Below are 51,813 nucleotides of genomic sequence, written 5' to 3'. Positions count from 1 at the left end.
ACGTGCCACCGAGGCCGTCGAGACCGTCCGCCAGGAAGGCGAGGCCGCCGCATCCGAAGTGAGCAGCGAAGCCAAGCACACCGCCGAGACGCACACGCCGACCGACACGGCGTCCACGCCGACCTCGGACGACGGCTCGACGCACCGCTCGTCGCCGTCGCGGGCGACGCCCTCGTCGTCGGAGCCGTTCGGCGTCTAGCCGGACACCGACACGGACGGGCGCGGGATCATCGGATCTCGCGCCCGTCCTCGTGCCCGAACGGTCGCCGATCCGACGACCTCGTCCTGCCCTCACCGCGCCGCGATCAGGGCCTGCGGCGCTGCTTGCTTCATGCGGGTCTTGAGCCAGCGCAGCTGCACCTCGATCTCGTGCTCGCAGGCCCCGACGACCCGAAGAAGTCCTTCGTCCTGCAGGGCCTGCGCCGCCTGCTCGACCATCATCCAGGTGATGTCGGCGAGGCTCGCGAGAAGGTACAGGTCCTGGAGGTCGCGCAGGAGTCCGAGCGGGCCGGTGCGCGGCTCCCCGACGCCCTCGGCGTGCAGCCGCTCGGGTTCGTCGTCGGCGGGTGCCGCGCCGAGCCGCGCGATGACGTCGTCGAGCTGCTCGCGATGCGCCTCGCACTGGCGTGCGAGCGTGACGCACAGGAAGTGGACGTCGGGCTCGTCGCCATGGGCGTCGGCGATGCGGTCGTAGGACTCGGCGAGCGTCGTCTCCGATTCGGCGAGCAGCGTCAGGTAGACCGGGAGCTTCATGGCCCGACCTCCGCCCTTGCCACCCGCACGGCGGCGCACTTGAACACGGGTTGCTTCGACACCGGGTCCCACTCCGTGACGGTCAGCTCGTTCGCCGCGGTGGGCCGGCGCTCCTCCGCGCCATCGGGGGCGTCCCAGTAGCCGTAGTGGAACGGCGCGAAGACCGTGCCGGGCGTGATGGCCGTGACCCGCAGCGGCGCCACGATGCGGCCGCGCCGGGAGCGGACCTCGATCAGGTCGCCCTCGGCCAACCCGAGCTCCGCGGCATCCGCTTCGGCCATCTCGAGCCACACCGACGGGGCGGCGGCCTGCAGCTCGGGCGCCCGGGCAGTCTTCGTACGGGTATGGAAGTGGAACACCGAGCGCCCGGTCGTGAAGCGGAGCGGGTACTCGGCGTCGGGCGGCTCGTGCGGTCCGGCGTAGGGCGCCGACTTCAGGATGGCCCGCCCGTTCGGCGCGAGCACAGCGAAGCCATCCGGGCCGACGTCCGCGCCCGTGAGCAGGTCGTGACCGAAGTCCTCGCAGGACTCCCGATGCGTCGGGAACTCCGCGTCGCCGTAGAGCCGAGGCGGGCTCGTGGTCTCGCCCTCGCGCCGCGGCCACTGGATGCCGCTCTCGCGGCGGAGGTCGTCGTACGAGATGCCCGTGTAGTCGCACGGACGCCCGCGGGAGCACTCCTGCCAGGCGCGGTAGGCGTCATCGGGTCCGCTCCAGTCGAGCAGCGGCCGCCCGTCGTCCCGTCGGAAGTCCATGCGCCGGGCGTAGTCGAGGAAGATGTCGAGGTCGGACCGGGCCTGGCCAGGCGGTTCCACCGCCTGCTCGGAGAGGTGCACCGTGCGCGTGGTGTTCGTGTACGTCCCGGTCTTCTCGCCCCACCCGGCCGCGGGCAGCACGATGTCGGCGAGCTCGGCGGTCTCGGTCAGGTACAGGTCCTGCACCACGACGAACGCCTCGGGCTTGGCGAGGACGTCGCGGATCCTGGCCAGTTGCGGCAGGGAGACCGCCGGGTTCGTCGCCGAGATCCAGAGGAACCGGATCGAGCCCTGCTCGACGTAGCGGAACAGCTGCATCGCGTGCGTCGGCGGCGCCCAGTGCGGGATCTTCAACGGATGGACGCCCCACAGCCGGGCGAGCTGCGCGACGTGCTCGGGGTTGTGCCAGTTCCGGAACCCCGAGAGGTCGCCGTCGGCGCCGCACTCGCGGTTGTTCTGGGCGGTCGGCTGCCCGTTCATCTGCAGCAGGCCCGCACCGGGTCGGCCGATCATGCCGCGCAGCAGGTGCAGGTTGTTGACCTGGCAGGCCGAGGCGGTCGCCTGGGTCGATTGGTAGAAGCCCTGCAGCACGGTCGAGAGCACGCGCTCCGACGTGCCGAAGATGCGGGCGGCCGCACGGATGTGTGCGGCGTCGACGCCGCACACGTCCGCGGCGCGCTCGGGCGTCCACTGCTCGACCAGTCCCCTCAGCTCCTCCAGTCCGACGGTGTGGTCGGCGACGAAGGCCGCGTCCGTCCAGCCGTTGACGAGCAGCTCGCGGACGAGGGCGTGCATGAGCGCGAGGTTGGTGCCGGGGTTCACCGCCAGGTGCACCGCCGCGCGCTTCGCGACCGGCGTCGAGCGGGGGTCCACGACGACGAGCGTCGGCGGCTCGGGGCCGTCGAGGCGGTCGAGCACGCGCGACCACGCCACGGTCTGCGTGGCCGCCATGTTGTGGCCGTAGAGGAAGAGCGCGTCGCACTCGTCGAGGTCCTCGTAGCATCCGGGCTGGCCGTCGGCGCCGAACGTCTCCTTCAGCGCGGATGCCGCGGTCGCCGTGCACAGCCGAGTGTTGCCGTCCATGTGCGGTGTGCCGACGCCGGCCTTCCCGATGACGGCGAGCGCGTAGTACTCCTCGAGGAGGAGTTGGCCGCTCGTGTAGAAGCCGTGGCTGAGCGGCCCGACCTCGTCGAGCAGCGCCCGGCTGCGCTCGACGACCCGCGTCATCGCTTCGTCCCAGCTCGCCTCGACGAGCTCGCCGTCACGTCGCACGAGCGGGGTGGTGAGCCGGTCGCGGTGCTCGACGCCCTGCCAGCTCGCGTACAGGCCCTTCGGGCCGAGCCGGCCTCGATTGATCGGGTCGTCGGCCCGTCCGCGGATGCCGACCATGCGGCCGTCCTTCACCGCGATGTCGCAGCCGCATCCGTTGCTGCAGAGCACGCACGCGGAGCGCACCCATCGGTCGACGTCGGCCTCGCCGATCCCCTCCGCGAGTTGCTGGTCGACCCGGTCGGGCCAGCGACCACCCCGCGCGAACGGGGTCCTGCTCCCCCAGACGTCCTCCACTCGATCACGTCCGCCGACGGCCCCGGCGGTGCGCACCTGCTCGTTCACGAGGTCACGATGACGCCGCTTCCCACCTTCTTCAAGGGGCTTGCGTGCAGCCCAGCGATCGAGGGCGGAGGATATGTCGGGCTCGAATGGCGTCAACCCCCTCTACGGCGCGGTGCCCGGCGCGCAGGCGCAGTACCTGCGGGTGCGTCTGGCCGACGCCAACGCCCTGGTCGTCGGGAACGGCCGAGGCCCCGACGGCGTCGTCGACGCAGTCGGCATCGAAGCCCACGGCAACCCCGGCACGGCGTTCGTGCAGTCCGCGGTCGCCATCCTCCCCGACGCGCTCGCCAAGCCGCTCATGACGAAGGCCGGCGTCGACCGGCTCGCGGCGCTCCACCTCGCGATCGACCTCGTGCGCCGCGGCGGGACCGTCTCGGTGAGCGGGGTCTACGACGGCGCGCTTGACCCGATGCCGCTGCTCACGATCTTCGACAAGCAGCTCACGATGCGGTTCGGGCAGTGCAACGTCCACCGCTGGATCCCCGAGCTGCTGCCGCTCGGCGAGGAACGCGCCGACCCGTTGGGCTCGAGGACCTCGCGACCCATCGGGTTTCCTCGACCAGGCGCCCGAGATGTACGAGAAGTTCCGTGACACAGAAGACGGCTGCATCAAGGTCGTGCTGAAGCCCTGATCAAGCTGCCTTCTCGGAGAAGCGCTTCTGTCAAGCCCCTTCATCCGACGGGGCGCTGCTCCCTACGGTGACGACATCTCCCCGGCCCTGCACCGGGACCCGAATGGAGGACCCTCATGCGCCGACCACGAACCGCATCCACCCGTCGAGCCGCAATCCTGATCACCGCTGCCGCCTCCTGCGGACTGCTCCTCGCCGGGTGCGCGGTCGGCACCGGCGCCGCGAACCAGGACGCCGACTACGACGCGAAGGCCGACCTCGGCGGCGACCTGTCGGTGATGGGCTTCTCGGGCGTGGACGAGGTCGCGACCTCACGCGTGGAGGTGGCGAAGGCCGAGCTCGGCGACGTCGACGTGAAGCTCATCGAGGGCGAGCTCGACCTGCAGCAGTTCCTCGCATCCGTGGCATCCGGCAAGCCGCCCTCGCTGCTCTACGCGGATCGCGACCAGATCGGGTCGCTCGCCGCGCGGAAGGCGATCATCCCGCTCGACGAGTGCATCGACGGCGAGGGCATCGACATGGACGAGTTCCGCGACTACGCGGTGGACCAGGTGACGCTCGACGGCAAGGTCTACGGCATTCCCGAGTTCAACCAGGTGCAGGTGACCATGGCGAACGCCGACCTGCTCGCCGCGGCCGGCGTCACGATCGACCAGGTGAACGGCTCTGATCGTGAGGCCATGACCGACGCCAATCGCAAGCTCGCCAAGGTCGACGGCGGCAACGTCTCGGTGATCGGCGTCGACTCGAAGCTTCCCGAGTTCCTGCCGCTGTGGGTCGCCGGCGCCGGTGGATCGCTCCTCTCCGATGACGGGAAGACCGCGCAGCTCGACTCGCAGGAGGCCGTCGACGCCCTGACGTGGGCCGCAGGCATCTACGAGGACCAGGGCGGGTTCAGCGCCGTGAAGGCGTTCCGCGATTCGGCCGACTTCTTCGGCGAAGGCAACCAGTTCGCGACGAACACGCTCGGCGCCATGCCGATGGAGCAGTGGTACATCAACGTGCTGAACGACGTCTCGCCCGACGCCCCGATGGCGTTCGACACCGTGCGCGGCACCGACGGCCAGCCGATCGCCTTCGCGACCGGGTCGGCCTGGGCGATCCCGTCCGGGAGCGACAACCCCGAGGCCGCGTGCCGCTGGGCCCGCGCGATGACCTCCATGGATGCGTGGAGCGCCGCCGCCGAGGCGCGGCTGGCGGCCCGCGAGGAGGAGGGGAAGCCCTTCACCGGGATCCTCACCGGCAACGAGGTCGCGGACGAGGAGATCCGCGGCATGGTGACCTCGGGCGGCGAGCCGTGGGACAGCGCCGTCGCGGCGATGTACGACGCGAACGACAACGCCGTGTCGCAGCCCGCTAACCCCGCCGATGCGGAGTTCAAGGATGCGATGCAGGAGGCCGTGAACTCGGTGCTCAACGGACAGGCCACGCCTGAGGACGCACTCGCCAAGGCCCAGAAGACGGCGCAGCAGGCGCTCGACGACGGCTGGGCCGAGATCGAGGACGCGAAGTGATGACCGCAGCGACGGGCGCGCCCGTCCGTGCCAGGCGACGTGGTGCCGCCTGGCGCGAGGCGCGCCCGGCGCTGCTGTTCCTCAGCCCGTGGATCATCGGCTTCCTCGTCTTCACGGCGTGGCCCATGATCTACAGCGCCTACCTCTCGCTCACCGACTACGACGTCATCAACAACCCGGAGTTCATCGGCATCGAGAACTACGTGCAGATGGCGAGCGACGAGAAGCTCATGCTCGCGCTCGCCAACACCGCGATCTTCACGCTGCTGCAGGTGCCGTTGTACGTGATCGTGTCGTTGGTGCTGGCCTTACTGCTCGACCGGGCCGGACGCGCGTCGGGGTTCTTCCGCACGGTCTTCTTCCTGCCGAAGATGACGCCGCCGGTCGCCGTCGGCGTGCTCTTCCTGCTCCTGTTCAACGGACAGAACGGGCTCGTCAACTCGGTGCTCGGCTGGTTCGGCATCGACGGGCCCGCATGGACCACCGATCCCGCCTGGGTGAAGCCCGGGCTCGTGATGATGTCGCTCTGGACGGTCGGGGCATCCGTCATCATCCTGCTCGCCGCGCTGCGGAACGTGCCGGAGATGCTCTACGAGTCGGCGCGCCTCGACGGCGCGGGCTTCTGGCGCCAGGCCTGGAGCGTCACGATCCCGATGATCAGCCCGGCGCTGTTCTTCATCATCATCGTGAACACCATCGCGGGCTTCCAGACCTTCGATGAGGCCTACACGGCGTTCTTCGGATCGGGCAACACGACGTACAGCAACGATGCCGCGCTCTTCTACGTGATCTACCTGTTCCAGCAGGCGTTCGGGTTCCTGAACATGGGCTACGCCTCGGCGATGGCGTGGCTGCTGTTCGTGATCATCATGGTCGTGACGGCGGTCCAGCTCATCGTCAGTCGACGGCTCGTCTACTACGAGGGGGAGGAGCGATGACCGAGGTCGGTGTCCACCTGCCTCCGGCCGAGGCACTGGCCGCGCGTCCAGTGACGGCTGGCGCAGCCGCCGAAGGCGCGGAGATCGAGCGCCGCCCGCCGAGCACCCGCCGGCGCCGCAGGGTCGGTCAGATGGTTGCGTGGATCGGGCTGACGATCCTCGGCGTCGTCTTCATCTACCCCTTCGTGTGGCTGGTCAGCGCATCGTTCAAGCCGCGCGGCGAGGTGTTCGACAACCGACTCATCCCACAGACGTTCACCTTCGACAACTACGTCGCGGTCTGGCAGGAGGCCCCGCTCGGGCTCTGGCTCATCAACACCGCGATCGTGACCGTGCTGGCGGCGACGACCGTGACCATCTCGAGCGCCATGGTGGCGTGGGGCTTCTCGTACTTCCGCTTCCGCGGGCGCGGGCCGCTGTTCGTGCTCGTGCTGGCGACCATGATGCTGCCGGGCGCCGTGACGCTCATTCCGACCTTCCTCATCTGGAGCGCCCTCGGCCAGGTCGGCACGCTGACGCCCCTCTGGGCCGGCAACCTCTTCGGCAGCGCGTTCTACATCTTCCTGCTGCGGCAGTTCTTCCTCGGCCTGCCCCGCGACCTGTTCGACGCCGCTCGCATCGACGGCGCCTCCCAGTGGGGCGTGTTCTGGCGCATCGCGCTGCCGCTCTCCAAGCCGATCCTCGTGGTCGTGCTCATCTTCGAGGTGCAGGCGGTCTGGACCGACCTCATGCGCGCACTGATCTACCTGCGGGACTCCGCGACCTACACGGTCCCCCGTGGGCTCAAGGCGCTCGTCGACGCCTACGGCTTCGGGGGCGAGTGGCACTGGGAGATCATCATCACGGCGAGCGTCATCACGACGATCCCCATGATCATCCTGTTCTTCCTCGCGCAGCGGAAGATCATCGACGGGGTGGCCTCCACAGGTCTCAAGGGCTGATCAGACGCACACCTCGCTCGCAGCCGAGGCGATGGCAGCGCTCACTGTCACGTCCCGTGCGGATCCTCGGCTGCATCCAACTCATCGACGGAGAGTACGAGATGATGTGGATGCGACCGCGGCCCGGTGTCCGCCGACGGTATCCGTCCCTCGAGACTGCAACCGATGCGATCAATCGGCGGCTGGATGCCCGCGCACTGTACGACGTCGCGCCCACCGGCGCCAGTCCCTAACGGAATCCGCACGGCGCGGCGCACGATGGTCCCTTCCACGGATTGGGGAGCCATCATGGCTGAGACCACTCGCACCGACGCCGACCGGCCGGCGGAGGAGGCGACGCGAAGACCGGATCCGGAGGATCCGCGCAAGCCCGACACGCCGCCGGAGGTGACCAAGCGGTCCTGGGCGTACGTGATCCGGAAGACCTTCCGCGAGTTCACCTCCGACCGCTGTCCCGACATCGCCGCGGCGCTCACGTACTACGGAGTGCTGGCGCTGTTCCCGGGGCTCCTGGCGTTCGCGTCCCTGCTCGCGTTGGTCGGACAGGGCGACGACGCGATCGACACCCTGCTGCGCATCGTCGCACCCGTGGCACCGGCGGAGGTCGTCGACGCGATCCGGGAGCCCCTCGAGCAGTTCGCGGGATCCCCTGCCGCCGGAATCGGATTCGTGACCGGCCTCGTCGTCGCGATCTGGTCGGCGACCGGATACGTCTCCGCGTTCAGCAACGCGATGAACCGCGTCTACGAGATCGAGGAGGGGCGCCCGTTCTGGAAGCTGCGACCGATCCAACTCCTCGTGACGGTCGTGAGCCTCGTGCTCATCGTCGCCATGGCGGTGATCCTCGTCGTCTCGGGGCCCATCACCGACGCCATCGGAGACGCCCTCGGCCTCGGACAGGCGGTGCGAATCGTCTGGGAGATCGCGAAGTGGCCGGTTCTGGCCCTCGTGATCGTGGTGCTCATCGCGATCCTGTACTACGCCACCCCGAATGCGAAGCAGCCGAAGTTCCGGTGGGTCAGCCTGGGCGCCGTGCTCGCGATCGTCGTGCTCGCCATCGTCTCGGCCGGATTCGCGCTGTACGTCGCCAACTTCTCCAACTACGACCGCACGTACGGCTCGTTCGCCGGCGTGATCGTGTTCCTCCTGTGGCTCTGGCTGGCGAACTGCGCCCTCCTGTTCGGCGCAGAGTTCGACGCCGAACTCGAGCGCGGACGCGAGCTGCAGGCCGGGATCGAGGCGGAGGAGCAGATCCAGCTGCCGCCACGGGACACCCGCCGGATCGACAAGGCCGAGAAGCAGGAGCGCAAGGACATCGAACTGGGCCGACGCATCCGGCTCGAGCACCAGGACGACGAGGATGGCGAGCAGGCCACCGCCAAGCGACCGTCTTGATACATCACATATCGGACGCGCCACCTGCCGCGGAGCGTGGCAACAGAATGGCAACAGCGCGTCGTCGTTCCCCGAGTGACCTGCCCTCCTCAGGGCGAACCACCCGTCGATCCGAGCCGGCGACGGGGATCCCGAAGGTTCGCTTCAGCCTCGCTTCAGCGGCGACGATCGACACTTCAGGTGTTGTCGACGAAGGGAGCAACATCATGAGGAAGCGACTGATCGGAATCACCGCCGCAGCGGCGGGTGCCCTGCTCGTTGCGGGGGGAACCGTCGCGGCCTTCGCCGTGGCCGGAGGCGACGACGGGGCAGACGGCGCGGGAGACAGTTCCGCCGCGATCACCGGCACCGAGCTCGAGCAGGCGACCGCCGCAGCCGTGGCCGCCGCCGGTCCGGGGATGGTCACCGAGTCCGAGGCCGGTGGCGACGAGGCGGCGTACGAGATCGAGCTCCAGCTGGACGCGGGCGGTTCGGTCGACGTCCGACTCGACGAGCACTTCAACGTCGTCGGGGTGTCCCCGAACAACGAGAACGGGAACGACGCCTCCCAGCAGTCCGAGCCCCCGCAGGGCGACGGCGACGGGGAGACCGCCGACGACTGAGCTCGGCTCGGTCAGTGTCACCGGCTTCTGGGCGTCGCCGAAACGGCGGCTCCCAGAAGCATGTCCGGGGGGGCATCGTGCCCGCCCTGAGGGGGCCGGTGGCTCGCCTTCAGCCCGGATTCAGCCCGGTGGGGGCACGCTGGGCGTAGGAGCGCGAATGCGGTTGCTGGTGGTGGAGGACGAACGGCGGCTCGCCGACGGCCTTCGGCGCGGCCTCGAGGCCGAGGGGTTCGCCGTCGATGTCGCCTCGAACGGCGTCGACGGCCTCTGGCTCGCGACCGAGCAGTCCTACGCGGCGATCCTGCTGGACCTCATGCTTCCCGGGAAGAGCGGGTACGTCGTCTGTCGTGAGCTCCGCGCCGTGGACGACTGGACACCGGTGCTGATGCTCACGGCCAAGGACGGGGTGTGGGACCAGGTCGAGGCACTGGAGACGGGGGCGGACGACTACCTCACCAAGCCGTTCTCGTTCGCAGTGCTGGTCGCGCGGGTCCGCGCACTGATCCGACGCGGCGCCGGCCCACGGCCGTCCGTGCTGCGAGTCGGTGACCTCGCGCTGGATCCCGCCACCCGGGAGGTGCGCCGATCGGACACGACGATCGAGCTCACCGCCCGGGAGTTCGCCGTCCTCGAGTACCTGATGCGACGGCCGGGCGAGGTGATGTCGAAGGCCGAGATCCTCGGCGGCGTGTGGAGCTTCGACTTCGACGGCGACCCGAACATCGTCGAGGTGTACATCGGGCACCTCCGGCGGAAGGTCGACCGTCCGTTCGGTCATCGGAGCCTCGAGACCGTCCGCGGGGCGGGGTATCGCGTGGTCGACGATGGCGCGTGAGTCGCCGCGGCGGCGTCGCCTGGGCGTCCGGCCATGGGTCACGCTGGTCGCGACCTCCGTCGTGGCGGGCGCGCTCGTGCTCACCGCGGTCGGCCTGTGGATGCTGGTGCGGAGCTCGTTGTACGGCGGCCTGCACGAGGCGGCGGCGCAGGATGCGGGTGCCGCCTCGGCCATGGTCGACCGCGGAGGACGGGTGGGCGAGCTCGACGACGACCGCCTCACGCAGGTGATCGGCCCCGACGGCTCGCTCACGGCGTCGAGTCCGGGCGCGCCGAGCGACCCGGTCGGTCGACCCGGCTCGGTCCCGGACACCGTCGAGGTCGGCGGCGTCGACTACGTGATCGCGGTCGACGATGTCGACGGCGGCGGGTATGTGATCGCCGGTCGGCCCACCACCTCCGCCGACGCCACGCTCCAGCTCGTCGCGGTGGGCCTGGCCGTCGGGGTCCCGCTGCTGGTCGTGCTGGTCGGGGTCGTGACGTGGGTCGGCGTGGGGCGTGCGCTGAGCCCGGTCGAGCGGATGCGACGACAGGTCGACGGCGTCGACGCGTCGTCGCTCGGCGATCGCGTCGACGATCCCGGCTCGGATGATGAGATCGGACGCCTCGCGCGCACCATGAACCGGATGCTCGATCGCCTCGAGATCGCGCAGGCGTCGCAACGGCGATTCGTGTCGGATGCCTCGCATGAGCTGAAGTCGCCACTCGCGTCGCTCAGGCAGACGGCCGAGCTGGCGAAGGACCACCCCGACCTGCTCGGGCCCGACGAGCTCGCGGACGCGGTCCTCGACGAGGGGGCACGGCTCGACCGGCTGGTGCAGGGCCTGCTGCTGCTGGCCAAGGCGGACGAGGCCGCGCTGCTGCTGAACCCGCGCGACGTGGACGTCGACGACCTGCTCCTCGAGGAGGCCGCCCGCCAACGCCGCGCCGGGCTCCACGTCGACACGACCGGCGTGTTCGCGTCGCGGGTGCGCGGGGATGCGGAGCTGCTCCAGCAGGTCGTCCGGAACCTCGTCGACAACGCCGCCCGCCACTCGCGCGGACGACTGCGCCTCGCGGTCCGTCCCGGCACTCCACGGGAGGGATTCGTGCAGCTCACGGTCGGTGACGACGGTGCGGGAATCCCGCCGGATGATCGGACCCGCGTCTTCGAGCGGTTCGTCCGCCTCGACGATGCCCGAGCGCGAGCCAGTGGCGGCAGCGGACTCGGGCTCGCGATCGTGGCGGAGATCGTCCACTCGCACGGCGGCACCATCCGCGTGGAACTGGATCCGGTGCTCGGCGGGGCACTGCTGGTCGTGGAGCTCCCGGCGATCGTGTGAGCTGCCACCGGCGTGCCCCGATTGGGTCGCCACCCGGCTCCCACGAGGCGGGGTCCGCGGCGCTGGGCGATCGCGTGTGTCCCATGGCGTCCATGGGAGTCGGGTGGCTGCCGGGAAGGGGGGATCCCAGCGCCGTCGATGTTGCGCCGATCGCCCTCACGCCGCAGGACCCTTGACACGACGACCGATCCATGCAGGGCGGCCAACCTGCGGGGCGGATCGATGCCCGGAATCGACATCGTGTGAAATCCGGCCCGCGACGACCGTTAGGCTAGCCTTACCTACTCGTCGTGAGGATCCCATCTATGCGCCACCTGCTTCGTGCTGCCCTCGTTCCGCTCGCCGTCGCGCCGCTCCTGCTCGCGGGCTGCGCCGCCGGGGGGAGCGGCGCCGCATCGGGTGACGCGCTGGTGATCTACAACGCGCAGCACGAGCAGCTCACCGAGGAGTGGGCGGAGGCGTTCACGAAGGACACGGGCATCGACGTCGTGCTGCGCAACGGCGGCGACAGCGAGCTGGCGAACCAGCTCGTGGCGGAGGGCTCCGCGTCGCCCGCCGACGTGTTCCTCACCGAGAACTCGCCCGCGATGTCGCTCGTCGAGGAGGCCGGCCTCTTCGCGCCGGTCGACGAGGCCACGCTCGAGCTCGTCCCCGAGCAGTACCGGCCGTCGACGGGCGCGTGGACCGGCATCGCCGCCCGCTCGACCGTGCTCGTCTACAACCCGTCGCTCATCACCGAGGCCGAGCTGCCGGCGTCGCTCATGGACCTCCAGCGGCCCGAGTGGAAGGGCCGCTGGGGCGCGGCGCCGAGCGGCGCCGACTTCCAGGCCATCGTCTCCGCCGTGCTCGCGACGCAGGGCGAGGAGGCGACGAGCGCCTGGCTCGACGGGATGCACGAGAACGCCACGATCTACCGCAACAACATCGCGACGATGAAGGCCGTGAACGCGGGCGAGGTGCCGGTCGGCGTGATCTACCACTACTACTGGTACCGCGACCAGGACGAGACCGCCGAGAACAGCGGCAACACGAAGCTGCACTACTTCGGCAACGAGGACCCGGGCGCGTTCGTGAGCATCTCGGGCGGTGGCGTGCTGAAGTCGAGCAAGCGTGCCGAGGAGGCGCAGGAGTTCCTCGCGTGGCTCGCCGGCACCGAGGGCCAGACCATCCTCGGCGAGGGCTACAGCTTCGAGTACCCGGTCAGCTCGGGCGTGCCGGCACGCGAGCCGCTGCCTCCGCTCGACTCGCTCGGCTCGCCCGCGATCGACCCCTCGACCCTCAACGGTCCCCAGGTCATCGACCTGATGACGGAAGCCGGACTCCTCTGACCCAGACGGCGACGACACGAGGACCGGCGACGGTCGCCGACCGGAGGCGACCGCCCGCCGGACTCGTCGTCGTCGTCGCCGTGCTCGGCGCCGCCGCGCTCATCCCCGTCGGCTACGTCGTCCAGGTCGCCTTCGAGATGGGGTGGCAGCAGCTCGCCGAGCTCGTGTTCCGCCCCCGCGTCGGCGAGCTGCTCGTGAACACGGTCCTGCTGGTGGTGCTGGGCGTGCCGCTGACCGTGGTCCTCGGCGTCGGCGGCGCCTGGCTGGTCGAGCGCACCGCGCTCCCGGCCCGACGCCTGTTCGCCGTGCTGCTCGTCGTGCCGTTGACGATTCCCGCGTTCGTCGCGAGCTACGGCTGGGCGAGCGCGATCCCGTCGATCAACGGACTCGGCGGCGGCCTGCTCGTCGCCGTGCTGGCCTACTACCCGCTCGTGTACCTGCCGGCGCTCGCCGCGCTCCGCGGTCTCGACCCGGCGCTGGAGGAGTCGGCACGGTCACTCGGGATGGGCTCGTGGGCCGTCTTCCTCCGTGTCGTGCTCCCGCAGCTCCGGCTGGCGATGCTCGGCGGCGGACTCGTGGTGGCCCTCCACCTGCTCGCCGAGTACGGCGCGTTCGCGTTCCTGCGCTTCGAGACGTTCACCACGGCCATCGTCGTCGCCTACCAGGCGAGCTTCGCCGGTCCGAACGCCGCCGCGCTCGGCGTCGTGCTCGCGCTGCTCTGCTTCGTCGTGCTCCTCGTCGAGGCCACGGCCCGCGGGCGCCTGCGCTACGCGCGGGTCGGCGGCGGCTCGCCGCATCCCGCGCCCCGGCTCGGACTCGGTCGCGCCACCCCGCTCGTCGTGGTCGCGCTCGTCGCCTTGGCGGTGGCCTCCTCGATCGTTCCGCTCGTCAGCGTCATCCGCTGGGCCCTGGTGACGGATGCCGCGAGCTGGGCGCCCGTCGTCGAGGCGACCGTGCAGACGCTGCTGCTCGCCGTCGGCGGCGCGATCGCGGCCCTGGCGGTCGCCCTGCCGGCCGCCTGGCTCTCCGCACGGTATCCCGGACGCATCGCGCGGACGCTCGAGGGCGCCTACTACTTCGCGAGCAGCCTGCCGGCGATCATCGTCGCGCTCGCCCTGGTGACCGTGACCCTCCACGTGCTGCCGGGCCTGTACCAGACCGTCGCGACCGTGATCGCGGCGTACGTGGTGATCTTCCTCCCGCGCGCCCTGGTCTCGGTGCGGGCCGGCATCGCCCAGGTGCCCGAGACCCTCGAGGAGGCGGCGCGCTCGCTGGGCACGTCGCCGTTCGTCGCGAAGCTCCGCGTGACGGGGCCGCTGCTGCTTCCGTCGATCGCGGCCGGTGGTGCGCTCGTGGCGCTCGGCGCCGCGAACGAGCTCACCGCGACGCTGCTGCTCGCCCCCACGGGCACGCAGACGGTCGCAACCGGGTTCTGGGCTGCGGCATCCGCGGTCGACTACCCCGCTGCCGCGCCCTACGCGATCACCCTCGTGCTGCTGTCGATCCCGGCGGTGGCGCTCATGCTCGCCCAAGTGAAAGCCAGGAGGACTCCATGAGCCTGCAGCTGACCGACGTGTCGAAGTCGTTCGGCCGCCTCGGCGTGCTGGACGCGGTGTCGATCGACGTGCCGCGCGGCGCCCGCCTCGCGGTCGTCGGCGCATCGGGGAGCGGCAAGAGCACGCTGCTGCGCATCATCGCCGGCTTCGAGCGCCCCGACGCCGGCACGGTCGTCCTCGACGGCCGGACGCTCTCCGGCGCGGGCGCCGACGTGCCGGCGCACCGGCGCGGGATCGGCTACGTCGCGCAGGACGGCGCACTGTTCCCGCACCTCACGGTCGCCCGGAACATCGCGTTCGGCATCCGGCGCCGGCCCGACCGCACGCGGCGCGTCCGCGAGGTCATGGAACTCGCATCGCTCGACCCGCAGTTGGCCGACCGGTATCCGCACCAGCTCTCGGGCGGGCAGCAGCAGCGGGTCGCGCTCGCCCGGGCGCTCGCCCTCGAGCCGTCCGTCATCCTGCTCGACGAGCCGTTCAGCGCCCTCGACACCGGCCTGCGGGCGCACACGCGCGCCGCGATGGTCGACGCGCTCGAGCGCAGCGGCGTGACCACGGTCCTGGTCACGCACGACCAGGAGGAGGCCCTCTCGTTCGGGCACCAGATCGGCGTCATCGCCGACGGACGGCTCGTACAGTCGGGTCAGCCCTCGGAGGTCTTCGACGCCCCGGTCGACGCCGAGATCGCGGAGTTCCTCGGCGACGTCGTGATGGTCCCGGCCGAGGCTGCGGGCGACGCGCAGGCGATGTGCGCGTTCGGATGCCTCGAGGTGCGGCACGATCGCAGCGGCGGCGCCGCCCGGGTGTGCGCCATGCTGCGGCCGTCGCAGCTCCGGGTCGACGACGCGGCCGGGGGCGGCAACGCGACCGTCGTCGGGATGCGGTCCGCGGGCAGCACCGCCGAGCTGCGACTCCGGCTCGGCGCATCCGAGATCCCGGTCGAGGTGACGCACCGGCTGCCGCTCCACGAGGCGTCGCGGTTCCGCCCCGGATCGACCGTGACGGTCGACGTCGACGGCGGGGTCGTGCTCTACCCGGCGACCGCGCTCCGGACGCGCGGCGACGTCGCGGAGCCCGCACCCGCGGCCTGACGACGGCGGCGCAGCGCGCCGAGTCCCGCCGTGGCCAGGCGGTACGCGTACCAGGCCGCGATGCCGACCGCGAACGAGAGCAGCGTGCCGAGCCACGGCGCGGACTGCTCCCAGGCCGGGTACACGACCCAGTGCGTCAGGTAGACGAAGAGGGATGCCCCGGCCACGAGGCGCACGGCGGGCACGATCGGCCGTGGCATCCGCAGGCTCGGCGCCCAGACCAGCAGCAGCACGCCCACGATCACCACGCCCTCGCGGACGGGATCGCCGAAGAACCCGACGGTGGCGGCCACGGCGACCGCGGAGACGAGCAGGCGCTTCGGCACCGTATCGGCGCGGGCGACCGCCCAGCCGAGCACCAGGCACCAGAGCACCGTCGCCACGGCGTAGCGCTCGACGCCGTGCGCGTCGATGCCGACGAGGGCGTACCGGACGCCGAGCGTCGCGGCGAGCAGGGTGAGTGCGAACGCCCACGGATGCCGCCGCTCGAGCCGATCGACGGGCCGGATCGCGAGGAGCAGGGCGAGTCCGAGCATCGTCCAGACTGCCGCTTCGAGGAACCAGAACTGCCACTGCTCGTTCCAGCGCCCGTCCCCCGGGACCAGGTTGTTCACCAGCAGCGCCGTGGTCGGCACGTACTTGCCGCTCACCAGTGCGACCGCTCCGATCCACAGCACGGCCGGGACGGCGATGTGCGCCGCGCTGCGGAGCAGGCGCCGCGAACGCGCGCCGCCGGCTCCGGCCGCGAGCTGGAACCGGGCGAGGTTGTACCCGGCGACGGCGAGCAGGAGGTGGGCGCCGCCCTTCACGCCGAGCAGGTCGGCGTGGGTGGCGACGATGAGCACGATCGCGATCGCCCGCAGGATCGCCGGCGTCTCCACGTTCGGGAACCACGAGCGGGCGAGTCCTGCGGCCCTCGGGCGGGGCGCGCTGCGCGTCGCGTCCTCCACGGTCGAGGAGTCGGTCGGTGGGGTCTCCTCGCGGCCCGATGCGTCGACGTCGGCGGCAGTCGGCGCGACGGTCTCGGCGAGCGCGCGCGGCGACCGGGAGGGCCAGTCGCGCGGAAGCCGCCCGAGCAGTCCCTCGAGCCGGAGCGAGACCTCGACGTAGCTGAGCGAGTCGCCGCCGAGGCCCGCGAAGGTGTCCTCGGGGGTCGCGTCGGGCCGGCCGAGCAGCTCGGCGTACAGGTCGCGGATGGTCTCGGCGGTGACCGTGCCGGTGGCGGCATCCGTGCCGTCCGCGGCAACCGTCGCCGCCTCGTCGTCACGTCGGTCGAGCAGGTCGGCGTGGCGCACCAGGGCGGCGAAGTCGGGCTTGCCGGTCGACGTGCACGGGAACTCCGCGATGGGGTAGGCCCGGACGGCATGCACCGGGATTCCGAGCAGCGCCGCCGCACGCGTCCGGGCCGCCTCGAGGAGCCGCTCGGCGCGGACGAACACCAGCAGCCGCTCGCCCGCACTCGCGGTGCGGACCTCGATGCCCTCCTCGGCCAGCAGCCGCTGCACGGCGTCGAGGTCCACCCGCAGGCCGTACACCTTGACGAAGCGGTTCATCCGGCCGACGACCTCGAACAGCCCGTCCTCACGCTGCTTGGCCAGGTCGCCCGTGCGGAGCTCGTGCACGGTGCGCCCGAGCGCGAAGTCGTCGGGCGACTCGGCGTAGCCGAGCATGACGTTCGGTCCCTCGTACACGAGCTCGCCGATGTGCGCGCCGGGCTCGGCGTCGATGCGGAGCCGGCCGCCAGGGATGGGGCGGCCGATCGATCCGGCGGCCCGCTCTGCGAGCTCGGCGGGCACGTACGCCATGCGTGCCGTGGCCTCGGTCTGCCCGTACATGACGACGAACTCGAACCCGCGGCGATCGCCGAGTCGCGCGAAGCGGCGCACGGCCTCGGGCGCCAGTCGCCCGCCGGCCTGCGTGAGGTAGCGGATGCTCCGCGGCATCCGCTCGGCGAACCCGCCGGCATCGAGGAGCTCGAACGTGTACGGCACGCCGGCGAACGACGTGATCCGGTGCTCGGATGCCTCGTGCCAGAACTCCGCGTCGGTCACCGAGCGATCGGTGAGCATGACGCTTGCGCCGGCCACGAGGTGGCTGTTGATCACCGAGAGCCCGTAGCAGTAGTGCATGGGCAGGGTGGTCGCCGCCCGATCGTCGGGGGTGAGGCGCAGGTACTCCGCGATCGCCCGTGCGTTGCTCTCGAGGTTCTCCCGCGAGAGGCGCACCAGCTTCGGTGAGCCGGTCGACCCCGAGGTGCTGGCGAGCAGTGCGAGCTCGGGGGAGAAGCGGTGGACGGTGCCCTCGCGGACCTCATGCAGGGCCACCGCGTCACCCGATCCGGCGGCCACGAGGTCGGGATCGAACCGGTCGGCGAGCGATGCGCGATGCCGGATCGAGCCCTCGTCCTCGCCGGGCGCGACCAGGAGCACGGGGTGCCCGCCCGCCAACGCGGCCAGGTAGGTGACGATCGGCTCGACCGCGTTCGCGGCCTGCAGCATCACGAGCCGGCGGCCGTCGCCGAGTTCGGCACGACGCGCGTCGACCCGATCGGCGAGCTCCCCGTAGGTGATCCGCTCCGCACCCGCCACCAGGGCGATGCGGTCGGGACTGCCCCCGAGCAGGGTCAGGCCGGGCGAGAGCGCGGTGGTGGGCACAGGTGGACTCCGAGTCGGATGCGGGGGTGTCAGGTAAGCCTAACCTCACTTGCCGCGGCATCCGAATGGCCGCCCGGTCTATGACATCGGCAGCGGGGTGAACGGGTGGCCGAGGGCGTCGGACACCTCGGCGAAGACGCGGACGGCCGGGAACATGCACGGCACGCCCGTCGTGTTGTCGGCGAGCGTCTTCGAGTCCGAGCAGTCGCCCGACGGGATGTCGCTGTTCACGAGCACCACGATCGTCGAGTCGCTCGCGGTGTGGTGGTACACCGTGGTGTTGTAGCCCTCGATGTCGCCGGTATGGCCCACCCAGCCCGCGATGCAGCCGTTGCCGTAGCCGTAGCCGCCCTCGGCGGGGATCGCCTCGAGGCGCTCGACGGCCATGTCCTCGTCGAGGATGCCCTGGCCGGTCGAGAGCACGCGGCCCCACTCGAGCATGTCGTCGATGTTCGAGATGACCTGCCCGGCGGTCCAGGCGGAAGTGGGGCTCCAGTTCGTCGTCTCCACGGGTTCCTGCGAGTCGGCGGGCGTGCCCTGGAGGCTGAATCCGGAGAGGTGCGGATCGGGCATCCCGTTGGTGTCGGGGAAATACGTGTCTTCGAGCCCCAGGGGCTCGAGGATCTCGGACTGCAGCACCTCGGGGTACGGGCGACCGGTGACCTGCTCGATCACCGTGCCGAGGAGCACGTAGTTGGTGTTGGAGTAGTTGAACTGGGTTCCCGGGTCCGACAGCGGGGGCATGCCGAGTCCGTAGGAGAGCAGCTCCTCGGGGGTCCAGGGCTGCGTGGGGTCCGCGAAGAGCCGGGTCGTCATGGCGTCGTCGGCGGTGTAGCTCGGGATGCCGCTCGTCATGTTCAGCAGCATCCGGATCGTGACCTCGTCGCCGTTCTGCACGCCGTCGACGTACTGGTCGATCGTGTCGTCGAGGCTCAGCTCGCCGTCCTCCACGAGCTGCAGGATGAGCGAGCTGGTGAACGTCTTGGTGATCGACCCGACTCGGGTGAAGTCCTCGGCCGTCGCCGACGTGCCGGTCGTGGGGTCGGCGTCCCCGAACGCCTCGATCCACGTGCCCTCGGGCGTGCGGACGCCCACGATCGCGCCCGGCGCGGACGCGAGTGCGAGGCCCTGCTCGGCGGCGTCGTGGAGCTCGTCGGCCAGGTCGAGGTCGCCGGTCGCGGCGGTCGCGGGCAGCTCGGCGGACACGACGGCCTCGGGCGCGACGCCGAGGCACGTCGCCGCCGCATCGTCGGAGGCCGTCGGCGACGGGGATGCCGTGGAGACCGGGGCGGCGGTGCAGGCCGAGAGGCCGAATGTCGCAGCCGAGAGGCCGATCGTCATGACGGCGAGGATCGCGGATCGGTGGAGCGCAGTGGCTGGGTTCTGGCGCATCGGGTTCCGCCTCCGAGTCTGTCGACCACGTGGGCCCATCGTGCTCCTCCGCCGCGCAGCGCGACAAGGCGACGTGCACCCCCAGTTCGAGTGCGCGATGACGCTCGTCGAAGGTCGGATCGCGACATTCCCTCGGGGGTGTTGCGCTGTGTTTCGGCCGAGGTCTAGCGTCAGGGCAGGATCGGCGCATTGGACGACGCCGAAGGACGAAAGGTGCGACGATGAACAGTCTCTGGGATTTCCTCGTCTGGCTCTTCTGGATCTACATCGCGATCGCGTGCATCTGGATCTTCATCACGATCTTCATCGACATCTTCCGTGACAAGTCCCTCAACGGGTGGGCCAAGGCGCTGTGGGTGATCTTCCTCGTGATCCTGCCGTTCCTGGCGGCGCTGGTCTACCTCATCGCCCGCGGGAACTCGATGGCCGAGCGGCGTGCGGGGGACATGCGGCAGATGCAGGCCGCGAACGACGAGTACATCCGAAGCGTCGCCGGCAGCGGCGGCACCTCCGCGGCATCCGAGATCGCGAACGCGAAGCAGCTGCTCGATTCGGGCGCGATCTCGCAGGCGGAGTACGACCAGCTGAAGGCCAAGGCGCTGAGCAGCTGATCCGACTGGGGAGGACGGCGGCGGTCGACGCGGAATGCGCGACCTCCGCCGTTCTCGTCACCGGGCGGACTCGCTCAGGCGTGGTGGGGGCCGTACGAGCGCCCCGACGGGTTGCGGACGACGACGCGGACGCTGATCGGCGTCAGCGAGTCCGCCCCGTCGGCGGGGCGACGGCTCGGCTGCGACAGGATCACGCGCCCGTCGTGGGGCGAGATCGTCAGCGTCGCCGCCGCGGTGCGGACGGTGGTCCTGGTGATGGACGTCGTTCGGCTCACGGGGTGCTCCTCCTCGAGATCGGTGGGTTCAGCGCGCCTCGGCCTCGGCCTCGACGGGTCGGGGTCGGGCACTCGCGGTGCGGGTGATGGGCAGCAGGCCGAGGAGCAGCATCACGAGGCCGAATTCGACGGCGCCGGCGATGAAGTAGACCGCCTGCAGGAAGCTGAACGGGATGAGCATCATCTGCACGAAGATCCAGATGAGAGCCGCGAATCCTGCGGCCGCGCTCGCGAGGAGCGCCGACGGACGCCGCCGCCACAGCAGGATGAACGCCAGCGCGTGGATGCCGCCGAGGATCAGGGCGAGCGCGAGGCCGGGCACCAGGTACGACGAGAACGCCGAGCCCTCGAGGTACTCGACCGGCGGGGAGAGCACCGTCGCGAGGTCGGGCACGAGCGCACCGACCATGAGGGAGAGCCCCCCGGCGACCGCCGTCACGGCCACGAACGCCTCGACGACGAGGAGGGTGATGCGAGTGGCTCGCTTCGTGTCCATGGCGCCAGTGTGACGCGATGACGGATGCCCCGTGGGGACGAAGGTCCCGTCGCAGTTCGGTTCAGTCGGCCGCCACGTGCGGGACGATGACCACCGGCCCGCCCGCGTTCAGCAGCAGCTCGCTGTTGGTGCGCCCGAGCGGACGGAATCCGCGGGCTCCGGCCTCGGTGGGGCGACCGCTGACCGTGAGGACGGCGCGGCGCGAGGCCTCCGCGAGCGCCTGTCCCGCCGGAGCGGTCGAGCGGCGGAGCTCGATGTCGACGGACTGCTCCTCCGCGTCGGCGGCGTCGAGGAGCCGGGCGAGTTCCCGTTCGTCGAACGGGAGGTCCCGGTCCGACCGGATCACGATGAGCGGCTCGCCCAGCCGTGACGCCTCCCGCAGTGCGTAGCGCACCGACCCGATCCAGCCCGGGGCGTTCCCGGCGCCGGCCACGATGCCGCTCCGCGGGTCGCGCGCCGAGCCCGCGACGACCGCCACCGGCACCGGCGCGGTCGCCGCCAGCTGCAGCCCTCGCGCGCCCAGCGCGCGGCCGTGGAAGGTGCCCGTCTTGTGGGAGCCGATGACGACGGACTCGTACGCCGACGCCGATGCGGCCAGTTCGATCATCGGAGCGCCCATGTCGATGCCGGCGGACACCGGCACCCCGTCGGCCGTCTCGCGTGCGAACGCGAGCTCCCGGACGGCGAGGCGTTCGGCATCGGTCCGCAGCTCCCGCAGGTCGCGGTCGCTGATCGTGCCCCATTCGTCGTCGACGACGTTCAGCAGGAACACGCCGACGCCGAGCTCCTCGGCCCGAGCGAGCGCCCAGACCACGGCCGAGCGACTCGCGACCGAACCGTCGATGCCCACGAGGATCGCCGCGTCCATCGCCACCGCCTCTCCGACGTGCGCACCTCCCGCCGATCCCGACGGGACGGCGTTCGCACGTGGCCATGTTCGGCGCGTCCGCGCTCGTCGGCCGGGTCTTTGGTCCCCTGCTCCCTGACGACCCGTCGAGGGCGGTGGTAGCCTGCGGTCAAGCCGTCCCCGGAGGTGCAATGCCCGGTCAGCGGTCGCCTGGGTCGCTCCCGGGAAATCCCGGGTCCGAGCTCGATCGCGCCCTCCACGAACTCGTCGAGCGCGCCGGCGAGGTGGTGCACTCGCAGGACCGGCTGCGGTCCCTGTTGCGAGCCACGCAGGCCGTCGTCGAGCCGCTCGACCTTCCCGTCGTCCTCGAGCGGATCGTGCAGGCCGCCGTCGAGCTCGTCGACGCCGAGTACGGCGCGCTGGGCGTGATCGCCGCGGAGGGCGGCCTCGAGGCGTTCGTGCACGTCGGGGTGCCTGCTGAGCAGGTCGAGGCGATCGGACACCCGCCCGAGGGACGCGGGCTGCTCGGGGCGCTGATCGACGATCCACGACCGATCCGGCTCCGGCACATCGCCGAGGACGCGCGATCGGTCGGATTCCCCGTGGGGCATCCGCAGATGGATGCGTTCCTCGGAGTCCCGGTGCGCGTGGGCGATGCGGTGTACGGGAACCTGTACCTCGCCGAACCGCGCTCGGGCGAGTTCACGCCGGCGGACGAGGAGCTGGTCTCCGCGCTGGCAGCGACGGCGGGATCCGCCATCGCGAACGCGAGGCTCTACGACGAGACCGTCCTCCGCCAGCAGTGGACGGCGTCGTCGGCCCAGATCGCGTCCGCGCTGCTCGACACCGCGAGCTCGGCGGCGCTTCCCCTGCTGGCCGACGAGCTCGCCGCCAGGTCCGCGGCCGACCGCGTCTGCATCCTCGTCGCGGGGAACGAGCCCCTGACGCTGCGGATCGCCGAGGCGCGCGGTGCCGATGCCGACGACCTCGCCGGCGCGGTGGTCTCGTCGATGGACACCGCGGCGGGCCTCGCCTTCGAGTCCGGCGAGTCGCGTCTCGTGGCCGGCGTTCGCGAGGCCCGCGCGCCCGATGCGCTCGCGATCGTCGGCGAGCGCGGGGCGGGCCCGGTCATGATGGTGCCGCTCACCCACGCGGACTCGGTGTCGGCGGTGGTCACGGTCGGCCGTGCGCCCGGCCGGCCGTCGTTCTCCTCCGCCGAGCTCGACATCGCCGACGACCTCGCGATCCGGGTCGGGCTCGCGATCGAGCTCGCCGAGGCGCGCGAGCAGCGGCAGCGCGCCCAGCTCGGCGAGGACCGCACGCGCATCGCACGCGACCTGCACGACCACGTGATCCAGCAGCTGTTCGGCCTGGGGCTCGAGCTGCAGTCGCTCGCGCACGACTCCCATCCGGATGCCGCGGCTCGCCTGCAGGAGGCGGTCGCCACGCTCGACGACGCGATCTCGCAGATCCGCACGATCATCTTCGCGATGCGCCCGCGCGGGCCCGAGCGCTCGTTGCGGCATCGGATCCTCGACCTCGTGGCGGAGGGCTCCTCGGGCTTCCCGCACCCCGTGCCCGTGGCCTTCTCGGGACCCGTCGACCTGGTGATCGAGGGCACGCTCGGCGACGACGTCGCGGCGGTCGTCCGGGAGCTCCTGGCGAATGCCGCGCGGCACTCCGGCGCGGACCAGATCCGCATCTCGGTGGCCGTCGACACCTCCTGGGTGCGGGTGACGGTCGACGACGACGGGGTCGGCATCCCCGAGCACGGCCGGCGGAGCGGCCTGCAGAACCTCCTGATCCGGGCGGAGCGGCGCGGCGGGACCATGCGCATCGACTCGGCGCCCGGGATGACGGAGATCGAGTGGCGGGTTCCGGCGCCCGGATCGCGGTCGGGCCCCGAGGCCGGGGCGATCGGCGGCCCCCGATGACACGCATCTTCCTGGTCGACGATCACGAGATCGTCCGGCGCGGCATCGCGGAGCTCCTCGATCGCGAGTCCGACCTCGAGGTCGTCGGCGAGGCGGGCGACGTCGCGCACGCGCTCGCGCGGATCGAGGCGACGCGACCCGACGTCGCGGTGCTCGACGTGCGGCTCCCCGACGGGGACGGCGTCGAGCTCTGCCGCGAGATCCGGTCGCGGCATCCCGAGGTGCGCTGCCTCATGCTCACCGCCTACGACGACGACGAGGCGACCATGTCCGCCGTGCTCGCGGGAGCATCGGGCTACGTGCTGAAGAACGTGTCGGGCACGGACCTGGTCGCGGACATCCGCGCCGTGGCATCCGGTCGCTCGCTGCTGCACCCGGCGGCCGCGCGGCACGTCGCCGAGCGGGCGGAGGCCGACCGCGACGACCCGCGCTTCGGCTCCCTGCAGCTCAGGGAGCGGCAGGTGCTGGCGCTCATCGCCGAGGGCCTCACGAACCGGCAGATCGGCGAGCGGCTCGGCCTCGCCGAGAAGACCGTGAAGAACTACGTCTCGGGGCTGCTGCGGAAGCTGGGCCTCGAGCGGCGCACGCAGGCGGCCGTGTACGAGCTGGAGCGTCGCGACCCGCAGGCGTGAGGCGCGGCATCCGCCACCGTGCCGCGTGCCCCCGTGCCGGAGCCCATGTGACCTTGGGCCCGATCACGAGGTCGCACGCGGCGCCATCCTGTGACCATGTTCACCAAGGTCATCGCAGGGCGGGACGGCAGCCACGAGTCCGAGGCGGCAGCGGACTGGGCCGCCGAGCACTCCGGTGGGGCACCGCTCACGCTCGTCCATGCCATCGGGGGGAAGCCGACCGGCAGCGAGTACCTGCAGGCCTCGGGTGAGCGATCGGCGGAACGGACGAGGCTGATGGATGCCGCGGAGCGACTCCGCGCGTCGCATCCGGAGCTCCGCGTGGAGACGGAGACCGTGCACGGTTCGGCGATCGATGCGCTCGGGGAGCGGCTCGCCCCCGACGTGCTCGTCGTGGTCGGCGGCCCCGACCACCGCCGAACGACCAGGTGGACCCTCGGGTCGCGCTTGGCCGGACGCCACGACGGGGGAACCGTGGCGGTGATCCCAGAGACCCCGGCGACCGAGCGGCGGGTGGCCGTGGTCGCCGGGGTCGACGGGTCGCAGGCCTCGCTGGCCGCGGTCGACGTCGCCGCCGAGGAGGCGGACCGGCTCGGTGCGCCGCTCGAGCTCGTGCACGCGGCTCCTGGTCGTGGCGAGCCACGGCGCGGCGGCGTTCACGCGGTTCTTCCTCGGCTCGGTCAGCCACGACCTGCTCGAACGAGGCGCCGGCGCCGGTCATGATCGTCGCGCCGAACGGCGCGCGTCCCGAGTGAGCGAGCCCTCGGAGCAGCGGCGGTCACCACCCGCGGTCGGCCTCACCCCACGTGGATCGTGGGCCGCTCGGCCGGGTCCTTCTCGACCTCGCGGAGGATCTCGCGGACGACGGGGGCGGTGTCGCCCCGGCCGAGCAGGATATACCTCACCATGTGCACGAGCGGGTTGCCCTCCGCCCATTCGAAGAACGCGTGGGGGCGGACGCCCGTGGCATCCCGCATCGCCACCAGGATCGCGGCGATCGCGTTCGGGGCCGCCGGACTGTCGGCGCGCAGGATCCGGTGATCCCCGACCTCCAGGCCGCGGACGTGCAGCACCTCCTGGAAGTCGGACGGGTCGACCACGTCGATCTCGAGGAACAGCACGTCGGCCCGACCGGGGACCGGGTTGAGCTCGCGCTGCGCGCGTTCCTTCTGCCGGTAGTCGGCGGCCTCGCGCATGCCCGGCCGGATGGCGACGAGGTCGAGCCGGCCGTCGTGCACCAGGGAGTCCTCGATGAAGCGGCGGGCCGCGTCGTCGAACTCGATGCGGTCGGCGCGGATCTCCGTCGTTCGGGTGACCCGGGAGATGATCGAGACGGCGACGATGCCGAGGATGAACATGGCCGAGATGGCGAGGCCGTCGGGCTTCTCGACGATGTTGTCGACGAGCGCGTAGCCGAGGAGCACCGTCAGGGCCGCGAAGCCGACGATCGGCGCCGTGCGCTTGCGCCGGATCGCGGAGATGAGCACCGCGACGGAGGCCGAGGCCATCATGGCGAGGATCCCCGTCGCGTAGGCGCCGGCCTGGGCGTCGACATCGGCCTGGAACGCGATCGTGATGACGATGCTGATCGTCGTGTAGACGAGCACGACGGGCCGCACCGCCCGGCTCCAGTCGGGCGCCATGCCGTACGCCGGCAGGTACCTCGGCACGATGTTGATGAGGCCGGCCATCGCGGATGCCCCGGCGAACCACAGGATCAGGATGCTGCTGATGTCGTAGACCGTGCCGAACACCTCGCCGAGGTACTCGTGGGCGAGGTACGAGAGCGCGCGGCCGTTGGCCGGACCGCCCTCCTCGAACGCCTCCGGCGGGATCAGCAGGGTCGTGACGAGGCTCGAGGTGATGAGGTAGACGGACATGATCAGCGCCGCGGTCGTGAGCAGCTTCTTCGTGTTCCGGATCCTCGAGGCGAGTCGCTCCTCGGCCGTCGTGCCGGATGCCGCCACGAGGGGCATCATGCTGACGCCCGTCTCGAATCCCGACAGGCCGAGGACCAGGAGCGGGAACGCGAGGAGGGCGGGCAGCAGGATCGCGGCGAATCCGCCGCGGCCCTGCGTGAGCGCATCCCACCAGTCGGTGATCGTGAGCGGATGCTCGAAGATCGCGACGAGCCCCGTGCCGATGACGATCGCATTGAGCGCGAGGAAGACGGCGACGAGCGGGATCGCGACGTTGACCGCCTCGGTGAAGCCGAGCAGGAACACGCCGCCCAGGATGACCAGGAGCCCGATGGTGATCGGGACCGCCCACCCGTGGAACACCGCCGGCGTCAACGGGTTCTCGATGATGTGCACCGTCGCGTCGGCCGATGACAGCGTGATCGTGATGATCCAGGAGGTCGCGACGAAGCCCAGGAGCACCAGCACGAAGATCTTGCCCCGCCAGAACGGCAGCAGGCGCTCGAGCATCGCGACGGACCCCTGCCCGTGGGGGCTCTCCTTCGCGACCCGCCGGTACATCGGCAGCATCCCCAGCAGGGTGAGCGCCACGATCAGCAGGGTCGCGATGGGGGAGACGGCGCCGGCCGCGATGATCGCGATCGAGGGCAGGTACGACAGCGTGGAGAAGTAGTCGACGCCCGTGAGGCACATCACCTTCCACCAGGAGTGCTGCTCGACGTGCGCCTCCCGGATCTCGGGGCCGGCCGGCTGGACGGTGCGCTCGAGGAGCCAGCGCGACAGCGGGGTCTCGCGTCGTCGGCTCTTCGGCCCGGGGACGGTGGCGGGGAACTCGAACTGCGACCAGTCAGGCATCTCGTCCTCCCACGCGCCGCCTCGCGGCGGCGATCACCTCGTCCACGGGGCGGCTCGTCAGAGCCACCCCTTCGTCTTGAAGACGGCGTACAGCACCACGCCGAGTCCGACCATGAGCACGATGGCGAACGGGTACCCCAGCGCCCAGTGGAGCTCGGGGATGTTGCTGAAGTTCATCCCGTAGATCGTGGCGACGAGCGTCGGCGTGAACAGGATCGCGGCCCAGCCCGACACCTTCTTCACCGACTCGTTCTGCTGCTGGGCCACGAGGGTCATGTGCGTCTGGAGGGCGGACTGGAGCAGTTGTCGCTGGGCGTCGGCGCGTTCGACGATGCGGATCGTGTGGTCGAGCACGTCGCGGAACGACCGCCGCACCTCCAGCTCGACGCCCTCCTTCGGGAGATCGTCGCGGAGAGCCGTGAAGATGTCGATGAGCGGCTTCGTCGCCCGACGGAAGTCGCTCACCTCGCGCGTCAGGTCGTAGATGCGGCGGGTGACCGCCGCGTCCCCGCTCTCGAAGAGCTCGTCCTCGACCTGCTCCACGTCGGCGTCGAGTCCCGCGGCGACCGGGTCGTACTCGTCGACGACCTGGTCGGCGACGGCGTAGAAGACCCCGAGCGGTCCGCGGGCGAGCAGCTCGGGCGCGGCCTCGAGGCGTCGCCGCACCTTCGCGATGTCGGGCGACTCGGCGTGGCGGATGACGATGACGAAGTCCGGGCCGATGAACAGGTGCACCTCGCCGAACTCGACGGTATCGGTCTCCTCGATGTAGCGCGCCGGCCGCAGCACGGCGAAGCGGATGTCGCCGTAGCGGTCGAGCTTGGCTCGCTGGTGTCCGTTCAGGGCGTCCTCGACGGCGAGCTCGTGCAGGTGGAACTCGTCGGCCACCGTCTGCAGCTCCTCGGTGTCGGGCCGGTAGAGCCCGATCCACGCGAAGCCGCCGTGCTGCTCCAGCGCATCGAACGTCGCGTCCAGGCTGTCGGGCGAGGCCACCCGGCGCCCGTCGACGTAGATCGCGTTGTCGATGACGGTCACAGGGTCAGTCTCCTCCGAGCAGAGCGATTCGCGCCTCCCCTTGCGGGCCGTGTTCAGCGGATCCGGCGGGCGCGCCACCGCCGCGCGAGCACCACCGCGCCCGCCGCGACGACCAGCACGGCGAGCAGGGGGATCCACGGGATCGCCCAGCCCAGCCCGCTCGCGCCGACGGCGTCGAGCGGGCCGGTCGACCCCGCCGGATCGGTGTAGAGCGGGACCGCCGTCACGGCGGCCGACAGCGTGCCCACCTGGCCCACGTCGTCGATGGGCGCAGACACGCTCCACGACTCTCCGGGCAGCAGCTCGGGGGTGTTCCCGAGGTCGCCCGCCGTGCGCGGCGTCAGCCCGAACGGCCCGCTGAGGGCGACCGACTGCTCGGCGGCGAGCACCGTGTCGCCAGTGTTCCGGATTGTGTACGTCACGGTCGCCGTGCCCGCGCCGAGGAGCTCCGGGGAGTAGCCGACGCGGACGTCCTCGACGGACAGGCGCGGGTGGAAGGTGCCGCCCACGTGGAGGCGGACGCGGATGGCCGCTCGATGCTCGACGCCCGAGTCGGCGGATGCCGCGGGAACCGTCGTGACGATGCCGCCGACGTACTCGCCGCGCGCATCCCGGGGCACCGTGATCGCGAAGGGGACCTCGGCGGACTCGCCCGCCTCGAGGGCGACCTCGGCGGCGGGGAGCGCGAGCCAGGCGCCCACGCCGATCGGCTCGTGGCCGCTCGTGCGCAGGTCGAGCTGCCCGGCCTCCGTCGTGAAGGCGTCGGCCGCGTAGAGCCGCACCTCGATCCGCGCGTCGCCGGTGTTCGCGACGAGCACCTCGTCGTCGATGCGATCGCCGGGTTCGACCGAGTAGTCGTAGTTCGCACGGCCGGCGCCGTAGGGTCCGTCGATCGTCGCGACATCCCACGCCGCGTCGGTCGCGGCGGCGGCCGCGGGCGCCGAAGCGGGTGCGGCGGACACCGCGGGCGGGGCCGAGGCCGCGGGGCCGGCCGCGGAGGCGACGCTGAGCGCCCCGGCGGCGATCGCGACGGCGGCGACGGCAGCGGCGCCGCGAGCGCTGACGCGCGCGGCGCGGAGGATCGGGGTGGCGGGTCGCGGGCGTCGTGCACGCTGGGCGGAGGCGGTCATGGTGCGATGGTCCTGTCGTTGCGGGGTGGGCTGGGCGTTGCCCGGATGAACGGGGCGGGTGGGCGGGCGCCGCAGCGCCCGCCCACCCGACTGCGGCGGGACGGTCAGTCGATCGTGGTGATCGTCACGTCGTCCTGCTGGGTGGTGACGGCCGGGGCCGTCGCGCCACCGCGCGGACCGCGGGTCTCGTCGTACCTGTGGATGACGACCTGGTCGACGACCGAGCCGACGGGCTGGGCCGGGCTCGCGCCCTCGTCGGGACCGCACCAGCTCTCCTGGCCGAGCTCGACGGCCGCATTGGGCGCCGCGCACGTGCCGCTGCGGATGTTCTCGACCTGCAGATGCTCGTCGCGCACCGAGACCTTCACGTAGCTGCGCACGTGCTCCTGGTCCTCGACCGAGTTGGCCCAGTGGCTCGCGGGGTTGAGCGGGTCGGGACCGAAGTCCGAGCCCACCCGCGGTGCGGTGAGGTCGTAGTACTTCGAACCCGAGGCCGAGTTCGCCGTGACGTAGACGACGCCGCCCGGGCCCTGGAACACGCTGTCGGCACCCGGCTGCTCATCGGGGTTCGCCTTCTCGCCGTTGCGGATCAGGTAGCTGCGCGAGTACGAGTGGTCGTGGCCCTGGAGCACCAGGTCGACGCCGAGCTCGGAGAACGCGGTCGGGAAGTCCCGACGGCGCTCCTGCGCGTCGCTGTCGTTGGCGTGCGAGGCCGGCGAGTAGATCGAGTGGTGGTACACGAGCACCGTGTACTTCGCCTCGTCGCCGTGCTCCGCGATCACGTCGCTGACGTAGCCGATGTGCGCCTCATCGGCGTCGACCCCGGGCTCCGCGCTGGCGGTGTACGCGTTGCTGTTGAGGTCGATGAAGAGCACGTCCTTGTACGTGAACCAGTAGTCGCCGCCCGACTGCGCGGCCGGGTTGCCGCGGTAGTGCTTGGGCGAGCGGTCGGTGTTCGGCGTCCACAGGTGCTGCTCGTAGGCCTTGCCGCCGACGTCGTGGTTGCCGATCGTCGCGACCCACGGCACGGAGCGGAGCTCCTCGGGCGCGAGGAACGCCGTCCACTGCGACTCGACGTTGGCGGTCTCGACCTGGTCGCCGCCCGAGACGAGGAGCTCGGCCTCGGGGTTCGCGCCGACGGCGACCTCGAGCGTGTCCTCCCAGCCGGCCTGGTCCTTCGGGACGTTGCCGGACGAGCCGATCTGCGGGTCGCCGAAGAACAGGAAGTCGAAGTTGCCGTCGAACTTCCGGGTCTTGAATGCGTGGGCCTCGGACCAGCCGCCGTCGCCGCCGACCCGGTACGAGTACTTCACGTTCTCGCTGAGGCCGGTGATCACCGAGTGGCCGTTGTAGCCGCCGTTGACCGTGTTCGCGCTCACGACCGCGGGGAAGACCGTGGCGTTCGCGGGGAACTGGCCCTTCTTGATCGAGTTGGTCGGTGCGACCTGCACGACCTGCGCCGTCGACGCCGAGGCGTACCAGTTGACGACGCGCTGCGACTCGTCGGCCCCCGTGAGGAGGATGATGTCGTCGATCGCGGCGGGCTCCGCGGCCTGGGCGGCGCTCACGGCGAAGCCGCCGAGCACCATGGCGGTGCAGGCGGCCGCCGCGGCGGCTCCCAGCGCGGCGCGGCGCCGCACTGCATGGAATGGCGCACCGAGGGTGCGCGGGATTGCCTTCATCGGGAGATGACTCCTTGTTCGGGTGAGGTGGTGGCCGCAACCGGCCGACGGTCACGTTCGTCCCGCCGTCTGTCGATCGGGTGAACCGTGGCGGAACAACGTGGCGCGTGACGTCGAACACTCGAAGGAGAGCGATTTCCGTGCGGTAGAAACGTCGTGTGCTGAGCCGTAGGAGCGACGTCCGTCGTCCCCGTCCCCGTCCCCGAGCCGCCGCGTTCGCGGCATCCGCTGCCATCGCCCTGGCGCTGGGCGGATGCGCCGCCGCCGACGACTGGTCGGCTCCGCGGCACGCCGTCGAGCCGGTCGGCACGCTCGCGCCCGGGTTCATCGATGCGGCCGCGCCGCCGTCGCCCGAGGCGACCGTGACGCCCGAGCCCGGCACCTGGGACGGCGTGCACCCGCCCGCCGGGTACCGCGTCGTGCTGCTGACGGCGGAGTACGACCCGGCGACCGCGCAGCTCGCGACGGGCGTGACCGAGTGGGCGGGAGCCGAGCGCGTGAGCCTCAAGCGCGTGGAGGTCGCCGCCCCCGACGGCGCCGTGGGCGGCATCACCGAGGCCATGGACCTCGACCCCGACCTCATCATCGCGACGGGTCCGGCGCTCGTCGACGCCCTCGCCCTCGTCACGGCGAGCCACCTCGACCGGCAGTTCCTCGTGGTCGGCGCCCAGGTGCCCGAGCCGACCGGCAACGTGACGGCCGCGATCTGGGACGGTGCCGCGTCGCGCGGCAGCGAGATGGCCGACACCGCCGACTCGCACGACGAGACGGCCTACACGAGCGAGCGGGCGGATGCCGCGGTGCGCGCCGGCGTCGCGAGCGTGCTGCACGACGTCACGGGCGTCGTCCTCCAGCTCGGCTGAGCGCGACGCCCGCGGCATCCGCTTCACCCGATGCCGAGCACCCGCTGCACGGACCAGACGAGCCCCATGACGGCCACGCCGCCGGCGACCACCACGCCGACCGCGAGCCCCGTCCTCGGGGTCTTCCCGCGGAGCAGGAGCAGCAGCGGGAAGACTGCCAGGATGATCGAGACCTGCACCGCCTCGATTCCGACGTTGAAGACGAGCAGCGAGAGCAGCAGCGGCCACGAGAACGGCTCGTCGATGCCCAGCGCGCCGGCGAAGCCGAGTCCGTGCATGAGCCCGAAGCCGAACACCACCGCGAGTCGAGCCCAGTCGGCGCGGTCGAAGCCGCGGCCGGTGGACGGCGCCAGGCGCATCGCCGGGTCGCGGTGCTCGCGCCAGACGCGCCAGAGGTACCAGACGGCGACCACGGCGATCGACAGCGCGATGAGGGGCTCCACGACCACGCCGGGCACCGAGACCACGCCGAGGGCGGCGAGGATGAACGTCACCGAGTGGGCGGCCGTGAACGCGGTCGCGGCCAGCACGACGTCGCGCAGGCGTCGCGAGCCGACGATGAGCGCGAGCAGGAAGAGGATGTGGTCGATGCCGAAGAGCAGGTGCTCGGCGCCGAGCACGAAGAAGTGCGAGAGACGCTCGGCGAGCGCCTGCTCGGTGCTGAAGGTCGGCGCCTCGCCGTCGAGGGTGGCGTTGCCCGAGCGCCCGTCGAGGTCGTACTCGAGGATCGTCACCGCGCCCTTCACGTACGCCTCGTCGTCGGGGAACAGCGCCGTGCGGAACTCGTGCGCGGCCGCGGGCTCGCAGGCGTGGTCGATCGTCAGCACCGCGTACGGCACGCCCTGGCGCTCGACCACCTCGAGGTCGCCGACCCGCGTCGGCGTGCATGGCTGGCCGCCCGCGCTCACCTCGAAGCGGGCGTTCACGTAGTCGGCGATCTCGTCGGCGTGCGCATCGAGGGCGGACTCCTCGTCGCCGGTCTGGAAGACCGCCATGCCGTCGTCGAAGAACGCCGGGGCGTCCTCGTACTCCGCGACCGAGACGACGAGGAGGTCGTACTCGAGCTCGAGCTCGGTGCGCACCGTGTCGTCGGCCGACGCGGAGGCGTTCGCGTAGACGACGGTCGAGAAGCCGTGGGCGTCGGCCGGCGAGGCCGAGAGCGTGACGAGCAACGCGGCGATGAGGGACGTGACGGCGAGGGCGAACGCGGCGACGGGACGGCGCGTGCCGGGGGTGGGGGACATCGGGCTCCTTCGTGGCACGCCGATGCTCCACGAGGCGGTTGAACGGGACCCGGCCGGGCGACGAACACCGGGCGAACCGGCGGCGCCGGAGGTGGTTACACCGCCGGCGCGGGGACCGGGCGAAGCGGGATCGTCACGACGACCGTGAGTCCGACGTCGGGTTCGTTGTCGAGCCGGGCCGTGCCGCCGGCGACCGCGGCGATCCCCGAGACGATCGCCAGCCCGAGGCCCGATCCGCCGTCGGGTGCCCCGGGTCCGCGCGTGAAGCGCTGGAACGCCGCGGGGACGAACGCCGGGTTCATGCCGCCCGCGTCGTCGCGGACGGTGAGCCGGGCCTCGGTGGGTGTCTGGGTCCACGCGAGGTCGACGTGGACGTCGTTGCCTCCGGCGGCCACGACCGCGTTCGCGATGAGGTTCTCGACGATGCGGTCGAGCTCCGAGGCGGACAGCTGCACGATGCGCTCGGCGTCGGCGGTCGTCGAGAGCTCGTAGTCGATCGTCGCCCGCGTGTCGCGGAATCGACGGCGGCTCCGTTCGACGGCGTCGGCCAGCTCGTCGGCGAGCGCCGCCCACGTGGCGGTACCGGGCTCCGACCGGGCGTCGAGGCGCGAGAGCTCGAGCAGCGCGGTGGTCAGCGCGCTGAGCCGGGCCAGGGTCGCGCGCGCCGCCTCGAGGTCCTCCTCGATCCGCTCGCGCGAGGCGTCGCCCGAACCGGCCAGCTCGAGCTGCGCCTGCAGGATCGCGAGCGGGGTCCGGATCTCGTGCGACGCGTTCGAGACCATCTGGCGCTCGCGATCGAGCGACTCGCGGAGCCGCGCGATGAGGGAGTTGAGCTCGCGGGCGAGCGCGGCGATCTCGTCGTCGGCGCGGCCGACGGACAGCAGGTCGTCCCCCGGCCTGGCCGCGAGCTCGGCCGCGGACCGACGCAGGCGGCCGACCGGCGCGAGCGCGACCGTGCTGATCGCCCACGACGCCGCGCCGAAGCCCAGGTTGATGAGCAGGAAGGAGACGATGAGCACGACAGCGAGCTGGTCGAGCACGGCCGCCTGGGTCGCGGCGTGCCGGGCCGCGATGACGTGCCAGATGCCGTCGGCGCCCTGCACCGGCGTGATCCGCAGGAGGTAGTCGTCGCCGCCGGCGCCGACCGTGCTGAGGCCGTTCCCGCCGGCGATGAGGTCGTCGATCTTCACGCCGAGCGCGGGCGGCAGGCTGTCGATCACGATGGTGCCGTTCGGGTCGACGACCGCGGCGAGCTGGCCCGGTCCCGGCTCGTCCACCTGCACGGGCGGTTCGGCCGCGATCTCGGTCACGTACGGCGCCTCGATCGCGTGCAGCACCGAGGTCTCGCCGTGGAGCACGATCCGCTGCACCTGGTCGTAGATGACCACCCCGGCGACCGCGGTGAACACCAGTGCGATCAGCACGGTGCCGACCGTGATGCGCGTGCGGATCTTCAGCCGGCGCAGCATCACCCGGCCGCCACGAGACGGTAGCCGACGCCGCGAACGGTCTCGATCGCGGCATCCGAGCCGACCGCCGCGAGCTTGCGGCGGACGTAGCTCACGTACTGGTCGACGATGTTCTGGTCGATGTGCTCGGTGGACCCCCAGACGCCGTCGAGGATGGCGGGCCGCTCGACGACCTGCCCGGCCTGCGAGGCGAGCAGGTGGAGCACGTCGAACTCGGTGCGGCTCACCGTGAGCTCGCCGTCCTGCGACCCGATGCGGTGGCGCACGAGGTCGAGCTGCAGGTCGCCGACCTGCATGCGATGCGAGCCGGATGCCTCGCGGCGCCGCAGCGCGCGGAGGCGGGCCGCGAGCTCGGGGAACGCGAACGGCTTTGTCAGGTAGTCGTCGGCGCCCGCGTCGAGTCCCCGGACGCGGTCGTCGACGGCATCGCGGGCGGTGAGGAGGAGGATCCCGATGCCGGCGTCGAGCTCGCGCATCCGGCGGCAGAGCTCGAAGCCGCTCATGCCGGGCAGGCCGACGTCGACCACGGCGATGTCGGGCACGGCCTGCATGGCCTCGAGCGCGGCGAGCCCGTCGCCGACGGCGGTCACCTCGTAGCCCTCGCCCGTGAGGCCCCGGACGAGGAGCGCGCCCATCGCCGCCTCGTCGTCGACCACCAGGATGCGACCAGCCACCGCCCCTCCCTTCGGGCCCGTGGCCGATCCTACGACCGACCATCGGATGCCGCCCATGTGCCACCCGAACGGTTCCTGAGAAGACTCTCAGTCGCCGGAACGGCTGCTCACAGGGCCCTGCCGACCCGTCGATGGAGCATCGGGCACATGACCGTCGAGCAGCTGATCGGCACCGTCGAGCGACCGGTCGCGTCGCCGGGCCCGATCACGCACGCCTCGACGTCGTCCACGGGCGACGATCGTCGACGACGGGTGCGGTTGCCGCGCTCCCTCGCGGGCCGCGCCGTGATCGTCGGCGTCGTCGCGGCCGCACTCGGCTACATCGGCGCGGGGATCCCGTCGTACTGGGGCGACGAGGCCGCGAGCGTCATGTCGGCGCAGCGGTCGTGGTCGAGCCTCGCGCTCGAGCTGGGCAAGATCGACGCGGTGCACGGGCTCTACTACGCCCTGCTGCACGGGTGGATCGGCGTCTTCGGCGCGGGGGAGTGGTCGACCCGCGCGCCGAGCGCGATCGCGGTCGGCCTGCTCGCCGCCGGCACCGTCGTGCTCGCGACCCGCTGGTTCGACGCGCGCGTCGGGCTCATCGCGGGCATCGTCGTGGCCGTGCTCCCTCGCACGACCTCGATGGCCACCGAGGCCCGCTCGTATGCGCTCGGCGCCGCGCTGGCGGTGTGGCTGACCGCCGCGTGCACGGAGCTGATCCGCCGCCGGGTGAGGTCGCCATGGTGGTGGACGGCGTACGGCGTCGGCCTCGCGCTCTCGGCGACGCTGTTCGTGTACCTGCTCCTCCTCGTCCCGGTCCACCTCGCGGTGCTCGCCGTGTCACGGGCACCGCGAGGCACTTGGCTGCGGTGGACGCTCGGCGCCGCGGTCGCGGTGGTCGGTTCGTGGCCGATCCTCGCCGCGGCATCCGCGCAGCGGCGGCAGCTGCACTTCCTCGCCGAGCGCGGCTACGCGTCGGTCGACGGCGTCGTCGTGCGCCAGTGGTTCGAGTCGGCGCCCGTCGCGGTGGTGGCGTGGACGTTCGTGGTCGTCGGCGTCGTCGCGGCCGTCGCGGCCCGCCTCCGGGGCCGGCGGCTCCCGCTCGGGGTCGTCCCGTCGCTCGCCTGGATCGTGGTGCCGACCGCCGCGCTCCTGCTCGCCGACGCGTTCGTCGCCCCAACCTACAGCCCCCGCTACCTCTCGTTCGCCGTGCCGGCCGTCGCGATGCTCATCGCCGTCGGTGTCGCGTCGGCGATCACGGCGCTGGAACGCATCGTCGGTCGGCGCGACCAGCGCCCCGCCGACCCGGCCGGCGGCTCGCGCGGCGTCGGCGCTGCGGCATCCGCTCGGGTGCTCGCCGGGGTCGTGGCCGGCGCGCTCGCCCTCTCGGTGCTCGCGCCGGTGTACGTGCGGCAGCGCACCGAGTGGGCGAAGGACGGCGGGAGCGACCTGCGCGCCGTGGCCGAGTACGTGCAGCAGCACGCGCAGCCCGGCGACGGGATCGTGTTCGACCGCACCACCAAGCCCTCGCGACGGCCCAGGCTGGCGCTGCACCTGTATCCGCAGGCGTTCGCGGGGCTCCGCGACGTCGCACTGCGCACGCCGTACGAGCAGCGCTCCGGCATCTGGGACACGACCTCGCCGGTCGCGGTCGTCGCGCCTGACCTCGACGAGCACACCGTCTGGGCGCTCGAGCTGCCGAGCGGGTCGCCGGATGCCGCGAACGCCGCCGTTCCCGACGACGTGCAGGCGCTCGAGGCGAGCGGCTACCGCGTGGTCGACACCCACCTGATCCATCGCACCGTCGTGTACCGACTCGAGAAGGGATGAGCCATGCCGAACCGCGTCATGGTCGTGATGCCGACCTACAACGAGGTGGAGTCCCTGCGCGGGGTGATCGCGCGGCTGCACGCCGCGGTCCCCGAGGCGGAGGTGCTCGTGGTCGACGACGGCTCGCCCGACGGCACCGGTGAGCTCGCCGACCGGCTCGCCGCCCCCGACCCGCGCATCCGGGTACTTCATCGGACGGCCAAGGCGGGCCTCGGGTCCGCCTATCGAGCGGGGTTCGCGGCGGCGCTTGCGTCGGGATGCGACGTGGTCGTGGAGTGCGACGCCGACGGCTCCCATCGCCCCGAGGACCTGCCGCGCCTCCTCGCCGCGCTCGACGACCACGACGTGGCGGTCGGATCCCGCTGGGTCGCGGGCGGCGTCGTCCCCGACTGGCCCCTCGCGCGACGGATGCTGTCGCGCGGCGGCAGCGCCTACGCCCGTCGGCTCCTGGGGCTCCGCCTGCAGGACGTCACCGGCGGGTACCGCGCGTTCCGCGCCTCCGCGCTGCGCGCCGCGCGACCCGAGGCGGTCGAGGCGCGCGGATACGCGTTCCAGATCGAGCTGATCGCGAGGGCAGCGGATGCCGTGTGCCGCATCGCCGAGGTCCCCATCACGTTCGACGACCGCACCCACGGGCGCTCGAAGATGTCGTCCGCGATCATCGCCGAGGCGCTCCTCCGGGTCACCGCCCTCGGGATCGCCCGACGCGTCGGACGCCGGGCACGTCCGATGCCCGTGCCGGTGCCGGTCGCGACCACCGGGCTGATGGACGCGACCCCGGAGCTCGAGCATGCTTGACGCCGCCACCGCACCGAGTGCCGACGTCCGACAACGCACGGGCGCGTCCCTGGCCACGCAGGTGATGCGGTTCGCGCTGGTCGGCGGTCTCGGATTCGTGGTCGACGTCGGCCTGTTCAACGTGCTCCGTGCGCACGCCCCCGAGGGGGTGCACGGCTGGACGATCGCCGCGAAGACCATCGCCCTCGTCGCCGCGATCGCGGTGAACTGGATCGGGAACCGCCTGTGGACGTTCCGTTCGCGGACGCGCCGGACCGACACCGCACGCGAGGCGGTCGAGTTCTTCCTCGCGAGCGTCGTGGGCAGCCTCGTCGCGCTGGTGTGCCTCGGCGTCTCGCACTACGGCCTGCACCTGACCTCGGCGTTCGCCGACAACATCTCCGCGAACGTCGTCGGGCTCGTCCTCGGGTCGCTGGTGCGATTCGTCGCGTATCGGCAGTGGGTCTTCCGGGCCGCGTGAACCGAACGGCCGTCCGCCTCGTTTCTCCGTCGGGCCGGACGCCGGGCTCGGGGATCGGGGGGATCGGACGACGTCCGGCCCATCGACGCCGCGATCAGGCGGCGGGTGAGCCCGCGACCGCCGGAGCACGCTTCCGCAGCGGCGCCGGCCGCGTCGGGATCCGGGATCCGTCGCGGTCGGCGATCGCCGCGCTGAGCGAGAGACCGGCGTTGCTGTTCACGGCGACCATGAGCCGCTCGAGCCAGTGGTGGTCGCGCAACGTGCGAGTCGCACTGTCGAACTCGGCACGGATGAACGCGTCCTGCGTCATGAACACCCGCTGTTCCTGACCGGCCTCGTCGGTCCAGGTCATGAGCACGGGCTCGTGGCGACGCAGCTTCGCGATGATGACGGTGAAGACGTGGTCGAGGAGTTCGTCGTCGATCGCGATCGGGCCGACTCCGTCGAGGTGCAGGGCTCCCATGATGGGCCCTCGCTTCCCAGCGACATGCATCCGCGTGACGCAGCAGTCTGCTGCGGATCTCGCATGCTCCATCGCCTTCTCGCACGGTACGACTGCAGCCTGTGAACGGGCTCCGTTGCGGGACGATGTGTCCGCATACGCGGGCCTGAGGGACATCTCCGCTTCCCAGTGACTCGGAGGCCCGTGCCAGCCCGTTCCCAGCCGTACGAGGACCCGTGCCGGCCCCCGTGCCCGGCCCGGGCGTCCCGGCCGTTCGAGATGCGCGTGCGCGCCCGGCGCGGCAACGAAACACCGCATGACCAGCGTGTTCGCGGAGGGAATCGGTCGACGGGTGCTGTCGGGTCGGGGCGCACGGACGGCGTCGTCGTGCCATCTGCGGGTCACCATACGCGGTGGTCCGGGGTGCGTAAACCCCCGTTGCGCCAGACCCCGCGACAGCTAGCGTGGGCCACTTGCCCGGAGCGCATCAACCCGAGATCGTGCGTCGCGGGACACGGTTCGAGGGGGAACCTCGTCCGGATCACCGATCCGGTCCAGCCCGTCTTCAACCCGGGAGAGCGAGGAACCACCCGACATGACTTCCACGACAAGCAGTGATGGCGGCATCGACGCCGGCGACCTCGGCAGAGCCGTGAGCTCGTCCGTCGACGGCATCGTCTCCGCCATCCAGAGCCTGCTCGCCACCATCGACTGGGGCGCGATCGCAGACTTCTTCACGTCCATCGAACCGTACTTCCCGGTCGCGATCGCCGGAACGATCGTGTGGGGCCTGTGGCTCTACCGGTTCGTCCTCTCGCGAGGAGCGCGGCCCATCGTGAACGCCCATCGGGCCACCACGTCGGTCGTCGTGCCGTCCTTCCACGAGGACCCCGACATCCTGATGCAGTGCCTCGAGTCGTGGCGGGCCCAGGGGCCCGACGAGGTCATCATCGTGCTCGACGTGCAGGACCTCGAGGCGTACGAGCGCATCGAGGCGCTCGGCGACGAGCGCGTGCGCCCGATCCTGTTCCACCACGTCGGCAAGCGCTCCGCCCTCGGCGCCGGCATCCGCCTCGCCCGGCACGAGCTGCTGGTGCTCACCGACTCCGACACGCGCTGGCGCGACGGGCTCCTGCGCAACGTGCAGATGCCGTTCATCGACCCCGACGTCGGCGGCGTGGGCACGCACCAGACCGTCTACCAGCGCGACACCAGCATCTGGCGCCGGATCGCGGACTGGCTGGTGAACCTCCGCTACTACGACTACGTCCCCGCCATGGGGCGTGCAGGCGCCGTGCCGTGCCTTTCCGGACGCACCGCCGTCTACCGGCGCGAAGCGGTCCTTCCCGTGCTCTACGACCTCGAGAACGAGTTCTTCCTCGGTCGCCGCTGCGTCGCGGGCGACGACGGCCGCCTCACCTGGTTGGTCATCGCCTCGGGCTGGAAGACCGTCCACCAGTCGACCGCCCGCGCGCTCTCGATGTTCCCGGCCACGCTGCGCGCGTTCGCGAAGCAGCGCGTGCGCTGGAGCCGCAACTCGTATCGCACGTACCTGACGGCGATGTTCGAGGGGTGGCTGTGGCACGTCCCGTTCATCACGAAGGTGACGGTCCTGCAGATCCTGCTCACGCCGGTCACGATGGGGATGACGCTCTTCTACCTCGTCTTCGCCCGCCTCGAGCTGACCCCCCTCGGCATCGCCGCCGCGGTGACCTGGCTGCTCGCCGGACGCGGGATCCGTGGGTTCTCACATCTCCGCCGGAAGCCTCGCGACCTCCTCATCCTGCCCGTGCTGGCGATCACGGTGATCTTCATCGCGCTGCCGATCAAGCTCATCGCCTTCGTCACGATGAACAAGCAGGGCTGGCTGACCCGTCGCGCCGGCCAGGTCGGCGGTGACGGACAGGCGGCGGCGTCGCTGCAAGGTCGCTCGCGTCCCGAGCCGGCCGTCGCCGGCCGCGCCACCGAGAAGGAGGAGGTCGCCGCATGAGCACGCTCCGCAGGTTCCTCGGCACGCTCGCGCTCGGGGTCGTCATCATCGCCGCAGCGATCGCCGCAGGCGTCGTCTTCGCGAGCATCCGCCCGTCGGCACCCGTCGGCGGAAGCGGGATCGCCGCCGACGGCGGAGCGCAGGGGCGTCCGTACCCAGGAGACCCGAACGCCGAGGCATCCCTCGTCGCAGCCGAGGAGGAACGACTCGACGTCGTCAAGGACGTGGGCAGCCTCGTGCCGTCGCAGGTGACCTGGTTCGACGGCGGGCCGTACCGCGTGCCGACCGCGCCGGCGACCACGCTGGTGCTCCCGGCGAGTGCCGAGCCGTACACCGTCGCCGACCTGCAGGCGCTCGCGCCCGAGACCTTCGTCGCCCAGGCCGACGGGTCCTACCTGCTCTCCGAGAACCTCGTGACCCTGCCGGGCGCCACGCTCGACCTGACCTCGGAGGGCCCGACGACGGTGCGGATGCTGAGCACCCAGGGCGTCTTCACGTCGATCGTCGCGATCGGCAGCAGCCTGAGGCTCAACGGTGCGCCGGATGCCCCGGCCGCCCTCACGAGCTTCGATCCGTCGACCGGGTCCCCCGACACCGACACCGCCGACGGGCGTGCGTACCTGCGCGTGATCGGCGGCACGGTGGACCTCCGGCAGGTCGCGTTCAGCGACCTCGGCTTCTGGAGCGGCGAGACCGGCGGCGTCGCGCTGACCGGAGCCGCGTCCGCCGCGCAGCCGGCGCCGCTGGGAGACGGCGACGCGGCCGACGGTGCCCCGACGCTCTCCCAGGACGAGGTGAACGGTCTCGTCGCCGAGGAGCAGCCCGATCCCGGCCCCACGACCGGCGTCATCAGCAGCGTCACGTCGACGGGCAACGCGTTCGGCCTGTTCGCGTCGACGACCACGAAGCTCGCCATCAGCGGCCTCCGCGTGCAGGACAGCCTCGTCGACGGCATCGTCCTCCATCGTGCGGTGACCGACTCCTCGATCGAGGCCACGGAGAGCTCCGGGAACGCCGTCGACGGCATCGTCATCGACCGATCCAGCTCGGCCATCTCGTTGACCTCCGTCACGGCGTCGGGCAACGGCCGCAACGGCATCTCCATCGACGGTCGCCCCCTCGCCGAGGGCCCGACGGCCGGCGGCACGCCCGTGAGCCAGTCGGGGCAGGTGCAGGTGCAGGACAGCACCATCGCCGACAACGCCCGCTACGGCATCCAGGTCAACGGCGGCGCCACCATCTCCATCAGCGGCTCGGACTTCCGCGCCAACGTGGTGGGGCTCGCGCTCGACCACGACGCGACCGGCGTCGACGTCGCGAAGAACACCTTCGAGGGCCAGGAACGCCAGTCGATCTCGGTGCGCGGCGGGGTCGACCAGACCACGATCCACGAGAACCGATTCGCGTCGGTCGACACCGGCGTACGGATCGCTGACGCCTCGGCGGCCGTCGAGGACAACACGTTCCGCGACATCTCGAACCACGCCGTCACGCTGGTAGGCACGGCGACGGGGGCCAGCGTGACCGGAAACACCGCCGCCGGCAACGGCAGCGCGGCCATCCACGACGCCGCCGTCGGCGGCTACGTCGCCGGCAACGACACCGAGCACTGGCGCGAGGCGGTCACGCCCGACTCCGTGCTGCACCTGTTCGCCCAGCCGCTCACCCTCGTGTGGGTCGGCCTGGGGATGCTGCTCCTCATCACGGCCATCACTGGATATCGGATGCGCCCCTCGCGCGACCGATGGAACCGCACCCCGCTCACCGAGCTCTCGCGCGGCATCGTGCCCGTCGAGCACGTGCGAGGAAGGAACCGATGAACGACGCCATCCACACCGGAAGCACCCGCGCCACGCGATCGGCGCGCGTCAACCCCACGATCGTCATCGTGCTCGTCATCGTCGGCCTCACCGTGCTGACCGTCGGCATCGGTGCGATCGCCTGGGCCGTCGCCCAGGGGGCGCCGGCCGGCGACGGGAACCGTGCGGGCGCCCCGGCCACGGAGGAAGCCCACGACGCGAAGGGGACGGCCTCGAGTGCCGCCCCGACTCCCTCCGCGGATGCCCGCTGCCCCGAGGCCACCGTCGACGTCTCGAGCGCGAAGGAGCTCGAGCAGGCCCTCGAGCAGGCGCGCCCCGGCGACGTCATCGGGCTCGCCCCCGGCCGCTACGAGGGCGAGTTCGTCCTCGCGGCCGACGGCGAGGCGCAGCATCCGATCACCCTCTGCGGCACGCCCGAGAGCGTGCTCGACGGCGGCGGCACCGACGGCGGCTACGTGGTGCACCTCGACGGCGCATCGTACGTCGTGCTCAAGGGCTTCGCGGTCGAGAACGGCCAGAAGGGCGTGATGGCGGATGCCACGACGCACTCGGTCATCCGCGGGCTCAGGGTCGCCCATATCGGCGACGAGGCCATCCACCTGCGCGGTCACAGCACCGACAACCAGGTGCTCGACAACACGATCAGCGACACGGGCCTGCGCAAGCCGAAGTTCGGCGAGGGCATCTACATCGGCACCGCCGAGAGCAACTGGTGCGACATCAGCGACTGCGAGCCCGACGCGAGCGACCGGAACCTCGTGCAGGGGAACACCATCTCGGGCACCACGTCCGAGAGCGTCGACATCAAGGAGGGGACGAGCGGCGGCGTGCTGCGCGACAACACGTTCGACGGGTCGGCGATCACGAAGGCGGACTCCTGGGTCGACGTCAAGGGCAACGGCTGGCTCATCGAGGGCAACACCGGAACGGCCGCGCCCGAGGACGGCTTCCAGACGCACGAGATCCTCGACGGCTGGGGGACCGGCAACGTGTTCCGGCACAACACCGCGAAGATGAGCGGCTCGGGCGTCGGCTTCGCGCTCGAACCCGAACGCGACAACGTCGTGGCCTGCGACAACACGGTCAGCGGAGGTGAGGCCGAACTCTCGAACGTCGACTGCCGCGAATGACCGTGACCCGTATCCGTCGCTCGCCGAGCGCACCCGAACGAAGACCTCGGAGGAACCCAGCATGTTCGAACTCCAGCACACCGATCACCCGATCGTGCAGCGACCCCGCATCACGGTGGTGGGCGTCGGCTACCTCGGCGCCACCCACGCCGTCTGCATGGCCAAGCTCGGCTTCGACGTCCTGGGCGTCGACGTCGACGAGGCGAAGATCGCCGAGCTCCGCTCGGGCCGCGTCCCGTTCTTCGAGCCCGGACTCCCGGAGCAGCTCGGCGAGATGCTCGCGACCGGCCGACTCACGTTCACCACCGACCTCGACGAGGCGGCCCGGTTCGGCGACGTCCACTTCATCTGCGTGGGCACGCCCCAGGCCGAGGGCTCGGATGCCGCGGACCTCACCTTCGTCGACGCCGCCTTCGACGCGCTCGTCAGGCGCATCGACCGCAAGGCGCTGCTCGTCGGCAAGTCGACGGTCCCCGTCGGGACCGCGGAGCGACTCACGCGCATGATCGCGGGACGCTCGCCGATCGGCGACGAGCTCGAGCTCGCCTGGAACCCCGAGTTCCTGCGCGAGGGCTTCGCGGTGGAGGACACCCTGCATCCCGACCGCCTGGTCTTCGGCGTGGCATCCGAGTGGGCCGCGGGCCAGCTGCGGGCGCTGTACCGGCCGCTGCTCGAGCGGGGGACGCCGCTCGTCGTCACCGACCTCGCCACGGCGGAGCTCGTGAAGGTCGCGGCGAACTCGTTCCTCGCCACGAAGATCTCGTACATCAACGCGATGGCCGAGGTGTGCGAGGCGACCGGGGCCGACGTCAACCGGCTCGCCGAGGCGCTGGCGTTCGACGACCGCATCGGCGGCCGGTTCCTGAAGCCCGGGCTCGGGTTCGGCGGCGGCTGCCTCCCGAAGGACATCCGCGCCTTCATGCATCGCGCCGACGAGCTCGGCGTCGGACAGGCAGTCGAGTTCCTGCGCGAGGTCGACGACATCAACACGCGTCGCCGGGTGCGCACGGTCGACCTCATCCGCGAGTCCGCGGGCGGAGACCTGAGGGGCGCGCGCGTGGCCGCCCTGGGTGCGGCGTTCAAGCCGAACTCCGACGACGTGCGCGACGCGCCGGCGCTCGACGTCGCCCGCATGCTCTACCTCGAGGGCGCCGAGGTCCGGATCTACGATCCGGAGGCCAACGAGAACGCGCACCGCGCGTACCCCGACCTCGAGTTCGCCGACTCCATGGATGAGGCGCTCCAAGACGCCGACGTCGTCGCGCTGCTGACCGAGTGGGACGAGTTCACGGACGCTGATCCCGAGGCCGTGGGTGCACGCGTCGGCGCTCGGCGCATCGTCGACGGTCGCGACGCCCTCGACGCCGACGCCTACCGCGCCGCGGGCTGGGAGGTGCGCGCGCTCGGACGTCCGGGGCGACGTGCCCGGGTGCCGGCGCGGAGCTGACCGAGCGCCGCGGTGCGGGATGCCGCGGTCGACGGAGCGTCAGCCCGTCGGCTGCGGCACCGCGTACGCGATGTGGACCCGGTCGATCGTGCCGTCGAACGCGAAGGGCATGCGGTCGGCGTAGTGCCGTGAGACGGCCCCGCCGTACGCCCGTCCGATGTCGAGGCAGTCGTTCGCCGAGAACAGCAACGGGGCGCTCACGGGCACGGTGCCCGAGCCGACCTCCGCACCGTCGACCAGGAGCGTGACCCTGAGGGGACCGCCCGGCCGTGGCTCCACGTACTCCGTCCGCACCTCGATCGTCACGTCGCCCGCCGGGATCGGCGATGCCGACGCGATGATCGTGCGCTGGATCAGGAAGAGGTTGTACTCGTAGGTGAGCACGCCGTCGGCGAGGTAGCACGTGAGGCCTCCGCCGGCCCCGCCGAGCTTGTAGAGCACGCCGTTCGCCCGGTCGCCGAGGTGCACCTGCATCGTGACGGTGTTCGGACGGTTGCCGAGGGCCGGCGCGCAGAACTCCGGGACACGCACGGTGTCGCCGCTGAGGTCCCACTCGGTGTACGGCGGGCTGATCCGGTCCTCGGGGTGCAGCGCCGGCACCCAGAGGCCGCCGCCGATCGGCAGCGCGTCGTTCCGGGCCGCCTCGATCGCGAACAGCTCCTTCAGCGCGGCGAGCTTCTCGGGATGCTCCGCGGCGAGGTCGCGCGCCTGGCTCCAGTCCTGATCGAGGTCGTAGAGCTCCCACGGGTCCTGGTCGGGGGTCCACGTCGCGATTCCGGGAGGTGCGCCGGGCACCCACGGCAGGCGCGGGCCGAGCGCCGACGCCATCCACCCGTCGGAGTAGACGGCGCGGCTGCCCATGATCTCGAAGTACTGCGTGCGACGGCGGCCCGCGGCATCCGCTTCGTCGATCGAGTACGCGATGCTGATGCCGTCGATCGGGTCCTGCGGGATGCCGTTCACGGAGTCGGGGAGGGAGATGCCGATGATCTCGTAGATCGTGGGGACGACGTCGACGACGTGGTGGAACTGCGTCCTCGGCACGGGGTCGGGCTCGATGCGACCGTTCCACTGCACGAACATCGGGTTGCGCGTGCCGCCGAGATGCGACGCGAGCAGCTTCATCCCCTGGTAGGGCGACGACCCCGCCCACGCCCACGCGGCGTGGTACTGGTTGTCGGTGGCCGGCGTGCCCAGGGCGTCGAGTCCACCCAGCTCCTCGAGCACGGCGATGTGCTGGTCGACGGTCGACGGGATCATGTTCTGCGCGAGCAGCTCGCTGATCGTGCCGTTCTGGCCCTCGCCCGACGAGCCGTTGTCGCCCCAGATGTAGATGATGATCGTGTCGTCGCCGTAGCCGAGTCGCTCGAGCTCGTCGATGAGTCGCCCGGCCTGCACGTCGGCGTGCTCGCCGAAGCCCGCGGCGACCTCCATCAGGCGGCGCTGGAACGGCTTCTGGTGCTCGGGGATGTCGTCCCAGGCCGCGAGGCTCTCGGGCCGAGGGGTGAGCTCCGCGTCGGCGGGGATCCACCCGGCCGCCTTCGCGCCCTCGTGGGCGCGCTCCCGGTACACGTCCCAGCCGTCGTCGAAGGCGCCCGCGTAGCGGTCGGCCCACTCCTTCATGATGTGGTGCGGACCGTGCAGCGCGCCGGTCGCCCAGTACATGAAGAACGGCTGGTCGGGCTTCAGGGCCTTGTGGTCGCGCAGCCAGGCCATCGCGTCGTCGGCGATGTCCTCGCTGAGGTGGTAGCCGTCCTCGGGCGACTTCGGCGGCAGCACCGAGGTGGTGTTGCGCACGAGGTTCGGCTCGTACTGGGAGGCCTCGCCGGCGAGGAACCCGTAGAAGTACTCGAACCCGTAGCCGGTCGGCCAGCGGTCGAACGGCCCGGCGACCGTGGTCTCCTCGGCCGGCGTGTTGTGCCACTTGCCCCAGGCTCCCGTGGCGTAGCCGTACTGACGCAGCACCTCCGCCATGGTCGCGCTGCTCTTCGGGATGTGACCGGAGTAGCCGTCCCAGTCGTTCGCGAGCTCCGCGATCTGGCCGTTGCCGACGCGGTGGTGGTTGCGGCCGGTCAGCAGCGACGCCCGCGTCGGCGAGCACATGGCCGTCGTGTGGAACCGGTTGTAGCCGACGCCCCGCGCGCGCACCCGATCGAGCGTCGGCGTGCGCACGGCGCCGCCGAGCGTCGTCGGCAGTGCGGGGCCTGCGTCGTCGATCAGGATGACGAGGACGTTCGGGGCATCGGCCGGCAGGTGATGCTCGGACGGCTTCGGACTGTAGGTGGACTCCTGCATGGTGCGCCCCGTGGTGCTGCCCGAGGCGGCCGGCGGGAACGGCAGCGTGCGTGCGGGTGGCAGCGGCGCTCCGATCACCGAATCGGGCGTCTCATCCGTCATGTCATGTCCGCCTTCCACACGAACCCGAACTCCTGCTGCCGGCCGACCGCCGCGGTCAGGCGGCGAGTGCCTTCGCCTTGAGGGCGTCGAACTCGGCCTGCGTGATGGTTCCCGCGGCGAGCAGCTGCTGCGCCTTCTCGATCTCGGCCGTCGGCGATGAGCCGGAGCCGCTCACGCTGCGGATGTAGTCCGCGTTGGCCTGCTGGGCGTCCCGGACGCGTGCCATGTTGCGCTCGCCCATCCCGCGACCGCGTGCGATCAGGTAGACCAGCGCCGCCAGGAACGGCAGGAAGACGAGGAAGATCAGCCACAGCGCCTTGCCCCATCCGTTCAGGGTGTGGTCGCGGAAGATGTCGATCACGATCGAGATGAAGATCCAGATGCACGCGAAGAGGATGTACACCCAGAAGAGCCAGACCAGGAAGTCCCAGAAGTTCATCGCGCTGCTGCCTTTCGTCGTGCGGCGGGCCCCCAGGCGGACCCGCCGTCGCCGGAACGGTACAGCGGCGCTCGCCGGAGCCACATCATGCGAATCGCGTGAAGCCGACCGGGTGGGGGATCATGCGAATCGCGTGATGCGGGCGCGGCATCCGTCGAATGGAATGTCGTCGTCCTCATGGGTGCCGGACGTCGACGGGGGAGGGACGCTGGTGGACTACACCGAACGGCTGCGTCGGCTGACGATCAACGACCATCGTCTCGGGGAGGATGCCGGAGACGCGGATGAGCTCGACCGCAGGACGCTCGCGCTCATCCGCATCGCCGCGCTCGTCGCCGTGGGCGGCGCCCAGCCGTCGTTCGGCGCAGAGGCGGATGCCGCGGTGAGCGCCGGGGCGACGCCGAGCGAGATCGTGGACGTGCTGGCGGGCGTCGTGCCGGTGATCGGACTCCCGCTCGTCGTCGCCGCCGCGCCGAAGCTCGCGCTGGCCCTCGGCTGCGATGTGGGGCTCGCACCCGACGACACGTTCTGACCCGCGACGAGGCGCGCGGGGCAGGCGCCGAGCGGCTGGCCCCGAGCGGCTCGACGTCAGGCCCCGAGCAGTCCGATCGCGACGGCCCGCTCGACCGCCTCGCTCCGCGTGGTGACCTGGAGCTTGCGGTAGATCGAGCCGACCTCGGAGCTGACGGTGTTGCGGGAGATGAACAGGCGTCGGCCGATCTCGCTCAGTGTGAGATGCGTCTGCAGGTAGGGCAGGAGCCGCAGCTCGGCCGGGGTCAGCGGGGTGCTGCCGGCGTCGGCCGGTCGTTCGTGCGCCTCCCGCCGGAACGCTGCGATCTCGTCGGCGAGCGCGCCGAGGTCGTGGCAGCGGTCGAGGAGGTCGTCGATCTCGCGGAGCAGGTGGTTGGTCGTGACGCCGTCGCCCATCGCCGCGGACGCGACGGCGAGCTGCAGCCGGACCCGTACGGACACGAACGGCATGGCGTACGTGCAGCCCACCCGCGCGCGCATGCCCCGGGCGAGCAGGCGTTCGGCCGCCGCGCGGTCGCCGCGATGCACGGCGACCGAAGCGCCGACGGCGAGCGCCAGCGCGGTCGTGGGGTAGCCCTCCATGTGGAACGCGTCGATCGCGCCGAGCGCGACGTCGACGTGCCGTTCCGCGTCCGGCCAGCGGTGCTCCCGGGCGGCCAGGATCGTGAGCTCAGCCTCGCTCAGCAGCACCGCGTCGGTGGTGCCGACCTGGGGCGCGAGGGCCGCCGCAGCCTCGAACGACGATCTCGCGGCGTCGAGGTCGCCACTCAACAGGGCGACCTCGCCCGAGAGGTAGAGTGCGAGATCGCGCCACGGGCTCCAGGGCGGCTCGCTCGCCACGGCCAGCGCGGCGTCGGCGATCGCGCGCTCGCGGCCGTGCGCGTACATGGCGGTCCGCAGCATGGCCCGCGCCGACTCGAACGCGGGCAGCTCGTCGAGGTCCTCGTGGTCGTAGCGGATGCGCTCGATCATCGACGCCCACCGTTCGGCCTCGGCGGGCGCGCCGGTCAGCACGGCCGCCCAGCACGCCAGGATCGCCAGCGGCGGGAACGCCTGGATCGCCGCGTCGCCGAGCTCGGTGAGCCATCTCGTGACGACGCTCACCTGGCCGACCAGGTAGGTCGGCCGGGCCAGTGCGGCCACGAGGTGGGCCGCACGGGCGCGGTCTCCGGCGGCCAGCAGGTGCTCGATCGCCTGCGCCGGGAGCCCGTGCTCCTCGTACCACGCGGCGGCGGCGAGGTGCAGTCGGACGACCGAGCCGTTCTCGGACGCCCCGAGCTCCCCGAGCAGGAACTCCCGGAACAGCGCGTGGTACCGGTACCAGCCGCGCCGACGGTCGAGGGGCACGAGGAACAGCCCGTGCGCCTCGAGCTCGCGCAGGAGGGCGCCCGAGTCGGCCCGGTCGAGCACCGCGTCGCAGACCGGACCGGACAGCTGCTCGAGGATCGCCGTGCGACGCAGGAACCGCTGCGTGTCCTCCGGGAGGCTCCGCACGCACTCCCGATAGAGGTAGTCCGCGACGAACCGGTCGTCGCCCGTCACCGATGACGGGTCCCCGCCGTCGCGGGCGAGCAGCGCGGCGAGGAACAGGCCGGTCGGCCACCCTTCGCTGCGCGCCACGAGTGCGTCGAGTTCGGGCTCGGCGATGTCGACCCCGGCCCCGGCGAAGATCACGCGTGCCGCTGCGGCATCCGCTCGCAGCTCGTCGGCGCCGATCTCGAACGCCCGACCCTCGACGCGGCGCCGGGCGAGGGGGGACTGCTCGTGCCGGCCGGCCAGCACGACCTGGGACCCGTCGGGGACGCCGGCGAGCGCCACCTCGAGCACGTCCTGGCAGGCTGGCGAGTCGGCCTCGTGGAGGTCGTCGACGACCAGGAGGAACGGAGCCGGGGCGTGGGCCATCGCCGCGGCCAGCAACGGCGCCGAGCGGCCCAGCGACGCCGAGCCCTGGCCGCGCATCTCCGCGACCACGCCGGCGGCGTCGGGGAAGACCCGCGCGAACGCCATCGCCAGGAGCGTGAGCAGGGCGGCCGGGTCATCGTCGAAGCGGTCGAGCGACACCCAGCCGACCGGGCGCGCATCCGTCGACGCCCACTCGGCGAGCAGCGTCGTCTTGCCGTAGCCCGCCGGGGCGGTGACGGCGACGACCCCCGCGCCGCTGTGCACGGCGCGCTCGACGAGCGATCGCCGACTCGCGAGTCCGGGACGCGGCGGGGGCGGGCTGAACTTCGCGTCCAGCAGTTCGCGGTCGAGCGCAGGCGAAGCGGAGACAGACCCCCGGTTCTCCTCGACCACGCTCGCATCCTACGGTGGGCGGTTTCGAGCCTCAAGGATGCCGCGTCGGCTCGCGCGGGCCGTCCGTGCGGTGCGGCCCGGACGTTCACGAGCCGTTCACCTCGTCGAGGTTGGCCACGGATGCCGCGCGGCGGACAATGCACGAATGGACGATCCCGTCGAGCACGCAGCCATCCGGAACGTTCTCGATCGCCTCGCCGAGCGGTTCCCGACCGTCGGCCGGGAGCGTGTCGAGGCGGTCGTCGGGGAGGAGTCCGCGCGGCTCGCCGACGGCAAGGTCCGCGAGTACATCCCCGCACTCGTCGAGCACGCGGCCGACGAGCGGCTCCGGCTGGAGGCCGATCCCGTCGACCTCGCGGCCGAGGATCCCGGCGGCCCGGTCCTGGCGGACGACGGCTCGGACCTCGATCCGCTCGAGATCGAGCGGAAGGCCCGCGAGCAGCGGGCGGGCCTCCTGTTCGGCGACCTCGGCGGCGGGTCCGTCTGAGCCGTCAGCTCGCCGCCGCGAAGGCGCCGAGCGCGCCCACGGCTCGGGGCAGCGACTCGAACACGCCGACCTGGCGGTCCGCCCAGTCCCACGCGATGAAGCCCGCGCCCGTTCGCCAGACGTAGCCGACGACCGACAGGCTGTCCCGCAGTTGGACGTCCCACCGTCCCTCGCCCGCGCCGATGATGTCGTAGTGGTCCATGGAGTGCATCCCACACCTCCGTTCGGTTTCCGGCACGATATGCGGGCGAGATGACGAGCGTGTGACAGGCAGGAGACCATTCCGTGCGCGCGCTCGGACGGCCTTGGCCCGGGTCGTGGACGGCCAGTAAGGGAAACCGCCGCGCCCGGGCCAAGGTCCGAGTCGTCGTGGACCCCCCTCGACGACCCGTCAGGCAAGCATGCGGTGCGACGGCGCGCGAAGCATCCCCTTGACAGGGCGGGTCGGATGCCGCAGCGCATGACGAAGCCCCGGCACCGGCGGCGCACGACGAGGGGCGCGGCATCCGGTCGGATGCCGCGCCCCGCGGTCGTGGACCCGAGCGGGTTCGGCTAGGGCCCGAACGGCTCTGACGACGATTGCGTCGCTCCCGAGGGCGACGGCCGGTGCGTCGACGGGCCGCCCGAGCTCGTGATCGGAGGCTGCGTCGTCGGAGTGGTCGACGGCGTCGTCGAGTCCGCCGACGTGTGCTTCTCGGCCGTGTGCTTGGCCTCGCTCTGCACCTCGGATGCGGCGGCCTCGCCTTCCTGGCGGACGGTCTCGACGGCCTCGGTGGCCCGG

At 71.7% G+C, this 51,813-nt stretch carries 45 protein-coding genes and 1 pseudogene; 26 read left to right on the top strand and 20 right to left on the bottom strand.

Annotated elements, in window-relative coordinates; genetic code table 11:
- Window positions 1-199 (top strand): hypothetical protein (locus tag ACFVN5_RS19345; protein WP_376957485.1); only part of this gene is annotated, 199 nt, incomplete at its 5' end.
- A gap of 92 nt (window positions 200-291) precedes the next feature.
- On the opposite strand, the gene ACFVN5_RS19340 is transcribed toward ACFVN5_RS19345, so the two are convergent.
- Both ACFVN5_RS19340 and ACFVN5_RS19335 read right to left on the bottom strand, forming a co-directional pair.
- Window positions 292-753, bottom strand: coding sequence for a hypothetical protein (locus ACFVN5_RS19340; protein ID WP_376957483.1), 462 nt, complete (start codon window positions 751-753; stop codon window positions 292-294).
- The gene (locus ACFVN5_RS19335) at window positions 750-3,119 is read right to left on the bottom strand and encodes a molybdopterin oxidoreductase family protein (RefSeq protein ID WP_376957482.1); all 2,370 of its coding nucleotides are present in this window, start codon (window positions 3,117-3,119) and stop codon (window positions 750-752) included. Before ACFVN5_RS19335 ends, ACFVN5_RS19340 begins: the two co-directional genes overlap by 4 nt.
- Before the next feature lie 178 nt (window positions 3,120-3,297).
- Here ACFVN5_RS19335 and ACFVN5_RS19330 point away from each other — a divergent pair.
- The 11 genes and pseudogenes from ACFVN5_RS19330 to ACFVN5_RS19280 form a co-directional block, all read left to right on the top strand.
- Window positions 3,298-3,751 (top strand): annotated as a pseudogene (locus ACFVN5_RS19330) (glutathione-dependent formaldehyde dehydrogenase); the annotation flags it as partial.
- A 116-nt stretch (window positions 3,752-3,867) separates the two neighbouring features.
- Window positions 3,868-5,265, top strand: a complete 1,398-nt coding sequence (locus ACFVN5_RS19325; protein WP_376957480.1) for an extracellular solute-binding protein — start codon at window positions 3,868-3,870, stop codon at window positions 5,263-5,265.
- Entirely contained in the window at window positions 5,265-6,203 is a 939-nt protein-coding gene (locus ACFVN5_RS19320; RefSeq protein WP_376957478.1) for a carbohydrate ABC transporter permease, read from the top strand. The genes ACFVN5_RS19325 and ACFVN5_RS19320 overlap by 1 nt, the downstream gene beginning before the upstream one ends.
- A complete protein-coding gene (locus ACFVN5_RS19315) occupies window positions 6,200-7,144 on the top strand; it encodes a carbohydrate ABC transporter permease (protein WP_376957476.1) in 945 nt (314 codons plus the stop codon). The genes ACFVN5_RS19320 and ACFVN5_RS19315 overlap by 4 nt, the downstream gene beginning before the upstream one ends.
- A 288-nt stretch (window positions 7,145-7,432) precedes the next feature.
- Window positions 7,433-8,539: a YihY/virulence factor BrkB family protein gene (locus ACFVN5_RS19310; protein WP_376957474.1), complete on the top strand. Its 1,107-nt coding sequence runs from the start codon at window positions 7,433-7,435 to the stop codon at window positions 8,537-8,539.
- 206 nt (window positions 8,540-8,745) lie between these two features.
- Complete coding sequence (locus ACFVN5_RS19305; protein WP_376957472.1) at window positions 8,746-9,141, top strand: hypothetical protein; 396 nt, start codon at window positions 8,746-8,748, stop codon at window positions 9,139-9,141.
- A gap of 157 nt (window positions 9,142-9,298) precedes the next feature.
- On the top strand, window positions 9,299-9,976 hold the full coding sequence (locus ACFVN5_RS19300) for a response regulator transcription factor (protein ID WP_376957470.1): 678 nt from the start codon (window positions 9,299-9,301) through the stop codon (window positions 9,974-9,976).
- Window positions 9,966-11,297 carry a sensor histidine kinase gene (locus tag ACFVN5_RS19295; protein ID WP_376957468.1) on the top strand — a complete coding sequence of 444 codons (1,332 nt, stop codon included), beginning with the start codon at window positions 9,966-9,968 and terminating at the stop codon, window positions 11,295-11,297. Before ACFVN5_RS19300 ends, ACFVN5_RS19295 begins: the two co-directional genes overlap by 11 nt.
- Before the next feature lie 305 nt (window positions 11,298-11,602).
- Window positions 11,603-12,625 carry an iron ABC transporter substrate-binding protein gene (locus ACFVN5_RS19290; protein ID WP_376957466.1) on the top strand — a complete coding sequence of 341 codons (1,023 nt, stop codon included), beginning with the start codon at window positions 11,603-11,605 and terminating at the stop codon, window positions 12,623-12,625.
- Between the two features lie 80 nt (window positions 12,626-12,705).
- Window positions 12,706-14,181, top strand: coding sequence for an ABC transporter permease (locus ACFVN5_RS19285; RefSeq protein ID WP_376957464.1), 1,476 nt, complete (start codon window positions 12,706-12,708; stop codon window positions 14,179-14,181).
- Window positions 14,178-15,272 carry an ABC transporter ATP-binding protein gene (locus ACFVN5_RS19280; protein ID WP_376957462.1) on the top strand — a complete coding sequence of 365 codons (1,095 nt, stop codon included), beginning with the start codon at window positions 14,178-14,180 and terminating at the stop codon, window positions 15,270-15,272. Before ACFVN5_RS19285 ends, ACFVN5_RS19280 begins: the two co-directional genes overlap by 4 nt.
- On the opposite strand, the gene ACFVN5_RS19275 is transcribed toward ACFVN5_RS19280, so the two are convergent.
- Both ACFVN5_RS19275 and ACFVN5_RS19270 read right to left on the bottom strand, forming a co-directional pair.
- Window positions 15,212-17,926, bottom strand: coding sequence for an AMP-binding protein (locus ACFVN5_RS19275; RefSeq protein WP_376957460.1), 2,715 nt, complete (start codon window positions 17,924-17,926; stop codon window positions 15,212-15,214). The two genes, ACFVN5_RS19280 and ACFVN5_RS19275, sit on opposite strands and share 61 nt — an antisense overlap.
- Before the next feature lie 78 nt (window positions 17,927-18,004).
- Window positions 18,005-19,318, bottom strand: coding sequence for a serine hydrolase domain-containing protein (locus ACFVN5_RS19270; RefSeq protein ID WP_376957458.1), 1,314 nt, complete (start codon window positions 19,316-19,318; stop codon window positions 18,005-18,007).
- 221 nt (window positions 19,319-19,539) lie between these two features.
- Here ACFVN5_RS19270 and ACFVN5_RS19265 point away from each other — a divergent pair, with 221 nt between their 5' ends.
- Window positions 19,540-19,929 carry an SHOCT domain-containing protein gene (locus ACFVN5_RS19265; RefSeq protein ID WP_376957456.1) on the top strand — a complete coding sequence of 130 codons (390 nt, stop codon included), beginning with the start codon at window positions 19,540-19,542 and terminating at the stop codon, window positions 19,927-19,929.
- 74 nt (window positions 19,930-20,003) lie between these two features.
- Here the strand turns inward: ACFVN5_RS19265 and ACFVN5_RS19260 are convergent, their stop codons facing one another.
- The 3 genes from ACFVN5_RS19260 to ACFVN5_RS19250 form a co-directional block, all read right to left on the bottom strand.
- Window positions 20,004-20,204: a hypothetical protein gene (locus ACFVN5_RS19260; protein WP_376957454.1), complete on the bottom strand. Its 201-nt coding sequence runs from the start codon at window positions 20,202-20,204 to the stop codon at window positions 20,004-20,006.
- 28 nt (window positions 20,205-20,232) lie between these two features.
- Window positions 20,233-20,700 (bottom strand): hypothetical protein, encoded by a 468-nt coding sequence (locus ACFVN5_RS19255; RefSeq protein ID WP_376957452.1) that lies wholly within the window; start codon window positions 20,698-20,700, stop codon window positions 20,233-20,235.
- A 61-nt stretch (window positions 20,701-20,761) separates the two neighbouring features.
- Entirely contained in the window at window positions 20,762-21,568 is an 807-nt protein-coding gene (locus ACFVN5_RS19250; RefSeq protein WP_376957450.1) for a universal stress protein, read from the bottom strand.
- 170 nt (window positions 21,569-21,738) lie between these two features.
- On the opposite strand from ACFVN5_RS19250, the gene ACFVN5_RS19245 reads away from it, so the two are divergent.
- From ACFVN5_RS19245 to ACFVN5_RS19235, 3 genes are all read left to right on the top strand, one after another.
- On the top strand, window positions 21,739-23,481 hold the full coding sequence (locus tag ACFVN5_RS19245) for a GAF domain-containing protein (RefSeq protein ID WP_376957448.1): 1,743 nt from the start codon (window positions 21,739-21,741) through the stop codon (window positions 23,479-23,481).
- Window positions 23,478-24,113 (top strand): response regulator, encoded by a 636-nt coding sequence (locus ACFVN5_RS19240; protein WP_376957446.1) that lies wholly within the window; start codon window positions 23,478-23,480, stop codon window positions 24,111-24,113. Before ACFVN5_RS19245 ends, ACFVN5_RS19240 begins: the two co-directional genes overlap by 4 nt.
- A 96-nt stretch (window positions 24,114-24,209) precedes the next feature.
- Window positions 24,210-24,836 (top strand): universal stress protein, encoded by a 627-nt coding sequence (locus ACFVN5_RS19235; protein WP_376957444.1) that lies wholly within the window; start codon window positions 24,210-24,212, stop codon window positions 24,834-24,836.
- Between the two features lie 74 nt (window positions 24,837-24,910).
- Here ACFVN5_RS19235 and ACFVN5_RS19230 read toward each other — a convergent pair whose 3' ends face one another.
- From ACFVN5_RS19230 to ACFVN5_RS19215, 4 genes are all read right to left on the bottom strand, one after another.
- Window positions 24,911-26,887 (bottom strand): amino acid transporter, encoded by a 1,977-nt coding sequence (locus ACFVN5_RS19230; protein WP_376957442.1) that lies wholly within the window; start codon window positions 26,885-26,887, stop codon window positions 24,911-24,913.
- Window positions 26,888-26,944: 57 nt separating this feature from the next.
- A complete protein-coding gene (corA, locus tag ACFVN5_RS19225; RefSeq protein WP_376957440.1) occupies window positions 26,945-27,922 on the bottom strand; it encodes a magnesium/cobalt transporter CorA in 978 nt (325 codons plus the stop codon).
- 53 nt (window positions 27,923-27,975) lie between these two features.
- Complete coding sequence (locus ACFVN5_RS19220; RefSeq protein ID WP_376957438.1) at window positions 27,976-29,052, bottom strand: WxL protein peptidoglycan domain-containing protein; 1,077 nt, start codon at window positions 29,050-29,052, stop codon at window positions 27,976-27,978.
- Between the two features lie 104 nt (window positions 29,053-29,156).
- On the bottom strand, window positions 29,157-30,734 hold the full coding sequence (locus ACFVN5_RS19215) for a fibronectin type III domain-containing protein (RefSeq protein ID WP_376957436.1): 1,578 nt from the start codon (window positions 30,732-30,734) through the stop codon (window positions 29,157-29,159).
- A 158-nt stretch (window positions 30,735-30,892) separates the two neighbouring features.
- On the opposite strand from ACFVN5_RS19215, the gene ACFVN5_RS19210 reads away from it, so the two are divergent.
- The gene (locus tag ACFVN5_RS19210; protein ID WP_376957434.1) at window positions 30,893-31,597 is read left to right on the top strand and encodes a hypothetical protein; all 705 of its coding nucleotides are present in this window, start codon (window positions 30,893-30,895) and stop codon (window positions 31,595-31,597) included.
- Between the two features lie 23 nt (window positions 31,598-31,620).
- Here ACFVN5_RS19210 and ACFVN5_RS19205 read toward each other — a convergent pair whose 3' ends face one another.
- The 3 genes from ACFVN5_RS19205 to ACFVN5_RS19195 all read right to left on the bottom strand — a co-directional run bounded on the left by ACFVN5_RS19205 (window position 31,621) and on the right by ACFVN5_RS19195 (window position 34,984).
- On the bottom strand, window positions 31,621-32,841 hold the full coding sequence (locus tag ACFVN5_RS19205; RefSeq protein ID WP_376957432.1) for a HupE/UreJ family protein: 1,221 nt from the start codon (window positions 32,839-32,841) through the stop codon (window positions 31,621-31,623).
- A 95-nt stretch (window positions 32,842-32,936) separates the two neighbouring features.
- Window positions 32,937-34,310 (bottom strand): sensor histidine kinase, encoded by a 1,374-nt coding sequence (locus tag ACFVN5_RS19200; protein WP_376957487.1) that lies wholly within the window; start codon window positions 34,308-34,310, stop codon window positions 32,937-32,939.
- Window positions 34,310-34,984 carry a response regulator transcription factor gene (locus ACFVN5_RS19195; RefSeq protein ID WP_376957430.1) on the bottom strand — a complete coding sequence of 225 codons (675 nt, stop codon included), beginning with the start codon at window positions 34,982-34,984 and terminating at the stop codon, window positions 34,310-34,312. Before ACFVN5_RS19195 ends, ACFVN5_RS19200 begins: the two co-directional genes overlap by 1 nt.
- Window positions 34,985-35,131: 147 nt before the next feature.
- Here ACFVN5_RS19195 and ACFVN5_RS19190 point away from each other — a divergent pair, with 147 nt between their 5' ends.
- The 3 genes from ACFVN5_RS19190 to ACFVN5_RS19180 are packed head-to-tail and all read left to right on the top strand — an operon-like array spanning window position 35,132 to window position 38,054.
- Entirely contained in the window at window positions 35,132-36,796 is a 1,665-nt protein-coding gene (locus ACFVN5_RS19190) for a hypothetical protein (RefSeq protein ID WP_376957428.1), read from the top strand.
- Between the two features lie 3 nt (window positions 36,797-36,799).
- Entirely contained in the window at window positions 36,800-37,594 is a 795-nt protein-coding gene (locus ACFVN5_RS19185) for a polyprenol monophosphomannose synthase (RefSeq protein ID WP_376957427.1), read from the top strand.
- Complete coding sequence (locus ACFVN5_RS19180; protein WP_376957425.1) at window positions 37,587-38,054, top strand: GtrA family protein; 468 nt, start codon at window positions 37,587-37,589, stop codon at window positions 38,052-38,054. The genes ACFVN5_RS19185 and ACFVN5_RS19180 overlap by 8 nt, the downstream gene beginning before the upstream one ends.
- Before the next feature lie 94 nt (window positions 38,055-38,148).
- Here ACFVN5_RS19180 and ACFVN5_RS19175 read toward each other — a convergent pair whose 3' ends face one another.
- A complete protein-coding gene (locus ACFVN5_RS19175; RefSeq protein WP_376957423.1) occupies window positions 38,149-38,517 on the bottom strand; it encodes a hypothetical protein in 369 nt (122 codons plus the stop codon).
- 574 nt (window positions 38,518-39,091) lie between these two features.
- On the opposite strand from ACFVN5_RS19175, the gene ACFVN5_RS19170 reads away from it, so the two are divergent.
- The 4 genes from ACFVN5_RS19170 to ACFVN5_RS19155 all read left to right on the top strand — a co-directional run bounded on the left by ACFVN5_RS19170 (window position 39,092) and on the right by ACFVN5_RS19155 (window position 44,883).
- Window positions 39,092-40,486, top strand: a complete 1,395-nt coding sequence (locus ACFVN5_RS19170; protein ID WP_376957421.1) for a glycosyltransferase — start codon at window positions 39,092-39,094, stop codon at window positions 40,484-40,486.
- Window positions 40,483-42,306 (top strand): right-handed parallel beta-helix repeat-containing protein, encoded by a 1,824-nt coding sequence (locus ACFVN5_RS19165; protein WP_376957419.1) that lies wholly within the window; start codon window positions 40,483-40,485, stop codon window positions 42,304-42,306. Before ACFVN5_RS19170 ends, ACFVN5_RS19165 begins: the two co-directional genes overlap by 4 nt.
- Window positions 42,303-43,436, top strand: a complete 1,134-nt coding sequence (locus ACFVN5_RS19160) for a nitrous oxide reductase family maturation protein NosD (RefSeq protein WP_376957418.1) — start codon at window positions 42,303-42,305, stop codon at window positions 43,434-43,436. The genes ACFVN5_RS19165 and ACFVN5_RS19160 overlap by 4 nt, the downstream gene beginning before the upstream one ends.
- A 61-nt stretch (window positions 43,437-43,497) precedes the next feature.
- The gene (locus tag ACFVN5_RS19155; RefSeq protein WP_376957416.1) at window positions 43,498-44,883 is read left to right on the top strand and encodes a UDP-glucose dehydrogenase family protein; all 1,386 of its coding nucleotides are present in this window, start codon (window positions 43,498-43,500) and stop codon (window positions 44,881-44,883) included.
- A 39-nt stretch (window positions 44,884-44,922) separates the two neighbouring features.
- Here the strand turns inward: ACFVN5_RS19155 and ACFVN5_RS19150 are convergent, their stop codons facing one another.
- A complete protein-coding gene (locus ACFVN5_RS19150) occupies window positions 44,923-47,280 on the bottom strand; it encodes an arylsulfatase (RefSeq protein ID WP_376957414.1) in 2,358 nt (785 codons plus the stop codon).
- Between the two features lie 55 nt (window positions 47,281-47,335).
- On the bottom strand, window positions 47,336-47,719 hold the full coding sequence (locus tag ACFVN5_RS19145) for an SHOCT domain-containing protein (protein ID WP_376957412.1): 384 nt from the start codon (window positions 47,717-47,719) through the stop codon (window positions 47,336-47,338).
- A 211-nt stretch (window positions 47,720-47,930) separates the two neighbouring features.
- Here ACFVN5_RS19145 and ACFVN5_RS19140 point away from each other — a divergent pair, with 211 nt between their 5' ends.
- The gene (locus ACFVN5_RS19140; protein ID WP_376957410.1) at window positions 47,931-48,251 is read left to right on the top strand and encodes a carboxymuconolactone decarboxylase family protein; all 321 of its coding nucleotides are present in this window, start codon (window positions 47,931-47,933) and stop codon (window positions 48,249-48,251) included.
- A gap of 56 nt (window positions 48,252-48,307) precedes the next feature.
- Here the strand turns inward: ACFVN5_RS19140 and ACFVN5_RS19135 are convergent, their stop codons facing one another.
- Window positions 48,308-50,545, bottom strand: a complete 2,238-nt coding sequence (locus tag ACFVN5_RS19135; protein WP_376957408.1) for a LuxR C-terminal-related transcriptional regulator — start codon at window positions 50,543-50,545, stop codon at window positions 48,308-48,310.
- A gap of 145 nt (window positions 50,546-50,690) precedes the next feature.
- Between ACFVN5_RS19135 and ACFVN5_RS19130 the strand changes: the two genes are divergently transcribed.
- On the top strand, window positions 50,691-51,032 hold the full coding sequence (locus tag ACFVN5_RS19130; RefSeq protein ID WP_376957406.1) for a three-helix bundle dimerization domain-containing protein: 342 nt from the start codon (window positions 50,691-50,693) through the stop codon (window positions 51,030-51,032).
- A gap of 4 nt (window positions 51,033-51,036) precedes the next feature.
- On the opposite strand, the gene ACFVN5_RS19125 is transcribed toward ACFVN5_RS19130, so the two are convergent.
- Entirely contained in the window at window positions 51,037-51,234 is a 198-nt protein-coding gene (locus ACFVN5_RS19125; RefSeq protein ID WP_376957404.1) for a hypothetical protein, read from the bottom strand.
- 350 nt (window positions 51,235-51,584) lie between these two features.
- Window positions 51,585-51,813 (bottom strand): hypothetical protein (locus tag ACFVN5_RS19120; protein WP_376957402.1); only part of this gene is annotated, 229 nt, incomplete at its 5' end.

The organism is Agromyces sp. NPDC057865 (genome assembly GCF_042796995.1).
Classification (GTDB): Bacteria; Actinomycetota; Actinomycetes; order Actinomycetales; family Microbacteriaceae; genus Agromyces.
The sequence above is the reverse complement of the archived record's forward strand: the minus strand, read 5'-3'. Positions and strand labels throughout refer to the sequence as shown.

Coding starts and splice junctions, on each gene's coding strand:
- ACFVN5_RS19340 (WP_376957483.1), bottom strand. CDS start 753: ATGAAGCTCCCGGTCTACCTGACGCTGCTCGCCGAATCGGAGACGACG.
- ACFVN5_RS19325 (WP_376957480.1), top strand. CDS start 3,868: ATGCGCCGACCACGAACCGCATCCACCCGTCGAGCCGCAATCCTGATC.
- ACFVN5_RS19320 (WP_376957478.1), top strand. CDS start 5,265: ATGACCGCAGCGACGGGCGCGCCCGTCCGTGCCAGGCGACGTGGTGCC.
- ACFVN5_RS19315 (WP_376957476.1), top strand. CDS start 6,200: ATGACCGAGGTCGGTGTCCACCTGCCTCCGGCCGAGGCACTGGCCGCG.
- ACFVN5_RS19310 (WP_376957474.1), top strand. CDS start 7,433: ATGGCTGAGACCACTCGCACCGACGCCGACCGGCCGGCGGAGGAGGCG.
- ACFVN5_RS19305 (WP_376957472.1), top strand. CDS start 8,746: ATGAGGAAGCGACTGATCGGAATCACCGCCGCAGCGGCGGGTGCCCTG.
- ACFVN5_RS19300 (WP_376957470.1), top strand. CDS start 9,299: ATGCGGTTGCTGGTGGTGGAGGACGAACGGCGGCTCGCCGACGGCCTT.
- ACFVN5_RS19295 (WP_376957468.1), top strand. CDS start 9,966: ATGGCGCGTGAGTCGCCGCGGCGGCGTCGCCTGGGCGTCCGGCCATGG.
- ACFVN5_RS19290 (WP_376957466.1), top strand. CDS start 11,603: ATGCGCCACCTGCTTCGTGCTGCCCTCGTTCCGCTCGCCGTCGCGCCG.
- ACFVN5_RS19280 (WP_376957462.1), top strand. CDS start 14,178: ATGAGCCTGCAGCTGACCGACGTGTCGAAGTCGTTCGGCCGCCTCGGC.
- ACFVN5_RS19270 (WP_376957458.1), bottom strand. CDS start 19,318: ATGCGCCAGAACCCAGCCACTGCGCTCCACCGATCCGCGATCCTCGCC.
- ACFVN5_RS19265 (WP_376957456.1), top strand. CDS start 19,540: ATGAACAGTCTCTGGGATTTCCTCGTCTGGCTCTTCTGGATCTACATC.
- ACFVN5_RS19255 (WP_376957452.1), bottom strand. CDS start 20,700: ATGGACACGAAGCGAGCCACTCGCATCACCCTCCTCGTCGTCGAGGCG.
- ACFVN5_RS19250 (WP_376957450.1), bottom strand. CDS start 21,568: ATGGACGCGGCGATCCTCGTGGGCATCGACGGTTCGGTCGCGAGTCGC.
- ACFVN5_RS19245 (WP_376957448.1), top strand. CDS start 21,739: ATGCCCGGTCAGCGGTCGCCTGGGTCGCTCCCGGGAAATCCCGGGTCC.
- ACFVN5_RS19240 (WP_376957446.1), top strand. CDS start 23,478: ATGACACGCATCTTCCTGGTCGACGATCACGAGATCGTCCGGCGCGGC.
- ACFVN5_RS19235 (WP_376957444.1), top strand. CDS start 24,210: ATGTTCACCAAGGTCATCGCAGGGCGGGACGGCAGCCACGAGTCCGAG.
- ACFVN5_RS19230 (WP_376957442.1), bottom strand. CDS start 26,887: ATGCCTGACTGGTCGCAGTTCGAGTTCCCCGCCACCGTCCCCGGGCCG.
- ACFVN5_RS19220 (WP_376957438.1), bottom strand. CDS start 29,052: ATGACCGCCTCCGCCCAGCGTGCACGACGCCCGCGACCCGCCACCCCG.
- ACFVN5_RS19215 (WP_376957436.1), bottom strand. CDS start 30,734: ATGAAGGCAATCCCGCGCACCCTCGGTGCGCCATTCCATGCAGTGCGG.
- ACFVN5_RS19205 (WP_376957432.1), bottom strand. CDS start 32,841: ATGTCCCCCACCCCCGGCACGCGCCGTCCCGTCGCCGCGTTCGCCCTC.
- ACFVN5_RS19200 (WP_376957487.1), bottom strand. CDS start 34,310: ATGCTGCGCCGGCTGAAGATCCGCACGCGCATCACGGTCGGCACCGTG.
- ACFVN5_RS19190 (WP_376957428.1), top strand. CDS start 35,132: ATGACCGTCGAGCAGCTGATCGGCACCGTCGAGCGACCGGTCGCGTCG.
- ACFVN5_RS19185 (WP_376957427.1), top strand. CDS start 36,800: ATGCCGAACCGCGTCATGGTCGTGATGCCGACCTACAACGAGGTGGAG.
- ACFVN5_RS19180 (WP_376957425.1), top strand. CDS start 37,587: ATGCTTGACGCCGCCACCGCACCGAGTGCCGACGTCCGACAACGCACG.
- ACFVN5_RS19175 (WP_376957423.1), bottom strand. CDS start 38,517: ATGGGAGCCCTGCACCTCGACGGAGTCGGCCCGATCGCGATCGACGAC.
- ACFVN5_RS19170 (WP_376957421.1), top strand. CDS start 39,092: ATGACTTCCACGACAAGCAGTGATGGCGGCATCGACGCCGGCGACCTC.
- ACFVN5_RS19165 (WP_376957419.1), top strand. CDS start 40,483: ATGAGCACGCTCCGCAGGTTCCTCGGCACGCTCGCGCTCGGGGTCGTC.
- ACFVN5_RS19160 (WP_376957418.1), top strand. CDS start 42,303: ATGAACGACGCCATCCACACCGGAAGCACCCGCGCCACGCGATCGGCG.
- ACFVN5_RS19155 (WP_376957416.1), top strand. CDS start 43,498: ATGTTCGAACTCCAGCACACCGATCACCCGATCGTGCAGCGACCCCGC.
- ACFVN5_RS19150 (WP_376957414.1), bottom strand. CDS start 47,280: ATGACGGATGAGACGCCCGATTCGGTGATCGGAGCGCCGCTGCCACCC.
- ACFVN5_RS19145 (WP_376957412.1), bottom strand. CDS start 47,719: ATGAACTTCTGGGACTTCCTGGTCTGGCTCTTCTGGGTGTACATCCTC.
- ACFVN5_RS19130 (WP_376957406.1), top strand. CDS start 50,691: ATGGACGATCCCGTCGAGCACGCAGCCATCCGGAACGTTCTCGATCGC.
- ACFVN5_RS19125 (WP_376957404.1), bottom strand. CDS start 51,234: ATGGACCACTACGACATCATCGGCGCGGGCGAGGGACGGTGGGACGTC.